This is a genomic window from Providencia heimbachae ATCC 35613 (assembly GCF_001655055.1).
GTDB classification, from domain to species: domain Bacteria; phylum Pseudomonadota; class Gammaproteobacteria; order Enterobacterales; family Enterobacteriaceae; genus Providencia; species Providencia heimbachae.
On the sequence record NZ_LXEW01000026.1, the window covers coordinates 1 to 57,671 of the forward strand.

Annotated in this window: 47 protein-coding genes, 1 tRNA gene and 2 pseudogenes; 22 read left to right on the forward strand and 28 right to left on the reverse strand. The window is 40.7% G+C overall.

Annotated features, from left to right (window positions below):
* On the reverse strand, positions 1-340 hold a 340-nt coding region (locus M998_RS08555), incomplete at its 3' end, for a helix-turn-helix domain-containing protein (protein WP_068908442.1).
* A gap of 218 nt (positions 341-558) precedes the next feature.
* Between M998_RS08555 and M998_RS08560 the strand changes: the two genes are divergently transcribed.
* The 6 genes from M998_RS08560 (at position 559) to M998_RS08585 (ending at position 9,179) form a co-directional block, all read left to right on the forward strand.
* On the forward strand, positions 559-1,785 hold the full coding sequence (locus tag M998_RS08560) for an efflux RND transporter periplasmic adaptor subunit (protein WP_068908443.1): 1,227 nt from the start codon (positions 559-561) through the stop codon (positions 1,783-1,785).
* Positions 1,785-4,925 (forward strand): efflux RND transporter permease subunit, encoded by a 3,141-nt coding sequence (locus M998_RS08565; RefSeq protein WP_068908445.1) that lies wholly within the window; start codon positions 1,785-1,787, stop codon positions 4,923-4,925. The genes M998_RS08560 and M998_RS08565 overlap by 1 nt, the downstream gene beginning before the upstream one ends.
* 288 nt (positions 4,926-5,213) lie before the next feature.
* The gene (locus tag M998_RS08570) at positions 5,214-7,700 is read left to right on the forward strand and encodes a heavy metal translocating P-type ATPase (protein WP_068908447.1); all 2,487 of its coding nucleotides are present in this window, start codon (positions 5,214-5,216) and stop codon (positions 7,698-7,700) included.
* 69 nt (positions 7,701-7,769) lie between these two features.
* Positions 7,770-8,027, forward strand: coding sequence for a glutaredoxin family protein (locus tag M998_RS08575; protein WP_232007521.1), 258 nt, complete (start codon positions 7,770-7,772; stop codon positions 8,025-8,027).
* 60 nt (positions 8,028-8,087) lie between these two features.
* A complete protein-coding gene (gene cueR / locus M998_RS08580; RefSeq protein WP_068908451.1) occupies positions 8,088-8,561 on the forward strand; it encodes a Cu(I)-responsive transcriptional regulator in 474 nt (157 codons plus the stop codon).
* Between the two features lie 420 nt (positions 8,562-8,981).
* Positions 8,982-9,179 (forward strand): heavy-metal-associated domain-containing protein, encoded by a 198-nt coding sequence (locus M998_RS08585; RefSeq protein ID WP_068908452.1) that lies wholly within the window; start codon positions 8,982-8,984, stop codon positions 9,177-9,179.
* Positions 9,180-9,303: 124 nt separating this feature from the next.
* On the opposite strand, the gene msrQ is transcribed toward M998_RS08585, so the two are convergent.
* The 14 genes from msrQ to M998_RS08655 form a co-directional block, all read right to left on the reverse strand.
* The gene (gene msrQ, locus M998_RS08590) at positions 9,304-9,927 is read right to left on the reverse strand and encodes a protein-methionine-sulfoxide reductase heme-binding subunit MsrQ (RefSeq protein ID WP_068908454.1); all 624 of its coding nucleotides are present in this window, start codon (positions 9,925-9,927) and stop codon (positions 9,304-9,306) included.
* Positions 9,927-10,937, reverse strand: coding sequence for a protein-methionine-sulfoxide reductase catalytic subunit MsrP (msrP, locus tag M998_RS08595; RefSeq protein WP_068908456.1), 1,011 nt, complete (start codon positions 10,935-10,937; stop codon positions 9,927-9,929). Before msrP ends, msrQ begins: the two co-directional genes overlap by 1 nt.
* A 180-nt stretch (positions 10,938-11,117) precedes the next feature.
* Positions 11,118-12,479 carry a heavy metal sensor histidine kinase gene (locus M998_RS08600; RefSeq protein WP_068908457.1) on the reverse strand — a complete coding sequence of 454 codons (1,362 nt, stop codon included), beginning with the start codon at positions 12,477-12,479 and terminating at the stop codon, positions 11,118-11,120.
* Positions 12,476-13,147: a heavy metal response regulator transcription factor gene (locus M998_RS08605; protein ID WP_068440032.1), complete on the reverse strand. Its 672-nt coding sequence runs from the start codon at positions 13,145-13,147 to the stop codon at positions 12,476-12,478. Before M998_RS08605 ends, M998_RS08600 begins: the two co-directional genes overlap by 4 nt.
* Positions 13,148-13,875: 728 nt before the next feature.
* Positions 13,876-14,649: an LEM-3-like GIY-YIG domain-containing protein gene (locus tag M998_RS08610; protein WP_068908459.1), complete on the reverse strand. Its 774-nt coding sequence runs from the start codon at positions 14,647-14,649 to the stop codon at positions 13,876-13,878.
* 324 nt (positions 14,650-14,973) lie between these two features.
* Positions 14,974-15,423, reverse strand: coding sequence for an IrmA family protein (locus M998_RS08615; protein ID WP_068908461.1), 450 nt, complete (start codon positions 15,421-15,423; stop codon positions 14,974-14,976).
* A 55-nt stretch (positions 15,424-15,478) separates the two neighbouring features.
* The gene (locus M998_RS08620) at positions 15,479-16,042 is read right to left on the reverse strand and encodes a hypothetical protein (protein WP_068908463.1); all 564 of its coding nucleotides are present in this window, start codon (positions 16,040-16,042) and stop codon (positions 15,479-15,481) included.
* A gap of 157 nt (positions 16,043-16,199) precedes the next feature.
* Complete coding sequence (locus M998_RS08625; RefSeq protein WP_068908465.1) at positions 16,200-16,667, reverse strand: hypothetical protein; 468 nt, start codon at positions 16,665-16,667, stop codon at positions 16,200-16,202.
* Positions 16,668-16,671: 4 nt separating this feature from the next.
* Complete coding sequence (locus M998_RS08630) at positions 16,672-16,857, reverse strand: hypothetical protein (RefSeq protein WP_068908467.1); 186 nt, start codon at positions 16,855-16,857, stop codon at positions 16,672-16,674.
* Positions 16,854-17,561 (reverse strand): helix-turn-helix transcriptional regulator, encoded by a 708-nt coding sequence (locus M998_RS08635; protein WP_068908468.1) that lies wholly within the window; start codon positions 17,559-17,561, stop codon positions 16,854-16,856. Before M998_RS08635 ends, M998_RS08630 begins: the two co-directional genes overlap by 4 nt.
* 213 nt (positions 17,562-17,774) lie before the next feature.
* Entirely contained in the window at positions 17,775-18,611 is an 837-nt protein-coding gene (locus tag M998_RS08640) for a DUF932 domain-containing protein (protein ID WP_068908470.1), read from the reverse strand.
* A 14-nt stretch (positions 18,612-18,625) separates the two neighbouring features.
* A complete protein-coding gene (locus M998_RS08645; protein WP_068908472.1) occupies positions 18,626-19,051 on the reverse strand; it encodes an antirestriction protein in 426 nt (141 codons plus the stop codon).
* Positions 19,052-19,142: 91 nt separating this feature from the next.
* Positions 19,143-20,006 (reverse strand): GTPase family protein, encoded by an 864-nt coding sequence (locus tag M998_RS08650; RefSeq protein WP_068908474.1) that lies wholly within the window; start codon positions 20,004-20,006, stop codon positions 19,143-19,145.
* Positions 20,007-20,058: 52 nt separating this feature from the next.
* Complete coding sequence (locus M998_RS08655; RefSeq protein WP_068908476.1) at positions 20,059-20,829, reverse strand: hypothetical protein; 771 nt, start codon at positions 20,827-20,829, stop codon at positions 20,059-20,061.
* Between the two features lie 484 nt (positions 20,830-21,313).
* On the opposite strand from M998_RS08655, the gene M998_RS08660 reads away from it, so the two are divergent.
* From M998_RS08660 to M998_RS08675, 4 genes are all read left to right on the forward strand, one after another.
* Positions 21,314-21,901 (forward strand): inovirus Gp2 family protein, encoded by a 588-nt coding sequence (locus M998_RS08660; protein ID WP_068908478.1) that lies wholly within the window; start codon positions 21,314-21,316, stop codon positions 21,899-21,901.
* A 105-nt stretch (positions 21,902-22,006) separates the two neighbouring features.
* Complete coding sequence (locus M998_RS08665) at positions 22,007-22,237, forward strand: helix-turn-helix transcriptional regulator (protein WP_068908480.1); 231 nt, start codon at positions 22,007-22,009, stop codon at positions 22,235-22,237.
* Positions 22,238-22,543: 306 nt separating this feature from the next.
* On the forward strand, positions 22,544-28,984 hold the full coding sequence (locus M998_RS08670; protein ID WP_068908482.1) for an ATP-binding protein: 6,441 nt from the start codon (positions 22,544-22,546) through the stop codon (positions 28,982-28,984).
* Positions 28,985-29,024: 40 nt separating this feature from the next.
* The gene (locus tag M998_RS08675; RefSeq protein WP_197713310.1) at positions 29,025-29,561 is read left to right on the forward strand and encodes a hypothetical protein; all 537 of its coding nucleotides are present in this window, start codon (positions 29,025-29,027) and stop codon (positions 29,559-29,561) included.
* Between the two features lie 788 nt (positions 29,562-30,349).
* Here the strand turns inward: M998_RS08675 and M998_RS08680 are convergent.
* On the reverse strand, positions 30,350-31,582 hold the full coding sequence (locus M998_RS08680; RefSeq protein WP_068908487.1) for a deoxyguanosinetriphosphate triphosphohydrolase family protein: 1,233 nt from the start codon (positions 31,580-31,582) through the stop codon (positions 30,350-30,352).
* A gap of 386 nt (positions 31,583-31,968) precedes the next feature.
* On the opposite strand from M998_RS08680, the gene M998_RS08685 reads away from it, so the two are divergent.
* Complete coding sequence (locus tag M998_RS08685) at positions 31,969-33,333, forward strand: hypothetical protein (protein WP_068908489.1); 1,365 nt, start codon at positions 31,969-31,971, stop codon at positions 33,331-33,333.
* Between the two features lie 102 nt (positions 33,334-33,435).
* Here the strand turns inward: M998_RS08685 and M998_RS08690 are convergent.
* The 6 genes and pseudogenes from M998_RS08690 to M998_RS08710 form a co-directional block, all read right to left on the reverse strand.
* A pseudogene (locus tag M998_RS08690) lies at positions 33,436-34,038 on the reverse strand (tyrosine-type recombinase/integrase).
* Positions 34,039-34,445: 407 nt separating this feature from the next.
* Positions 34,446-34,871: a hypothetical protein gene (locus tag M998_RS20070; RefSeq protein WP_068908491.1), complete on the reverse strand. Its 426-nt coding sequence runs from the start codon at positions 34,869-34,871 to the stop codon at positions 34,446-34,448.
* Positions 34,868-35,302, reverse strand: coding sequence for a hypothetical protein (locus M998_RS08700; RefSeq protein WP_068908493.1), 435 nt, complete (start codon positions 35,300-35,302; stop codon positions 34,868-34,870). Before M998_RS08700 ends, M998_RS20070 begins: the two co-directional genes overlap by 4 nt.
* Positions 35,303-35,716: 414 nt before the next feature.
* A pseudogene (locus tag M998_RS19550) lies at positions 35,717-35,881 on the reverse strand (tyrosine-type recombinase/integrase); the annotation flags it as partial.
* Positions 35,882-35,966: 85 nt separating this feature from the next.
* Positions 35,967-37,232, reverse strand: a complete 1,266-nt coding sequence (locus M998_RS08705) for a tyrosine-type recombinase/integrase (protein ID WP_068908494.1) — start codon at positions 37,230-37,232, stop codon at positions 35,967-35,969.
* A gap of 188 nt (positions 37,233-37,420) precedes the next feature.
* Positions 37,421-37,505, reverse strand: a tRNA-Leu gene (locus tag M998_RS08710).
* 418 nt (positions 37,506-37,923) lie between these two features.
* Between M998_RS08710 and ampH the strand changes: the two genes are divergently transcribed.
* Both ampH and M998_RS08725 read left to right on the forward strand, forming a co-directional pair.
* Complete coding sequence (ampH, locus tag M998_RS08720) at positions 37,924-39,147, forward strand: D-alanyl-D-alanine-carboxypeptidase/endopeptidase AmpH (RefSeq protein WP_068908536.1); 1,224 nt, start codon at positions 37,924-37,926, stop codon at positions 39,145-39,147.
* A gap of 207 nt (positions 39,148-39,354) precedes the next feature.
* Positions 39,355-39,870 (forward strand): hypothetical protein, encoded by a 516-nt coding sequence (locus M998_RS08725; protein WP_068908497.1) that lies wholly within the window; start codon positions 39,355-39,357, stop codon positions 39,868-39,870.
* Between the two features lie 58 nt (positions 39,871-39,928).
* On the opposite strand, the gene lptG is transcribed toward M998_RS08725, so the two are convergent.
* Both lptG and lptF read right to left on the reverse strand, forming a co-directional pair.
* Positions 39,929-41,005 carry an LPS export ABC transporter permease LptG gene (lptG, locus tag M998_RS08730; protein WP_068908499.1) on the reverse strand — a complete coding sequence of 359 codons (1,077 nt, stop codon included), beginning with the start codon at positions 41,003-41,005 and terminating at the stop codon, positions 39,929-39,931.
* Positions 41,005-42,102 carry an LPS export ABC transporter permease LptF gene (gene lptF, locus M998_RS08735; protein WP_068908501.1) on the reverse strand — a complete coding sequence of 366 codons (1,098 nt, stop codon included), beginning with the start codon at positions 42,100-42,102 and terminating at the stop codon, positions 41,005-41,007. Before lptF ends, lptG begins: the two co-directional genes overlap by 1 nt.
* 279 nt (positions 42,103-42,381) lie before the next feature.
* Here lptF and pepA point away from each other — a divergent pair, with 279 nt between their 5' ends.
* From pepA to M998_RS08750, 3 genes are all read left to right on the forward strand, one after another.
* On the forward strand, positions 42,382-43,893 hold the full coding sequence (gene pepA, locus M998_RS08740) for a leucyl aminopeptidase (RefSeq protein WP_068439985.1): 1,512 nt from the start codon (positions 42,382-42,384) through the stop codon (positions 43,891-43,893).
* Positions 43,894-44,172: 279 nt separating this feature from the next.
* Positions 44,173-44,622 carry a DNA polymerase III subunit chi gene (locus tag M998_RS20075; protein WP_068439983.1) on the forward strand — a complete coding sequence of 150 codons (450 nt, stop codon included), beginning with the start codon at positions 44,173-44,175 and terminating at the stop codon, positions 44,620-44,622.
* Between the two features lie 36 nt (positions 44,623-44,658).
* Positions 44,659-47,529: a valine--tRNA ligase gene (locus M998_RS08750; protein ID WP_197713334.1), complete on the forward strand. Its 2,871-nt coding sequence runs from the start codon at positions 44,659-44,661 to the stop codon at positions 47,527-47,529.
* 836 nt (positions 47,530-48,365) lie between these two features.
* Here the strand turns inward: M998_RS08750 and rraB are convergent.
* Positions 48,366-48,785 carry a ribonuclease E inhibitor RraB gene (gene rraB / locus M998_RS08755; protein WP_068439979.1) on the reverse strand — a complete coding sequence of 140 codons (420 nt, stop codon included), beginning with the start codon at positions 48,783-48,785 and terminating at the stop codon, positions 48,366-48,368.
* Positions 48,786-48,948: 163 nt separating this feature from the next.
* On the opposite strand from rraB, the gene argF reads away from it, so the two are divergent.
* Positions 48,949-49,974, forward strand: coding sequence for an ornithine carbamoyltransferase (gene argF, locus M998_RS08760; RefSeq protein WP_068439977.1), 1,026 nt, complete (start codon positions 48,949-48,951; stop codon positions 49,972-49,974).
* A gap of 56 nt (positions 49,975-50,030) precedes the next feature.
* On the opposite strand, the gene phnX is transcribed toward argF, so the two are convergent.
* The gene (gene phnX / locus M998_RS08765) at positions 50,031-50,840 is read right to left on the reverse strand and encodes a phosphonoacetaldehyde hydrolase (RefSeq protein ID WP_068439976.1); all 810 of its coding nucleotides are present in this window, start codon (positions 50,838-50,840) and stop codon (positions 50,031-50,033) included.
* A 29-nt stretch (positions 50,841-50,869) separates the two neighbouring features.
* The gene (gene phnW, locus M998_RS08770; protein ID WP_068908504.1) at positions 50,870-51,976 is read right to left on the reverse strand and encodes a 2-aminoethylphosphonate--pyruvate transaminase; all 1,107 of its coding nucleotides are present in this window, start codon (positions 51,974-51,976) and stop codon (positions 50,870-50,872) included.
* A gap of 138 nt (positions 51,977-52,114) precedes the next feature.
* Between phnW and phnR the strand changes: the two genes are divergently transcribed.
* The 5 genes from phnR (at position 52,115) to phnV (ending at position 56,755) form a co-directional block, all read left to right on the forward strand.
* The gene (gene phnR, locus M998_RS08775) at positions 52,115-52,834 is read left to right on the forward strand and encodes a phosphonate utilization transcriptional regulator PhnR (RefSeq protein ID WP_068908506.1); all 720 of its coding nucleotides are present in this window, start codon (positions 52,115-52,117) and stop codon (positions 52,832-52,834) included.
* 129 nt (positions 52,835-52,963) lie between these two features.
* Positions 52,964-53,977 carry a 2-aminoethylphosphonate ABC transporter substrate-binding protein gene (locus tag M998_RS08780; RefSeq protein WP_068908507.1) on the forward strand — a complete coding sequence of 338 codons (1,014 nt, stop codon included), beginning with the start codon at positions 52,964-52,966 and terminating at the stop codon, positions 53,975-53,977.
* 6 nt (positions 53,978-53,983) lie between these two features.
* Positions 53,984-55,093 carry a 2-aminoethylphosphonate ABC transport system ATP-binding subunit PhnT gene (phnT, locus tag M998_RS08785; protein WP_068439969.1) on the forward strand — a complete coding sequence of 370 codons (1,110 nt, stop codon included), beginning with the start codon at positions 53,984-53,986 and terminating at the stop codon, positions 55,091-55,093.
* Position 55,094: 1 nt separating this feature from the next.
* Positions 55,095-55,955 carry a 2-aminoethylphosphonate ABC transporter permease subunit gene (gene phnU / locus M998_RS08790; protein WP_068908509.1) on the forward strand — a complete coding sequence of 287 codons (861 nt, stop codon included), beginning with the start codon at positions 55,095-55,097 and terminating at the stop codon, positions 55,953-55,955.
* A gap of 2 nt (positions 55,956-55,957) precedes the next feature.
* Positions 55,958-56,755 carry a 2-aminoethylphosphonate ABC transport system, membrane component PhnV gene (phnV, locus tag M998_RS08795; RefSeq protein ID WP_068908511.1) on the forward strand — a complete coding sequence of 266 codons (798 nt, stop codon included), beginning with the start codon at positions 55,958-55,960 and terminating at the stop codon, positions 56,753-56,755.
* 120 nt (positions 56,756-56,875) lie between these two features.
* On the opposite strand, the gene M998_RS08800 is transcribed toward phnV, so the two are convergent.
* Positions 56,876-57,232, reverse strand: coding sequence for a hypothetical protein (locus tag M998_RS08800; RefSeq protein ID WP_111751013.1), 357 nt, complete (start codon positions 57,230-57,232; stop codon positions 56,876-56,878).
* Between the last annotated feature and the right edge of the window lie 439 nt (positions 57,233-57,671).

The window sequence follows — 57,671 nt, forward strand, 5'->3', positions numbered from 1 at the left end:
CGGATACATATTCTTTTCTGTATTTACCCGGTGTTATTTTCAGCTTTCGTTTAAAAGCTCGCGTTAATTCTTGTTGACTATCAAAGCCATACCTAAAAGCTATATCGATAATTTTATCATCAGTATCCTTTAAATCTGATGATACCTTTAACAATCGTCTAATTAATAGGTATTGGCCTAGGCTAACACCCACAATACTTTTGAATATGCGCTGAAAATGCCATTTTGAATAACCCGCCTTATCTGATATTTGCTCAATCGTTAACGATTTATCTGTATTGTTATCAATCCAGCTTAAGATATCTTCAACAATATTTTTTCTTAAAATGTAATTATCCACGACCATTCCTCATTTATCTTAAATTAATTAAATTAGATAAGTGCATTAAAAACCTTGAAGTAGATACAAGGTCAATAAATCATTACATATTTTTTATGCATTTATTAATAATAAAATTTAATCCATTAAAATATTGACCTTACAACCACTATAACCTTTACCCTTGAAAAGATTTTATTAAGCATCCTGATAATCAATTATATCAAGCAAGGTTTACTATGAAAATAAAATATGGTGTCTATGTAACGCTTTTGGCAATCATCACGATGAGCGGAATGTCTACAGCTCAAGAAAACAAACAAGACAGTGAAGCTGAAAGTGCAAGTATCATGAATCTCCCAAAAGTGCCCGTCGCTGAGGTGATTCAAAAAAACATTACCCCTTCGGCTGAATTTACAGGCTATTTAGCATCACCTAAAACAGTTGATTTACGTTCCCGTGTCGGGGGACGAATAAACACAATTAATCTGCCTGAAGGCCAATTGATTAAAAAAGGGGATTTATTATTCCAGATTGATCCTTTACCTTTTCAAATTGCGTTAAATGAAGCGGAAGGCCAATTAAGTCAAGCCAATGCGCTAGCACTTCAAGCAAATCGCCATTTTGATAGAGTAAAAAACCTCGTCGATAAGGGTGCTGTTTCCCGTAAAGATTATGATGATGCATTATCTTTACGCGCCGCAAATAATGCACAAGTGAAATCCGCAAAAGCCGCCGTTGAAAACGCTAAATTGAATTTATCCTATACCCAAGTTAAAGCCCCAATCGCCGGTCGTGTTGATAGAGCTTTAATAACAGAAGGTAATCTTGTTACTGGCGGCGATACCAATTCGGCGACTCGCTTAACTACAATAGTTTCAGTTGACCCAATATACGCATACTTTGATATCGATGAAGCGACTTTCCATAAGCTTTCAAGTCTAAATGTAAATGCAAAAAGTACACAAAATACCCCATTACCCTCTGTGAGCATTCGTTTACCTCATGAAAAAGATGCGACTCATTCAGGCACACTCAATTTTATAAGTAATCAAATTGATCGTACAACGGGTACAGTCAAAGTCAGAGCTGTACTTAAAAATGAAGATGCCAAGCTTACGCCAGGTTCCTTTATTCGTGCTCAACTTCCTATTGGGAATAATCAGCCCGCCATTTTAATTGACGAACAAGCTATTGGTTCTAACCAAGGTCAAAGCTATGTACTGGTGCTTGATAAAAATAATAAAGCAGAATATCGGCAAATAGAGTTAGGTGCGATGGTCGATAACCTAAGAGTAATAAGTAATGGCTTATCTAAGGGTGAGAAAATTATTATTAAAGGGCTTGTAAGACCCGGTATGGAAGTGATGCCTAATGAAATTCCGATGCAGCCATCTTTAATGAAAAATACCGAAACTCAGCAAAATAGTCAGGATTCATCGAATAATCTGGAGGAAATCAAATAATGAAATTTCCCCATTTTTTTATTCGGCGTCCTATCTTTGCCGTAGTTTTATCCGTATTTATATTAATTGCGGGTATTCTTAGTTTCTTTAAATTACCGCTCAGTGAATATCCCTCCGTTACGCCACCAACGGTTCAAGTTATTGCAAGTTATCCGGGAGCAACACCTAAAGTTATCGCAGATACTGTCGCATCGCCTATTGAGCAAGCCATTAATGGTGTAGAAGGGATGCTCTATATGAGCTCTCAGATGTCCACTGATGGAAAAATGGTGTTAACCATTTCATTTAAACAAGGCGTCGACCCGGATATTGCACAAATTCAAGTGCAAAATTTAGTTTCAAGGGTGATCCCGCGTTTACCTCAAGAAGTGCAACAAATTGGTGTGACAACAGAAAAAACATCGCCAGATGTGCTTATGGTTGTTCACATGTATTCCCCGAATAATGTCTACGACCCGCTTTATGTGTCTAACTATGCCATGCTAAATGTACGGGATGAAATAGCCAGGCTTCCTGGTGTCGCAAGTGCCGTCGTTTGGGGGGAAGGCGAATATGCGATGCGAGCTTGGATAGATCCAACTAAAGTCGCATCACTCGGCCTAACCGCGAATGATATTGTTGCTGCCATTCGTGAGCAAAATATTCAAGTCGCAACGGGTTCGATTGGTCAGCAACCGGATACCACATCATCATTCCAAATCAGCGTAAATGCACTGGGAAGGCTAACCACCGAGGAACAATTTGGCAATATTATTATCAAGTCTGGCGAAAATGGCCAAATTGCCTATTTAAAAGATGTCGCTCGCATGGAACTTGGCGCTGATAATTATTCGTTGCGCAGCCTTCTCAATGGCCAAAATGCAGTGGGTTTACAGATTGTTATGAGCCCCGGCGCGAACGCTTTAGATGTTTCCAGTTCTGTCCACTCAACAATGGAACGCTTAAAATCGAATTTTATTGATGGCATCGATTATAAAATCGCTTATGACCCTACTGTTTTCGTCAGTGCGTCGCTAAAATCAGTCGCCATTACATTGCTTGAAGCAACAATTTTAGTGGTTTTTGTTGTCGTTTTATTTTTACAAAGCTGGCGAGCCTCTATTATCCCGCTGGTTGCCGTCCCGGTATCATTAATCGGCACATTCGCTTTCATGTATTTATTTGGCTTTTCTCTTAATACGTTATCTCTATTTGGTTTAGTTATTTCTATCGGGATCGTCGTTGATGATGCCATTGTCGTGGTCGAGAATGTCGAGCGGCATATTGCCGAAGGTTTAGCCCCTAGAGAGGCTGCATTTAAAGCCATGGATGAAGTCACCGGACCGATATTGGCAATTACATCGGTACTCGCTGCGGTCTTTATTCCTACCGCATTCTTATCGGGGCTGCAAGGTGAGTTTTATCGACAATTTTCATTGACCATTGTTATTTCAACAATTATTTCCGCGATTAACTCTTTAACTTTATCGCCAGCACTCTGCGCAATTTTATTAAAATCGCATCAAAAAAATATAAAACCAGATTGGCTAACACGAATTATCAATGCCATATTTGGTCGATTTTTTTCTAAGTTCAATCTGTTCTTTAGCAAATTATCCGACAAATATGTCAAAATCGTTCGCCGATGCATTCGAGGTAGCTTGATTATATTCCTGCTATATCTTGGATTTGTTGGATTAACCGCCCTCGGCTTCAAAGTGGTACCAAATGGCTTTGTACCCGCCCAAGATAAATACTATTTAATCGGTGTTGCACAACTGCCTTCAGGCGCTTCGTTAGAAAGAACAGAAACGGTTGTAAAAGAAATGTCACGCCTTGCACTGATGGAACCCGGCGTTGAAAGCGTGGTTGCATTCCCGGGGTTATCGGTAAATGGCCCCGTCAATTTACCTAATTCAGCATTAATGTTTGCTATGCTAAAACCCTTTGATGAGCGTACCGATCCTTCGCTTTCAGCCAATGCAATCGCCGATAAATTAATGGCTAAATTCAGCCAAATCCCTGATGGATTCGTTGGTATTTTCCCACCACCTCCGGTTCCCGGTTTAGGTTCTATGGGCGGGTTTAAAGTTCAAATCGAAGATAAAGCGGATCTTGGTTTTGATGCTTTAGCTAAGGTACAAGAACAAATTTTAATCAAAGCAATGCAAGCGCCTGAACTGGTTGGGATGATGGCAAGTTTTCAAACGAACTCGCCACAAATTGATGTGGATATAGACCGAGAAAAAGCTAAATCACAGGGTGTTACATTAACTGATATTTTTGATGCACTGCAAATCAATCTTGGTTCATTCTATGTGAATGATTTTAACCAATTTGGTCGCACCTATCGCGTCATTGTTCAAGCTGATGCGCCATTTAGGATGGATCCAAAGGATATTGAGTTACTCAAAGTTCGCAATAAAAATGGCGATATGATCCCACTCGGTGCATTAGTCAAAATCACACGTACCACAGGCCCTGATCGTGTTATCCATTATAATGGTTACCCTTCTGTCGATATTACCGGAAATGCGGCACCCGGATTTACATCCGGACAAGCCACTGACGCACTTGAAAAAATCCTTTTAGAAACCTTACCGGAAGGTATGGCCTATGAGTGGACAGATTTGACCTACCAAGAACAGCTGGCAGGGAACTCTGCTTTATATATTTTCCCGCTCGCGGTGCTTTTTGCCTTCTTGATCCTTGCTGCCCAGTATAACAGTTGGTCACTGCCATTCTCGGTTCTACTCATTGCTCCGATGGCATTGCTTTCTGCTATTGCCGGCGTATGGCTTTTTAATGGCGATAATAATATCTTTACGCAAATCGCCTTTATTGTCCTTGTTGGCCTTGCCGCCAAAAATGCCATATTGATTGTCGAATTTGCGATAGCCCAAGAAAAACAAGGTGCTGACCCCATCACCGCGGTATTAGAGGCTGCACACCTACGATTACGCCCTATATTAATGACCTCTTTCGCCTTTATTGCAGGTGTTATCCCACTGGTTCTCGCGAGTGGAGCAGGCTCAGAAATGCGACAAGCCATGGGTATCGCCGTCTTCTTCGGTATGTTAGGTGTGACCTTCTTTGGTTTATTACTCACTCCGGTTTTCTATATGATCGTGCGTAAAATGAGGGTCAGAAAATCTGCATAAAATAATTTAACCATCTAAAAAACAAGTATTCACTAGGTGATGCCAGCCTAGTGAATACCTTTTCACATCCAAACTTTATTTGATAAAGCGCATACCGACTCTCGTAAAAACTCAACCAATTGATTAATAATAAATAATCAATTTATTCATCCTCCATCTGCTATCAACAACACACCAAGATATCTACGCTATTTTATCTTTATCTAAAAAAATAAATAAAAAAGCTTGACCTTACCCTTAAGGGAAAGCCTAAGCTTTATCCAGCACTTTAATTTAAGGGTAAATATTATGAATACAAATGTGTCTCCATCTTCAACAAATCGAATAAGTTTGCCAGTTGAAGGCATGACCTGTGCATCCTGTGTTGGCCGTGTTGAGCGAGCATTGAATGCCGTTCCCGGTATCAATACAGCAACCGTTAATCTCGCCACTGAGCGAGCCGATATTACGTTCGATGGTACGCCAGACCCACAAGCAGCAGTTCGCGCAATCGAAAACTCTGGCTACAGTGTGCGTGAAGAAATCACCGAACTCGCCATTGAAGAAATGACGTGTGCATCGTGTGTCGGTCGTGTTGAAAAAGCGCTCGCGCAAATCCCTGGGGTACTTGAAGCGAATGTAAACCTAGCAACTGAACGCGCTCGGATACGCCATCTTGCTGGTGCGGTAACCGTGGAAGATTTAGAAGCTGCGGTTGTCCAAGCGGGTTATAAACCACGCCGTTTATCTGGTGACACTGCATCGAGCAATGACTTAGCCGATGAGCGTAAAGATAACGAAGAGCGCTCACTACGTCGTGCCTTATTCACCGCCGCTATTTTTACTCTACCTGTTTTCATTATTGAAATGGGCTCACACTTTATTCCCGGTGTACATAATTGGGTATCGAATACATTAGGTCAGCAGCTAAATTGGTATATTCAATTTATTTTAGCCACCATTGTACTATTTGGCCCCGGGATACGCTTTTTCCGTAAAGGGATCCCCGCATTATTACGCGGCGCCCCAGATATGAACTCATTAGTTGCCGTTGGTACTATTGCAGCATACGGCTATTCGGTGGTTGCTACTTTTATTCCGCAAGTTCTTCCGGTAGGTACCGCGAACGTCTATTTTGAAGCCGCGGTGGTCATCGTCACGTTAATCTTACTTGGTCGTACGCTAGAAGCTCGTGCGAAAGGGAAAACATCCCAAGCGATTAAACGCCTCGTTGGGCTACAAGCCAAAACCGCCCGCGTTGAACGCAATGGGGAAACCATTGAAATTCCACTAGACCAAGTCACCACGGATGACATTGTTTTTGTTCGTCCTGGTGAAAAAATTCCCGTGGATGGTGAAGTGATTGAAGGTTCATCGTATGTTGATGAAAGCATGATAACTGGCGAACCTATTCCAGTATCAAAAGAAACAGGTTCTGACGTTGTCGGTGGCACAATCAACAAAACCGGCGCATTTAGTTTCCGTGTCACTAAAATTGGCTCTAATACTGTATTGGCACAAATCATTCGCTTAGTTGAAGAAGCACAAGGCTCTAAATTACCCATTCAAGCCTTGGTGGATAAAGTGACCATGTGGTTTGTTCCAGCCGTTATGACTGGCGCGGTGATCACCTTCTTTATTTGGTTAATTTTCGGTCCAGCCCCTGCACTAACATTTGCTTTAATTAATGCCGTCGCCGTACTGATTATTGCCTGCCCATGTGCTATGGGACTGGCAACACCAACCTCAATCATGGTTGGAACAGGTCGCGCAGCAGAGCTCGGAATTCTTTTCCGTAAAGGTGAAGCACTACAGGCATTACGCGATGTCACCGTGGTTGCACTTGATAAAACCGGAACTTTAACCAAAGGTCGCCCAGAATTAACTGACCTCGTTCCTGCCGAGGGATTCGAGTACGATGAGGTTTTAAGCCTTGTTGCTGCTATCGAAACCCGTTCGGAGCACCCGATCGCTGAAGCGATTGTTGAAGCTGCAAAAGAAAAAGGGATCGTTTTTGCTCCGATTGAAAACTTTGAAGCTATCCCTGGTTTTGGTGTGTCAGCTCAAGTAGGTGGACGTTCAGTTTCTGTCGGTGCTGATCGCTTTATGAAGCAACTCGGTCTTGATGTCACCAACTTCCAACAAGCCGCTCAACGTCTTGGGGAACAAGGAAAAAGCCCTCTCTATGCCGCTATTGACGGGCGTTTAGCCGCAATAATTGCCGTTGCTGACCCCATTAAAGAGACAACACCAGAAGCGATTAAAGCCTTACATGCGTTAGGCCTTAGAGTTGCCATGATCACGGGAGATAATGCAGCCACTGCCGCCGCTATTGCGAAACAACTCGGTATTGATGAAGTTGCCGCAGAAGTTCTGCCTGATGGCAAAGTTGCAGCACTAAAACAATTCCGTAGTAACGGCAGTAAAGTCGCTTTTGTCGGTGACGGTATCAACGATGCCCCTGCACTTGCTGAAGCAGATGTTGGCTTGGCGATTGGAACAGGAACCGACGTTGCGATTGAAGCTGCTGACGTAGTGTTAATGTCCGGAGATTTACGTGGTGTCGTCAATGCAATTGCATTGAGTCAGGCAACTATCCGTAATATCAAACAAAACCTATTCTGGGCATTCGCATACAATGCCTTACTGATCCCGGTGGCGGCAGGCTTACTGTACCCAATAAATGGGACGCTGCTCTCACCAATGTTAGCCGCCGCAGCGATGGCACTTTCCAGTGTGTTTGTACTGGGTAATGCCTTGCGCCTCAAACGCTTTCAAGCACCCATGAAAAACTAATGCCTTAATTTATTTCATCTAATAGCCAGACGACTTCGTCTGGCTCATCTCAATAAATTAAAGGAAAAAATGATGGAAAATAAATTATCTCAAAATGTAATTATCTACACCACACCCACTTGTCCTGATTGCCGCCAATTAAAAGAATGGCTAACAAAAATGTACATTCCTTTTGAAGAACGCGATCTCACCGACCCACACATTATGGCAGAAGCAAAAGCAAGAACTGGCGTAAGAGTTGCCCCGATTACCCTGATTGGAGATAAAGTATTTTATGGTACCTTCATCTCACAAAAGCCAGATTTAATTGTTGCTCTCGGCTTATAAAGGCAGAGCAAAAACACTTTTATTAGAAAAGTATATTAGTTTTCTGAATAGGAGAAAAAGATGAATATCGGTCAAGCTGCCAAACTCTCAGGTATTTCAGCAAAAATGATCCGTTATTATGAGCAAACGGGATTGATCCCTAAAGCAAGACGTTCTGATGCAGGATACCGTCATTACAGTTCATCAGATGTGGAAAGCTTTCATCTTATACGACGTGCTCGTGATTTAGGTTTTTCGACTGAACAAATTTCAGCATTACTGATTTTATGGCGAAATAGTCACCGTACCAGCGCGGATGTAAAGCTTATGGCATTGACTCATCTCTCTGAATTGAAAGAAAAAATCACTGAACTTCAAGATATGGCTCATACTCTAGAGCAGCTAACTCAAAACTGCCACGGTAATGACCAACCTGATTGCCCTATTATCACAAGTCTCATTGAGCCAACGGGTAAAATGGATAAAAAAGGGACTAAGCTATCCCAATTTAACCGTTATAAACCTGTATCAACCGTTAAGTGTGCTTGTTCCTAATATTTTAAACTCACGCAATAAATCGTAATTTAAAGGTAATTTTAGCCTGCCAAACTAAAAGCTATTGACCTTACCCTAATGGCAAGCTGTACATTAATTATTAATCAATCACTAGGGGCTGTTGATCTTTGAGGGTCAATTTTTATTCGAATTAAAGACCCTTTCTTTAAGGTCAAAGTAGGCGAGGCGAGAGGTTCGCCGCTTAGTGAACTAAGCAAGAGCCTCTCAACGTAGAATAAAATGAGTGAAACGTTCTTTAATCGAACCCGAAGGGCCGCTTTTGATGTCTATTTTTAGTTGAAATAGTGATTATTGTTAATAATCAAGATAAATCTCGATTTGGTTGATTGTTTATCACTCTTTTTATACTGTAAAAATAAGCAGCAAAGGTCAACAGCCCCTAATCATCAGGAGATAATAATGATTACATTAACCATACCGAATATGACCTGTGGCGGTTGCGCTAAATCAGTCACTAAAGCATTATTAAATGTCGATGCTCAAGCACAAATTGAAACAGACCCGACAACCAGAAAAGTTCAAGTTAAAAGTAATATTGAAGAAAGCACCCTTCGCACCGCATTAAGCGCGGCAGGATACCCAGCAGATCCAGCTTAATTTTTAAATTATTTTCGATACAGCGAAAATATTCTTATTATATTTTCGCTGTATCTATTTTTGAAAAAATAAATTGGATATATTAAATATTATTACTTTATTTAATCTAAATTAACTTCCATATTCAAATTTTTTTATATAATGGTGCTATCATCTTAGCCATTATATTTTTATATCGATAAAAAATAGCCGCACTAACCATAATAAAATATAAAACAGGCTCAGGGGTCATTGTTTTCATCGATAAGATATAGTGAAGAATAACAAGCAACATAGTTGGATACAGTAAAGTATGGATCCTTTTCCACCAATGGCCTAACCGAATACGGACCCCATTAAATGAGCTAATTGCCATTAAAAATAAGCTTAGCCAACAAATTGCCCCGATCACTAAATATACACGAGAAAAAACCTCTGAGAAAAATAGTGATAAATTATCCCAGCCAATTTCAAGAAACAAATAACTGCATAAGTGTAATAGTGCCCAAAAAAAACACCATAACCCTAACAACTTCCGTGTCTGAAATAGAATGTTTAAGCGTAAGAAATATGCCAACATCGGGATCAGGCTGATAACTAAAAGTAACCTGAGTGCCGTTATCCCAGTAAAATGCTGAATATCCTTGGCTGGATCCGCACCTAAAAGTTGGTTATTAATCGCAAAAATCAACCAAAGCAAAGGACACAGTGCAGCAAAATGCAACATTGTTTTAAGACTGAATATTGCTACCCGACCTTCCCTGTTCATTAAAAAAATCTCCGCAAATCCATGCCCTTATATAAATCGGCAACTTGCTCACCGTAACCATTAAATAGCAACGTAGGCTGTCGACTAACTTGCCCAAAACCGCCAGAACCAATAAAACGCTCTGTGGCTTGTGACCAACGAGGATGACTGACTTGCGGATTTACATTTGCAAAGAAACCATATTCACTTGGCGCAGAAAGGTTCCATGTTGTCGGGGGGATAGACTCCATTAAACGGATCTTCACAATCGACTTAATTCCCTTAAAACCATATTTCCACGGAACAACAAGGCGGATGGGGGCGCCATTTTGATTCGGTAATGATTTTCCATACACCCCTGTTGCTAATAGCGTCAGTGGATTCATCGCTTCATCTATGCGTAAGCCTTCAACGTATGGATATGGCAACCCTCCCCCAATAAAGCGACTCTTTTGGCCTGGCATTTCCTCAGGTGCATAGCGGGTTTCAAAAGCAACATATTTTGCTTTACTCGTGGGTTCGACTAATGAAAGTAACTTCGCTAATGGGAAGCCAACCCATGGGATAGCCATCGACCATGCCTCAACACAACGCATACGATAAATACGCTCTTCCAGTGCAAATTTGTTTTGAATATCATCTAAATTTAACGTCATTGGACGGTTAACTTCTCCATCAATGGTCACGGTCCATTCATCTGTTTTCATCGTATGAGCATATTCTGCCGGATCCGATTTATTCAAACCAAATTCATAAAAATTGTTGTATCCCGTCACTTTATCTTCTGGCGTTAATGTGAGTTGAGATTGATATTCTTCAGGTTGAATAAATATCAGTGTCTTTCTTTCAATCTGTGGAATAGCGGGTTTTTCATCACCACTAAACCATGAAAATAAATCTGCCTTTACGGCTGAGGATATTGCAACACCCGAAACACCAAGTCCTAATAACTTGAGTAGCTTTCTTCGCTTCATAAAAAATACAGATTCGGGGGTAACGTCAGATGAATTTATTTTCTCAGACTTTTTCATTATTCTCTCCATTACTTAACATCAAATAAGCAACTCATCAAAGCAGCATGAATTAAATGAGAGAAAGATTTCACCTTAAGCCGAATGTTAAAATGACTCTTTCTTTTCGATAATTTCATTTATACCCAAATCAAAAGCAAAAGAGCTGACAAGAAGATGACAAATTTGTCATCTTGATTTTTACTGTGCTGGAAAAGTCAATGTGACAGTACTGTGCCCTTTATCATGCTCAAATATCACTGAACCGTCATGTAACGCCATAATCGCTTTGACTATCGATAATCCTAAACCACTCCCATCAGAGGTTCGTGCATTATCGCCTCGCCAAAAACGCGTAAATATCTCATCACTTTGCAGTAAAATTTCTCCCTGATTTAATATACGGATAGATACGTTACCATCATGCAGGGATATCTGAGTCATCACCTCTGTATTGGGATTAGAATATTTGATGGCATTAGAAATCACGTTCATTAAAACACGAACTAACAACACACGATCTGCACTAAGCGTTAATGCTGAAGGTTCACACTTTAACCTAATTTGTTTTTCATCTGCATACGAATCGAATAACTCATACACCTCATTAACCGTATCAAAGACCGACAACGTTTCTCGTTTTATATCGATGTTTTTATTTTCAGCACGAGCAATAAATAGAATACTTTGAATAATCTTTGCTAATTTATCTAATTCCTCAATATTACTGACAATCATTCCTTCGTATTCAGCAATACTTCGTGAACGCTGTAAAACCACTTCATTTTGGACTCGGATCGCATTAATTGGCGTTCTTAGCTCATGTGCTAAATCATCAGCTAACTGCGTTAATTTAATAAAATCATTTTTCAATCTCGAACGCATAATATTCAACGACTCACCCAGATTTTTTAGTTCATTAGGCAGCTGTTCAATATCAATTTGATGACTTAAAGCTTGAAGGTCGGTTTTAACTGTAATTTGACTCAGAAACCGAATGTCCTGTAACCCTTTTTTAATTAACCAAAGGCTTAGCAAGCCCATCAATAAAATAGACAGCAGTGAAATAAATAAACTTTTCGCTAAATATTTCGCTAAAACGCTATTGCGATCAACCGATACTTTTGCCAATACAACCTGAAGTTTGCCAATAGGTGAATTGGTTTCAAAACTCACTGCGGATACAGGAATACCTGATGAGGTTAGCCAATGAGATATGCTGTTAACACTTAAAGAATCAATGGCAACCTGTTTTAGGTTCTCAGAAATTAAAATATCAGAATTTGTGGCAACAATAGTTTTGTTTTCAGCATTTTTTATTTGGATAATATCTTGTCGCATATCCATCATTCGCTGAAAATACATAGGTAATGTTTTGATATCAATACCACTAGCAATTAATTTAGCCAGTTGATCTGCACGATTAACCAACAAATTATCATCACGTTCTATTAGCTCATTTTCTAATGAATGATAAAGCACCCAAGTGACGAGACCAGCATTCACGACCATGAGTGAAATAAAAGAAAGGATCAGCTTAAATCGTAGTGATTTTTTTTTCATTTATTTGGCCTATTGAAACGATATCCCATGCCTCTGATCGTTTCTATCAACTTGTCTTCATATCCCACATCAATTTTCTTTCTTAACCGGCGAATTGCCACATCAATAATATTGGTATCACTTTCAAAATCAATTCCCCACACTTCACTCGCAATTAAGGTTCTCGGCAAAATTTCATCCGTGTGTAATGCGAAAAAAAGAAGTAATGAATACTCTTGACGGGTCAAAATAATTTGTTTCCCACCACGCTCAACATCATGACGCGTTAAATCTATTTTTAAATCTGCAATTTCAATACAGGTTGTTGATGGTTGATTTACTTTAAATTGATTTTTGACTCGGGCTAATAATTCTGAAAAAGAAAATGGCTTAACTAAATAATCATTCGCCCCTAATTCAAGCCCTTTAACGCGGTCATCAACGGCATCACGAGCAGTAAGACAAATAACAGGCACTGACTTAGATGTGCGCAGTACTTTTAAAATATCCCAGCCGTTCATACCCGGTAACATGATATCTAAAATCACCAATTGATAATCATTTTCTAATGCAAAATAGAGTCCATCTCTTCCATCAGAAGCCGTATCAACACTGAAACCCGCCTCTTCTAATCCTTTTTTTACCCAACTCTGGGTTTTATCATGATCTTCAATCAATAAAATGTTCATGCTGCCTCCCTCTGCTTTGATAAGTAATTTAACTGAATATGCAAATTGATACCAATTACTTATGTTAAATATCCTAAGATAAAGAAAAGAACATAAGAGAGAGAGTTTAATTAAGTTATTTAAATAATAATATGAACATTATACCTACCCCATCACTTAATCTCGGTTAGATTTGGTATAAGTTAGTCGCGCCAAAACGCAAGGTGAGCCTTAAAAATACAGGTCTTTAGATAGATAAAAAAGCCATCGGTTGACATCTTGATGCTCTTATTGTGCGAAGGCCGGACTCGCACATAACACTTAACCTCATGATCTAAATTAAAATATAAAAGTATAAATTTATTTATACCAACGCATGTACCAACAGATGAAATTCTTACTTTTTCTGATGGTTATCTAATACCAGTAATCGTGATGCTGGTGGAACAGCAGAAGCTTATAAGTTATCAGAAATTAGTGCCTGTGTAACATCAATATCTTCTCTCCTTCTCGAATACGAATAAAGGTTAACCAGACCTTTATTCGTAGCTAGTTCAGAAAAATAAAAGGAGACAGTAACTAATATAATTTTTCTTGCGAAGAGGATATGGGTAGTAGTCGACAAAAGTTAACCACTACATGAGAGTTCTTTTAAAACTACGACACTTCCGCTTTTTTCACGGAACAAACTACTATGAGCGACCAAAGGCGAAAAGCGGCTATTAATAAAAATCCACCCCATTCAGTAATCAAAAGCCAGGAGAATATTTCACAGGAGACATAGCACCTTTCTTCCTCAGATCATCCGGAATTTTTTTACCTAGATAACGCTGTAATATATCAGGAGATGCTACTCTTCCGCGAAACCCAAAACGGGATCTTTGAGTAGATTCAAACTCATCATCTGCATCCCATGAAGACATCTCAGGGAAATTCTCACGGGTAGATTTGAGCCACTCATCAGCCACATATACCCCCCTTACGATTCCTCTAACTGTAGCCAGTATAACTTCAGCCTTACGGGCACGCTCAACACTGACACGCCAGCTAAAACGTACGGCATCATAGAGGTCTACATCCTTTGAACTTCTGTTCACAGATATCATGAGGACTTTATGTTGGAACACGACTGTTTCAGGTTGGTACGTTGCGATTAACTCTTTGATGTGTGCAGCACCATATTCATTGCTGCCAGCACCGTTCACGATGTTAGTTAAACCGGGATAGGCGTCTATAAGTGCGGCTTCAACCTCATAAGCTGTCTTTTCATCAGCCATACCGTGTCGATGGATTACATGGATAACCTCAAGACCAGCCAATCTTATCTCTCGCAGTTGCTTGAGTTTGTTGCTAAGTAATTCATCATCGTCAGCAGCGGCGACCTCACCACGCATATGAGCAAATACACGATTCCCTTTCCCTTTCCCCACGTAGAAGGTACTTCCATCCCGTGGATCAATTAGACGGTATACATACCAGCCAAGATGTTCTATCACTCCCGATGGAAACTCATTGATATCCATGTCATAACTCCTGTCACTTGATTCATGATGCATAAGCAAAACATAATAATGCCGATTAACAATTAATAGTACCCATTAATTTCCCTATGATTGATATAGCGAAAAAAAAGCAAAGTCTATTTCTCATGACACAACGCGGTCTGTCAGATTAAATTTATTTTTGCGTTACAATTATGTCAGATCAAATCTGAGCTAATACACATATTAGTTTTCACTACCAAAAATTAACTGGATAGTATTGATACTATCCAGTCAGACTATCAACTTAATATAAGAAGCTGATTGTAGTGATCTCCGTTTAGGATAGAATGAATACAACTATAATTATTTTCTCCCTGCCACTGACATCTTCGCCAATTCTGGATTATTAGCCTGAAAGATCGATAGCGGTAATTCAACCTTATGACCATTCTGATCTTCCACAGCTTTGACTACTTCAAACTCAGCGATATCCTCACAAGGGATTTCCAATCCAGTAAATGTAGCACGAGTCGCGCTAGAATCACCAAAGGGTTCAACCTCCAGTATCGTATCCCCTAAAACTTTTCCTTGCCCATCTTTCATTCGTAAGGTCAGTTCAAGCCCCCCAAATTCAGCATGATCTAATCCCATATGGCTACCACCATTATCGAGGGTAAATGAGTAACCGCAGTAGCCTTGATTAATGAAATTTGAGCTTGTATGAGTAATACTGGCATAACGTTCATCCTCTGCAAATGCGAATGGATTCCATACCAATATACTTAGAGTAAATAGAACACTTATCTTTTTCATAATGACTGCCTTAATTAAAAAAATAAGGGCACGTAATTGTGCCCAAAATAGGTAATTATTTTTTCTCTTTCTGCTTGATTTTCAAGTACTCTTCTTCGGTAAGATGACCATATGTTGTCATTCTTTCATAGCGTTCCATGTCAGTTTTAACGCCGCCTTGACTCCGGTCTTTTTCTTTCCAACGTGGACGTTTTTTGCCTGATAATTCTTTTTGTTGGTTCCAATAACCAATCGGGTAGCGTTTGACGATCGTACCGTTGACGCCAATATCAACTGACGAATATTGCCCGTTACTAATGTATCCTTTTTGGACATATGCATTGGGGCTACAAGTGCCCGTATCGCGTTGTTGCCAGTTTCCATCTGTTCTTGCCACGATATAAAAATCACCAAATGCGCAGCCCGAAGCGGATTTATGATTCAGTACAGCAACATAGTGCTTGGTTGAGCCCACAATCTTACAAGTACTATTTTGGCTTCCACATACTTGCCATAACGTTTTACCACCATCCCCTTTATATTCCCAAATGGTATCTTTGGGCGGTTGACTGGCAGCGTAGGCTTGTGACGTAATAAAACACAATGACGCTAAAGCGGTTACAACTAAATATTTTTTCATTTTAAATTCCTTTAAACATAAATAGAGACGTCAACATTGACGCAAAATGAACACCGTCTAATGGGTGCTTAGTTTTCCCTGATATGGCGTATTCGGTGGTTATCTGGTGAATTGTGAATAAGGCATCCACAATAAAAATTGCTGACCATTCTTAATGTTATGGCTGGCTGGGTAGTCGCACTGAAACCCAGTGACGAATTCGTCTATGAAGATAAAAGGCGATACCGCTGGCAATGAGTAACTCAATCAGCAATATCGTTGTAGCTGCACCTTCACTAAAACCGAATAGCCAATCGGATGTCATGACAACCAGTATGCTTGAGAGGCCTAACCCGATAATGATAGAAGTGATGATGGCAACTAATCTCGGGTTGAAACGGATTTTATAATCAATCCCCTTAAAGGCACTCAAAACCCATAAACCCAATTGAGCCAAGAGTTGCGGGATAACCAAAGCCAAGAGATATAAAACGAAGTAGGTCAATGTGATCCCATACGGGTTCATGATGAGGGCAATAAGCTGGAAATGTGTTAGCAATACGCCAGTGATCCAAAGGCATAACAAAATACTAATAACGATAGCTATTCGTTCTAAACCCAGTTGTAAGTGTGAAACGGTTTTCATATTTTCAGGCTTCCTTATGTGATGATGAATTCACGGCGTAATGGTTATTTTGGATAGACATGACCCATTCGTGGCCACAATCACGACACATCCAGCCTGAGCCCCATGCAATGATGTCTTGCTCAGAAGAACAGTGAGGGCAATGTGTTGGATGCGTTGAGTATGCTGCTGGTATGTTTAATAAAGTCATGATGAACTCTTTTCGTTATATGATGGAAAAGGGGTAAGTAATTGCGATATCAATCGAAAATGAGGTAATGCCGCGATAAAACTGTTCTGTTGTGATAACTGAATAACGTCATTTCGTGGGGTAAACGTGGTATTAAGCGGTTGAACTTGTTGAATATCGTCTAGCAAAAATACATGAATTTGTTGGTGATATTCCGCCAGCAAGTACCATTGCCCTTCACGGTAAATCAGTTGGTATGGGTAAAGCGGGTTAAAGCGACGTTCAAGTGTCAACAGATTGATTGCATGTCGCCCGATGATGGCATACACCAATTGATAGAAATGGTCGGCATGTAAAGCGGAAATCTTATGCGCGTGATGCCAAATCAAACAAGGGGCATGGGGCTGCTGCGTTAACAGTAAATTTAACAAGCGACTGTCTAACCCCGGAAAAAGTCGGGTCATCCCGATTTGTTTCACAAAGGTAAGAATATCTTTATCGCGAAAGGCGTTCAGTGTATTCATCGGTAGACGATAAGTACCTTGCCGACCTTCCACACCGAGATAGGCAAGGCGTTCACGTAAATCCCGCTGTAACGTACGCTCTGAAACATTGAATTCTTTGGTTAAATCAATGAGCACGAGATTTTCTCCCGCCATTAAGCGAGCAATCAGCGCAGAGAGTCGCACTGCCATGCGGTCATATTTTCGGTTGGTTTGAAACATAACGTATTGCTCTCAATAATAGACGTTAAGAAATTACAGGAGTGAAGGAGTTTAACTTAGGGGAGTGACAGGTTATGTCTGTTAGGAAAAATTCTCATTTAGCTGTTTAATGATAAATAGCTCATGCTAATAAATTGATAAATAAGGTTATGATGTTTATTTAGACAATGAGAAAAACGGAGTACGACGACACAACCTGTCGGAGCGGGATAATTAGTTAGGCTGGCGGGGAGCGAGTTGGTTAAATAATGTCTCTGCCATTACCCATAGTGCTTTATTGAGTTTGATATCACCATCGATGCCATTCACTGCTCGAGTGCGGGAACGTTTACCTTTTGCCGTTCTGCCTGATAATCCACCTTTAATCAGATTTTCTTGTAAACGTTGGTACACTGTCCAGAGGTCTTCTTTCTTATCCTCAAAACGTCGAGGCTGTAGAATTTGCTCTCGCGTGACCGGTTGGAACTCTCCGCCAAAGCGGTAGGTCAACGCTGCTTCAGCAAAGGCTTGCTGGGCTGGTGGGAGTAATAATAACGACTGCATACTTTCGCGTTTTTCTGCCACTTGCTCAAAGGTATCTAATACCTCATACGCCCCTTCAATGACTTTACTCACCACATCTCCTTTGTGAGGGACCCGCACTTCCCCCAATACATCGCCATAAATCAGCCCATTCGCACAGACTTGACGAAATAATCCCGGCAGCATTTGATAGCTACTCGAACCATCATGGCTATTGAGTAAGATGATTTCAGGGACTTGGCTCCCCGTGATTTGGTCATGACGGCGTAATCGAAGCAGATGCTTAGTGTGCTCTCGACGGCGGATATCCCGAACGCGAGTTTGACATGCAAAAAAGGGCTGGAAGCCTTCTCGTTGCAGGCTTTCTAACAGCGAGGCGGTCGAGATGTAAGTGTATTTTTCACTGCGTGAAGCGTGTTTTTCTTCGGAGAAAATACTGGGTACAGTGCGAAATAATTCTTCAATAGTGAGTGGGCGGTCACGACGAATACTGTTAGCTGTGCCAAAGCGAGATGCTAATAAACTCATGATAAGACTCCGGATTAATCAATAAAATGGAAAATGGCAGCAGACTCGGCATGCTGTAAGGCATACTCACGCAACTGATAAAAGCGGTCGCACATTACTTCGCTTTCGGTTTTAAACGACCAAATGCTGTACAGAATAAGACACACGGCAATCCCGGCAGCTTGTTGGCTCATCACCGCTTCGTTGCCGTTGTGGGGATTGAACAGCGTTAGAGTCTCATCTGAGATATCCGGGTAGATAAATGTACCGCCATTACTGAGCGTACCGTACTCCCAATAGCCCCCATGATAATCATCGCAAAACTGTCCCATCGTCGTGAATATTACCACTTCAAAGGTGGTCCAGCCTTTCACTCTACCAAAGTGGTTGAGCCAAAAATCAAGGCGTTGTTCATCAGGAACGAGTGTCATTGTGATAGTGCATTCGGTTGAATTATTCATAAGTTGAGTCTCCAATAAAAAGAAATAAAAAAGCGCCAATCCCATAAAGGACTGGCGCTGATTGTGATAAATAATGGGTTAACGTAAGTGGTTAAAAGAACCAGCTCCACAGGGACTTAGCGACGGATACGATGCTGTTTTTGACGGTGCTAATCGTATTTTTTATTAGCGGTGCGAGCGGAAGAATATCGATTAAGGTATCAACAATGTCACTGATACATTGCCCAAAATCATTACGTGCCGAAGTTTCTATAGAGGCAGTTCGATAAGTGGTATTCAGCTGCCTAGTGACTCCGCTACTGGCTTTCGCTGGTAGCGCCAGTATGAGCTGTTCGGCTAATTCAGTGAGTTGATAGTTTTCGACCGCAGACACGACCATCACCGGGTGATGGGGCTTAAATGTCGTTATCACGGCTTGTTGCTTTAATATCAAATTATCGGATTGTTCAGAGGATGGCTGGTGGATCAACGCATCCCACTGGCGACAGGGCTCCATCTTGTCGGCTTGGTTCAATACAAACAGGAAACGCTCAAGCTGATAACCGCATTGTTCGGTAAGGAAGTGATAGCACTGTTCATCCGAAGACCACGCTCTATCATCGGCTTTGAGTACCCAGATGATTAAATCCAATTCAGGCAATAAGTTACGGTATAGCGAGTGGTACTCGCTATCTCGCTCAAGGCTTTCTCCCACACCGGGTAAATCAATAAAGGTAAGTGTGTAGTTGTTCATAGTCATATTGAAGCGCTGAGCTTGCCGTGTGCAGCCAGAGGTATCGCTCACAGGCGATAGTGAGGACTGGAATAGTGCGTTGATTAAGCTTGATTTTCCCGCCCCAGTTTTACCCATAAAGCCAACGGTGGGGGAGTAGTTGATAAGCTTATTCAAATGAAATAAAAACGCATCCTTAGCTCCTTTCGGAAGAAAAGAAAAATGACTTTCGAGTTCCTTCATCATTGCAACCTTAATATGTGTTAAGTTCACATTGATAATATATATTTGAAATTTATTTCATTTTTTCATACTCATCAATAATGAAACTATTCAACCATTCCGACGCGGGCACACCATAATTAAGGGCTAACTCTGTCAATTTAGTTTTTGCCTCTGCTGAAAGTTGGATTTCTTTCGGTGATTTTTTTGGCCTTACCGAACCTTTTGATTGGCTAATTTTTCTGTGTTTTCGCTCATTTCGAGCTAAGAGTAATTTTTTATAACGGTTATCTCTTTCCTCTTGAGATGATGGATTCCATAAATAAAACCCCGTCAGAATATAAAGATAAAGCTCTTCATTATCTTGATACTCCGTCTTATCAATTACTTTACTCTTGACCAGATAGTCATAAACCCACTCACAGGTTTTATTATCAGATACTTTTAACCAATCAAAATATTTGTAGTTAGATTTTATTTTAATGAATTTATTTCTTAAGTAATAAAGCATGTGATGAATACCCCAAGCATATTCATCGTATTGGAAAATAAGAAGTTTATTATACATAAAGCTGGTGTACTCAGTACTTTCAATATATCTGCCTTCATGACTTTTGGGTTCAAACAAAAATGTCTTATCAGAAATAACGTTCTTAGCTGAGTTTATTGCATGGCTCAAATCAGCATGAAGAGTAAAGTTCCCTGAAAAAACTCGGGCTTTATGAAAATAAAAATTACTGGCTGAAGGACTCTTCAATATACGCCAAACGAGATAGCAAAAAATTTTATTTTTCCTCATATAGCCATAAACTTCCTTCTCTAAATATGAATAATCCATCGCCATTGACACCTCATTTTTATAACTTTTAACATAATTAATTCATATTTTTATTATGAATAAAATTCTAATATAAAGCTGATTTTCACACCAATTTATTCGTGATTTTTACATGATATTGAATTCCTACCTTGGCGCTATTTTAATGGGTTTTACATAGATTATTAGGTTTTTCTTAGTACTATAATTTGCATTCACTGATAAGCACACTAAAAAACAATACTAATGTTGTAAAAGTGACGTTGTTATCCATTTCCCTTTAGCAAATTAATATCAGAGTACTTTCTAATGAGATGACTCACCGAATCCTTGATGCGTCAGACTTCTGTGTACAAAAACGACGCTGGTATAGTTATATATATTTACTATATTAAATCGAGTAAGAATGGCATTTCATTGACCTAAAAATCCCCCTAGCAATCTTGACTAACCTACCTATTTTTTACATCCATCGAACTAGATATGACTTAAAAACCTTAAGGAATAAATCATGTCTAGCTATACCTACAATAAGGACTATCTTCGTAAGATAGATCGTACTATCCGTAAATCTCTCCTAGCCTATAATCGTGTTACAGCCATTCGTGTAGATTTGCGTTTTCCATCATCGACAAATTGTTACCATGAAGATTCAACTGTTATAACTCGTTTCATTGAATCCCTAAAAGCCAAAATAGATGCCGGCCTAAAACGCAAAAATAAAGCATGGGATCGTAATTTTTCATGCCACTTATCTTATGTTTGGGTAAGAGAGTTTGGTGAGATCAGTTGTCGAAAACATTATCACTTATTACTACTAGTCAATAAGGACGTCTATTGGAGACTAGGTGATTACACTAGAACAGACGGAACGCTCTATGCTTTACTAGAGCAAGCATGGTGTAGTGCTCTTGGTGTAAACTACCCTGCGGAGCGTTATTTAGTTCATATCCCAGACAACGCCGTTACTTGGCTAGATAATAATAAAGCCAACAATGAAAACTCTATTTTTGCATTAAACCAGCGCTGTAGCTACTTAGCCAAAGAGCATACAAAATATTATGGTGATGGCGAGCGTTCTTTTGGATGCAGCCGTTAATCTAGTAATAAAAAACATGAGGGGGATATCTTTTGGAAGAGAGATATCCCTAAATATTCATCGATATCCCTTCTGCCTTTTAACTTTAAAGACAGGAGTTCAATAATGAGCACTCAAGCGATTCCCTTATTAGATGATCAATTTGTTGATATGAAATTTATAACCCGTTTAACTGGGCTAACTGACAAATGGTTTTATAAGCTGGTCCAAGATGGGGAGTTTCCAAAACCTATCAAATTTGGTCGTATGTCGCGCTGGTTAAAGAGTGAAGTTATACAATGGCTACAAGCACGCATTGATGAATCGAGAGGGGCTAACTCAACCCTTGAATCCTAAGATACTATCGCGAATAGCAGCTCATTTTCTACAGTATAATGTTGAACACTTAAAGCTGGTTGCAGATTACCCAGAGGGTGCGCCAGAAAATGCTAAGGTAGCCAATTATTGCAAACACGCCTTTGCACCAAAATTATTGAGAGCTACTATCTATCACACCTTCAGAAGCCCCCACTTGTCCCAAATTTTTTTATGAGTCATTATGTGGTTAGTTGATTAATTGGCGAGTCATTATCCTCCTACTGGTTAGCTGGTTATCCAGTAGAGTCAAAGCAGTCAGAGAGATTTTTAAGAAATTATCAGAATATGAAAGCAGAATACTTAGGTGCCAGAGCCTCTAATACCGGAGATGATTTTCATGAATGGTGGGCTCTTCGTTTAGCATTACAATTGCTAACTCCAGATACAACCTTAGCAGCTGTAACAGTTGAAGGTGTAAACCTTGATGATGGAAATCCTCAGGAATTAACGGCATGGGACTCTGTTGATTGTGGCTTATTTTATGGTGGCCATTCAATAGAGCGAGCTGAGAAGATTGTCATTGAGCAGCTAAAGTATTCTGCATCAACACCTGAAAAAAATTGGACTGTTTCGGAACTAACAAGCTCTAAATCAAAATCTTCAAATAACAGTATTATCAAAGGTCTTGCTGATTCATTTACTGCAATATTAAAGTCCAGGCCAGAACTGATTAGCGCTGATGCACTAACAATCAAGCTAGTCAGTAATCGTCCTATTGGTACAGACCTTCAGAAATCACTGTCCGATTCCAAAAATGAAAAACATGAAACACTAAGGGTTGCTAGTGGCCTTAACAAAACAAATTTCAAGAAATTTATTAAACTCTTCGACTTTTCTGACTGTGGTGCTGATTCTCGTTTTGAGCAGGAAGAAAACGCGATTAATGAGATTCTAGCTCTTACACTTAGTGCTGACCGAGGATTTGTGCTGGATTTGAAAGATCGTATTCATAAGCTAATGCTGCCAGAAGGTACAGGAAGTTATATCACTAAAGAGACAGTACTGACATGGATGAATGTGTCTGACCCTCGTGCTCTATTCCCATGCCCCCCAAGGCTCAAAGCAGTAGAAAATCCTGTTAATAGACATGCTGCAGTTGCTATACAGACTGCAATGGTCAATGGCGAGCAATTTATATGCCTGCATGGCGAAGGCGGTAGTGGAAAAACAACCGTACTAAAACAAGTTGAAAATCTATTGCCTGAGGGTTCAGTCATGATTACATATGACTGTTATGGCGCTGGCACTTATATGGATAGTGAGGCTTATCGGCATAGACCCAAAGATGCTTACTTGCAAATAATCAATGAAACCTCAGCTCGATTGCGATTACCTTTGTTGATTAGTCAGGATAATTCTGTAGATTTTATTAAGGCTTTTTCATTAAGAATCAAAAGTGCAAGCAAAGTTTTAAAGGCGCAAGAAGATAATGCATTGTTGGTCCTCATTATTGATGCTGCCGATAATTCTGTAACGGGTGCAAATCAGTGTAAGCCGGAAGAAATCAGCTTTGTTCATGAACTAATTAAAATAGGCAATCTGCCAACTAATGTTAGATTAATGATCTCTGCAAGAACTGGACGTTTAGATTCGTTATCTATTCCGCCTAAATACAATTCAGTAGAAATTTCTAACTTCTCATTGGAAGAAACAGCACTCAATGTATTAAATCAATTTCCCAGCGCAACCGAAGCATGGATAGAGGATTTTCATAATTTATCTAATTGGAACCCACGAGTACAAAGTTACGCATTCGACTATGCAGACTCAGATCCAGGCAAAGCAATTGAATTTTTAAGGCCTAATGGGAAAGGGTTGGATCAAATCTTTGAGGCTCGCTTTAGAGAGGCAATTTTGAAGGAAGGCGATTCTGACGTCTTGTCTCTCGTTTGTTCATCGTTAGTAGCACTACCGGCACCAGTTCCAAAGCAACATTTAGCTAGTGTTGCTGGGATATCAATAGAAAGAGTTAATGATATTGTCTCTGACCTGCCAGGAATGCGAGTCCTTGATGACAAGGTGGGATTTCTTGATGAAGATGTTGAGTTCTTTGTCAGAAAAAAAGCTCAGCCAAAGCTGCTAGAAGCTTATAAACGTTCAGCAGCACACTTCAAAGCTAGCCATGAAAGTGATGAGTATTCTGCCATGCATTTGGCCTCTGCATTATTTTCAGCAGGACAAGGCCAAGAGATTATAAAAGTCATAGAGCAAAATGAAGCACCAAAAGCGATAAAAGACCAAATAATTCGTCGAGAAGCGCAACGTCAGCGATTACAGCTCGCAATGAAAGTGTGTCGTTCAGTAGGCAACCCAGCAGATGCAATATTTACTTTGTTGGTTGGTGCTGAGGCTATTAAAACAGATGATGCTGTAAATAAAATCATCACTGAAAACCCAGATTTATCCGTCTATTTTGCGTCCGATACTGTGGGCCGAAATATACTTTACTCGTCAAAGGCATATTTGAACCATGGCAGATTCCTGTCGCACATTGTTGCTCGGGATGCAGCCGATAAAGACTTTATCGCTGCTCGCGAGAAAAAACGCATTCTACGTGAATGGATGAATCGAAGAAGTGAAGATATTGAGAGACAAAAAGCCGAGCAAAGCGAGCATGGGTACCCACGTATAGATGCATGGCCAATCGAGTTTGATGATATTGCTGCTGTTGCACATTCGGTATTGGATATGGAGGGGTACAAGGCTGCATATAAGTTCATTTGTAGCTGGAAACCAAAAAGTATTCATTACAAAATCGCAATTAGATTATTAGACCGTTTATTGTTATCGGGCAAGCTAGTTTCAGTTCAAGACTTTTTGGATAGTGGCTGTGTGCCAGAGCCTTGGTCATCTTTGTTCAAAATACCTTTGGCACTTGTTGGCTATGGTATCGATTGCGTCTCTCTTGAAAAATCATTGTGCAATAAGGATATACTGAAATATTGCGACCTAAAAAAGCTGGCAAGACACACATCTGAAGACGTAGACGGTTTTAGCTATGCGGAAATGTTACTCAATGGATGTGAAATTTTGGCTGCAAATGGAGTGAATCTATCCTCAGTTGAGCCAGTCCTTGAATATCTATGCCCTGATAATTGGCGGTTGGTCAATAACATTTACATACACAATATTATTAAAAACGATATTGCTTTTAGAGCTTACTCTCTGTTGGTGCGTCATCGAGGTTTCAACGTCACAATAGAGTCCTATTGGATTGATCCGCCTATACCTGAGGACATTGATAAGGCTGAAAAAAACAGAAAGAATCAAAATCTATCAGAAAAGCATAAGGAAATAAGAGAAAACCTGTCAGACTTAATTTCTGTTTATGCTGTTAGAGCGGATGTTTTGCTGTCCAATATCTTGCCGCAAAACGCTGAAGAGAAAGTTAAGTCTGCATTGGGGTCTTTGTTTGCAAACTCCTGGAGGATGTCTAGGGAGCATTATTTTGAATCCATATGTAGTCACCTTTCTTTATCATTAGCCACACTGTCTATTGTGCCTGATATCAATATGAACTCAGTGCTAACCTTAGCTAAGAGAGCATTCAAACAATGGCCATCTGTTTTTTCTTCTGGTCAGCGTAAAGTTATTGCAAATCTAATAAAAATACCAGAGCTGAGACCACTAGTTATCAATGATATTTACGATCGCTCAGTTGAAGTAAAAGAATTAAAGACAGCCGCAAATGAAAAAATCAGCATTCTTTTGGATTTGTCTAGAATATTGCTGTTTGTGGATAAAGACGAAGCCAGGGAAGTATTTAAAATAGCTGTTGATATTGCTAGTGACGTTGATGTCGATGCTATGCATGACGTGGCTCTTTTTTCAGCGTTATCCAAAAATGTTAAAAACCACTTTTCGCGCACAGATTCACAGCAAATAGCAAGTCAAATGGCGGCGATAATAACAGAGTACGGTACTCTTCTTGATGGCTATGAGCATTTTCCTTGGAGTGATGCAATTTCTGCTGTTGCTATATTGGATATGCCTAAAGCAATCAGCCTTATCGGTTATTGGGAAGATTGTGATTTAGTTCAAGCCAGCGAAACTCTTCCTACGTTGATGTCTACGGGAATTGCAGAAGGAACTCTAAGCTCTGCGCAGGCTGCATCTTTGCTCAATTTCTGTGATGATTTGGATGAGGAAATTGTGGCTAAACTAGCTTCAGTTACAAGCGTTAAAAATGCTAGTAACCTGGTAGAGGAAATTGCAAAAGCTGAGTTATTGAGATTCAACAGAAGCGGTAGCTCCAAAATATGTCAGGAATTAAATAGGTTAGTTCCATATTCCGATAATAGTGAATACTGGCATTCAGCACTTAATCAATTAGTTGAATTTAAATCACATCCCCAAAAAAGCACTGAGTCCAAAACTAGCAATGACGAACTTGATTCAACAACTAGGGTGCTAAAAAAGCGCGAGCTCCTTGAAGGTATAAAATTAGCAGAGATTTCCTTTAAATCACCTTCCGATTTTATGAATTCAATTCACGCCAAGCGAGAAGAAGCTAGAGGTATAGATTTTTATATTACCAACAATGACATATTGAGATCTGTAATCAGCCAATTGGAGTCAAAGGATCGTATTACCTTTCTGGATTTTTTAACCGATAAGCACATAATTGATGAGCTTGACTATACATGGGCTAGTACCTTAATTGAATGTATCAACCTATGGGTAGGGTCATCTCACGCTATATCTGCTTGGAAAGAGGAAAACCTGCCACTCTTAATTGCTAATTATTTGGGGGAGTTCTCTTATAGTGAAAATGATGGCTACAACAAGCGGATGCTGAAAAATGTTATTCATAGCCTTAATTTGGATAAAGAGGATGCGGTTAGCATACTGTTAAATGGTCTAGAAAAAAATGCCGAATATTTGCCCTTGAACAAGCTCTATTCGGTAATCAGGCTGCTGACTGATTATTGCTGTGAGAAACAGATTGCTGATGTCACAATTCGTTATGTTCAGCGACTCACCACTCGGTTAAAGCTTCCAATGAATAAAATTAAGTCTGAGTGTTTAGTTGAATCAGCATTAGCTAGCCAACTCTACTCGTTTCTAGGCGATATAGATACTAGGGTGAGATGGCGAGCGGCACATAGTATTAGAGAGTCAGCCAGGATGGGTGATTTTAAGATAATTGTGGCGTTAACTGCTTTGTATGAACGTAAATCTATGTCCGGCTATCGTGAAGATAATGCGCCTTTCTATTGGTTGTCAGCGCGTCTTTGGCTCATCGTTACACTTGATCGAATTGCATCTGAGGTACCGGAAGCTATTGCTCCTGTCGCACGCTGGTTGTTGAGCATTGCGACTGACCAAAACTTCCCTCATGTACTAATGCGCCATTTTGCTAAATCCTGTTTAATGAAGCTTCTTTCAAACGGTTTTATTGATTTTGATGAGCAGGAAAGAACAGCATTGCATGCTATCAATACTTCGGAACTAACTGCCAACAAATCGAAACGTAGAGTTTCTCGGGGAGGATTTCATGAGGAAGGCAAAGAGAGAAAATTTGAATTTGATTCGTTGGATACCCTCCGATATGTATACCCAGGCGCGATAGAGTGTTTTGCTGATGTTGACGAAGAAATTTTTCTTGACGAGGCAGAGTCTTGGATCATGGATCGCTGGAATAGCGGCACCGATTTATCAATATGGGAAAACGAACCAAGAAAGCATAAATTTAAAAATGCTAACTTCGCCCTTTATAGCCACAGTCATGGTTCAATGCCGACTATAGAACGCCATAGCTATTATCTAGAATGGCATGCCATGTGGTGCAGTCTCGGCTCTCTAATGGTAAAAAAATCATTGGCAAAACCAGAATATGATGATGACTATAGAACATTAAACGGTTTTTTAATGCATGAAGGGTTAACCCAACCACCGCAGTGGTCAAGTGACCTTCGCTGTCCAACGCCACTAGAAACACGTTTTCACTATCCCCCTACTGTCAAGGCTGAAGATTGGGTGGCAACAATAACTGCCGATGATTTTGAGTTGGAGCTAGGATTAAGCTCTGAAGATGGCAATTTAGTTGTGGATGCATATCATGATATTCGCAGCAGTAATCATCGTTCTAGTGCAAGAATATCCTCAGCCCTTGTTAATCCAGAAACCGGGGTTTCATTAATTAGAGCGCTTCAAACATCTGACGACTCCCATGACTACCGTTTGCCACCTGCTGGACATGAATTAGAGATAAATGATGGCCCATTTTTACTGCATGGTTGGCTCAACGAACACTCTGGTGATTCGCGTCTAGACGAAAAGGATGTGTTTAATCATGGTGTCCGCCTAATAGAAGCGACTCCGTCTGAAAATGTCGTTGAAATACTGGGATTACACAGGTCAGAAAGCTACCCCGTTAGCTGGCTTGATTCCTCTAATGGAGAGAGAGCATTTCATTATGAGGCATGGGGTGATACAAAAGATGACTCTCAACAGAGAGAATACATTTACGGTGAAGATATTATCTCTAAAGGCCATCGCCTGAAAATATCACTACATCACCTCAAACAATACCTAGATAAAGTCGGCCTTGACTTAATCCTTGAAGTCGAAATAACACGAAGAGTAACTAAAAATGGAATTACAGAATATAACGAAGAGCCCAAAAAAGAAGCGCGGTACGCAAGACTCTATCTTCTCAGAAGAACTGGAGAGATCCTTACCACGGAAGGATGTGTTGGTACTTGGGCATCACGTAGCGACTGAGTTAGGTTTTTCCGATAGTTGTGACACTCTAGGTAAATGGATGTCCCATCACCTAGCTGAGTTGATGCAAAGGGCTGAGCATGAAGAGAGTCCAGAGAAAAAAGAAAAATACCAACAACAAGCTATTGAGTTAATATTAAAACTATGGGGGCATAGGCGTAATATGAGTAGCAATGCTTATCCATTAGCTCGTTTTAGGAAAATTATTGAATCACTGAGTATATTATCTCCTGAAGCTAACATATGGGAAAGGAACAAGCTAGGAAAGTATGAATCCTTAGCTGCGGATACATTTTCGATGATAGTTGACTTGCATAGGGCGCTACATTTTATTGAGTTTACTTCATTGAAGATAAATAGAAGTAATCAAGTACCCCCTTTCGTACTAACTGCTGAAGAGCAAGAAGTATATGACTTTTTGATCTCATGGGCTGAAGAGGAAATGAACTTTCGCTCAGCCAACGAATTGCCTACCGAGAAAAGTGAAGTTCAACATGTGTCAAAATTTCTTAGTGATCATATTGATGATTTATGCGAGAAGTTAAATATACTCAAGAATGAGCTCTCCGAAAAATAGCTTTTTAAATTCTCCGATATCGACAATTTTCTCTGTGTAAGAATAGCTAGAAGTCCAGTATAACAAGTGCAGTCACTTGGAAGTATTTCCCGCTACGTTACAAACTATTCTATACAGTGAGTATGCCATTTACATACAATAGCTAATCTAAAATATGTTGATTCCACATAATCCCTAGCTCAGGAATGTCCAGAAACGAGTTGTGAAGACTATTTAGTAAGTAATGCCAATGGTCAAAAAAATCATAAATACCTAGCAAGTAGTGAGCCGTGCGAGTATCAGGAGTGGCTTTATTATTTTACTTGTATCAGCTCCGGCTTTTACTGACAGGTTTTATTGATAGAACACAACTATGCCTGACAGTCTGGTATGAGCGAGGAGCGGACATCGGCTTGATGTCAGAAATGTGATTTTCTGATTGAACTTCGCCATATTGAGCTATGTAAAAAAAAGAAAAACTCCGCTGACGGAGTTTTACCGAATGGCTCAAAGGGGGAAAACAACGCGTTCTGATTCAGTGTTGGCTCACTGGTCCGCTCCCATCCACCATATGTGGTATCGGCAGGGAGGTCTTTTGGATGTTTTACCGAATCGAAAAAAATAACGTTGAAAAAATATATGTTAATACAGATAAGGGTTCACTTTGAGGCTGTTTGTTTTGAAACTAGGAGGCCGTATGGCTAACAGATGTAGTTTATCTACATAAGCGGGGGATAATGGACAGAATCACTGTTCTGTCCAATGAAAAAGTGGAGCTGAATCTGCTATTAATGTGCATGCCAGTCAGGTTATTTTTTGCAATGAGTTTCCCACTCACGGATGGCAAACGTGTCCATCATGCCAGAGATGTAGTCGACAATTGCCCGCTCTTTACTTTTTTGATAAAGAGGGTTGTTTTTTTCTTTCGGAAGCGTGCGGTACAGCTGAGGTGATATAAATTCTATGTTATCGCCAGAATTATAGAAATTAAATAAACCCTTAATAATCACGTTTCCCTTGTGCTCATAGCTTTTAATATCTCTTTTACGCATGATGACTTTAAATACGATATCTTTAAGACCGGAAGATAGATTTTTTTTAGTTCCAAACCCAAGCTGGCTGTAGCCATTTGTACCCTGAGTGACAGTTATATCATTAATCAGCTCATTAACAATATAGGATGTTAATTCCTTTCTAAATATAATGGCGAACTCTTCGGATGAATCTAGTCTGAATGCTTTAGAAGCTGTGAATTTGGATTTGTCAATGATTTTATTTAATAACCCAATTGAATCTTTGTAATCGGATCTTCCAAATTCATAAACAATATCCTCAATGTTTACCATGTTACGGCTTAGTGCATCCTCAAGGTCATGCGCAGCATATGCAATTTCGTCTGACAGATCCATTATCTGTGCGTCAATGGTTTTTTCACCCGACGGCAAATCTAATTCATATTTATTTACTAACTCTGTGAAGTATTTGTAGTCATCATCATATAGAAATTTTTTGTTGCCATTTTCATTTTTAAATGGATATTTAACGACAGAGAGAATAGCGCGATGGGTGAGGTTGAGGCCGGGGCAATAGGGATGCTTTATCTCAAGACTTCTGAGTATTTTAAGTGCCTGCGCATTGCCCTCGTAGCCGCCGAATTCCTTAGCAATTTTGTTCAGTTTTTTTTCGCCGGAGTGGCCGAACGGGGGGTTGCCAATATCGTGCGCAAGTGCAGCCAGTTCGGCTACAACAGGATGTTTAAGTTCAAGTTCGGATGCGATGCTTCGGGCAATCTGGGCGACTTCCAGACTATGAGTAAGTCTGTTACGGTTAAATTTTTGAGGATCGACTTCAAACAACTGCATCTTCCCCTGTAACCTCCTAAATGAAGAAGAGTAAAGAATGCGCGCATAGTCCCGCTCAAATTCGTTTCTTTGCCTTGTATCTGCAGTCGACGGAGAATGCTCTCTGTCAAAAGAGAGTTTGCTGATTAGTATTTCTTCCTTTTCTTTTGCAAAGACTTTCACATCATTATCGTCAATCATTTATGTCTCTCATAATACTTAGTAAATGCAATTTCTTATCTTACCTATTTTTATGAAATTGAAAAGATTTGAACTAAATTTTACTGATTTGAATTTATAAGGACTTTATGTGCTTGATGCATCGTTACGGCAACTTAAGGGAGAATTCGTTTATGGAATTTTCACCCGTTAACTAAGACAAGCTGCCGTAGCAACATCCGCTTCTGGCACATAACGGCTAGGTTGAGTGATCGTTAGATCTGCTGTGAGCGAGGAGTGGACGTTGCTGGTTTTTTGGATGCAGCCCTTCTAATGCGTAATTGGCATATAATTCCTTAACAACAATTAGTTAAACATACTTTCTTGAGGTATGATTTTCTTTTTTATATCGGAATGGAAGAAAATACATGGGCAGTTATGCATATGATTATCTTAACGATTCACTACTTTTAGATGGAGCATTGGCATCACAGCTATACCAGGGTATATCTGATTTGACCTTAGAGAGGGAGCTAACCAGATATCGCGAGTATTGTCTTAAAATTCTTCCGGAAGTACGAAAAGATGTTAAAGCCAGTAATGATGCGCTTAGCTGTATGGCTACTGATACGATGTCTCATATCTCACGACTTAAACAAGCAGCATTATACTTAGAGGAAGCTATAGTCTCAGATCCTATTTTCAAATTAACTGACTTTAGAAGCGCTTCGACTGAAGCTATAACTTCATTCATGGGTGTGACATCAACACCAATGATTGATCGCAGAGAATTAGCTAATGCTGCAATCAGACTTATTGAATTGCGTCCATTAGTAGCAGGTGGTTACGTTAAGTTGTATCCCGTAAGTTTCGAGTTAGAACGTGGCGAAGAGATTCCTTTGCTTTATTCTAATAAAGGGTTCGAAGATTGTTTACCATCAAATATCCTGAAACAATACAAAACAAATGCTGATGTACGAAGTGTCCAAAACGACAATGGACGCATGTTGGTTATGAGAGATCTTTATCTATGCAGAAATATTAGTATTCACTTTAAAGGCATGGAAGGTGGGTTTGTAATGGGATATATGCTTAATCCTACTGAAATTAAACCGACAAATAAAGAAAATGTATACTCCTTTATACAAAATAAATCATCAGAACCACCATCAAAAGAAGATTTTTTTGCATGGGTAAGACAATCTGTAAATCAAACTGCCAGAAACCATTATATCGATCTGAATAAACGGATCGCTCTATGCGAATATCTTGGATGCATGTTTGGTACTGAGCATCCGTTTGAAAGTAATTTACTAAACATGAACCTTGACTCCAGCGATATCAAAGCAAATACTTTAAATTGTACTCTTCAAATGGATGTTCCCTTTCTAGAACAAGTATCGTCGGCTGATTTAATGTCTATCCGAAACAATGATGGTGAAGCATTTCAATCGTTCCGCTCGGAGCTAGAGAGAGGTTTACGTCAGGCTAGGCATGAATCAGATCCGAGTCGTGTACGTGCTATTATCGAAGACACACAACATGAACTATTTGAAGTTCAAATGAGTCAGATTGCCCCCCAGGTTAGTCATATGAAAAAAACACACTTGACTGAAGTTGCTATCGCAACTGCTGGTTTAGGGCTGAGCGTGTTGACTGGCGGCACTAGTTTACTCGCGACAACGATCGCAGTGGCACACGGCTATAAGTCACACAGTGACTACAAATCAAAAGTAACAGCGAACCCTTGCCATTTTTTATGGAACGTAAAAATGAAGGCAGAACAAAACTGACGATTTTCTCTCGTGGTGTAGTTGCATACAGATTTGGGCTGCATAAGCCGAAGTGTACTATGTTTGCTTCTGGCACAGGGCTGATAAATAGCCCTGATAGATTTATACTTCAATTGACTCAGAAATTTCCAATGCATCATCGACTTCAATGCCGAGGTAACGAACCGTGCTTTCCAGTTTTTTATGTCCAAGTAATAGCTGAATTACACGAAGATTCTTTGTTTTCTGGTAGATCAGGTATGGCTTAGTTCTGCGCATAGAATGTGTGCTGTACAGCGAGTTATCAAGGCCTAGCTTTTAAATCCAACCATGAAAAATACGGTTATATTGTCTGGTAGAGATATGTTGAACAGAACCGACTCGGGATTGAAAAATATAGTCCGCACTATGTAAGTGAGCTATTCTTATCCATGCAGCAACTGAATCTCGAGTTCCCTTAGTCAGCTCAAATTGGACAGAACTACCAGTCTTTTGTTGCAACACAGTTGCCCTGCTGGAGACTGAACTACCATATGCAACATCTGATACCTTCAATTTAATGAGATCACAGCCCCGAAGCTTACTATCTAAGGCTAAATTGAACAAAGCTAAGTCGCGAATTTTTCCTTCCAACTCGAGTCTAATACGGATCCCCCAGATATGAGATATTTTAAGTGGTCGTTTTTGCCCAATGATACGACCTTTATTCCACGGTGACTTAGACATAATTAGATCTCCTATGATGTAGATATTTAATTATGGCTGTTATCCCGAAAGAGCGAGTAGCGGATGTTGGCTTGCTCAGTTATATTGTTTAGTTAACAATGTTATTGAGTCAATAATGTTAGCACTTAATAGATGATAACTAAGCCGTACATACTACTGTCATACCAATATAATTAGTGACGTGCCTCTCATTTTCATGCTCTTTAGTTTATTTTATCTCAATTGAAAAATGTAGCGTATCACTAGTAATGTCTCTTTTGACACAAGACAGCATGAAATAGCAACCTTGGACGACCAACACTACGGGGACTAATGTTAAACTAGTTGTCTTATCAGCGAGAAATATCTAAAACAATATTAGTTTATATGATGATTATAATTACTGGCATTGCCTAAACTGGTAATCATCATGACTCTTCATTGTGGCGGTCGATGTTCCTATCAACGAATCCGACGAAAAAGAATTTTTTATATTCACATAGATAGTTTAACTGATCAGTATCTAAGGGAAATAGCCTCAAGAACTTATTGTTTTTAGCTATTTTTTGAGAGTGGCCTACATATTCGCAAGTGTCGCTGATGTAATCTGCTCTAAAATATATATTCCCATATGTTACGTGCGAAACGACAAATAGATTATAATTAATCAGATAGAGAGTGTGCTCTTCCAATTGTTTATCTTGAACTGCATAAAAATTAAAAGTACGGCATTCATCACAGTAAAGGTTATAATCTATAAAAAAAGATGAGAAATTGCTTGTATATTTAGGTCTTTCAATTGGAAAAATTAACTTTCCAAATTCATTTTCAATGAAATCATAAACAAGATTCATTTTATACTCCTTGTGACTTTATTGGAGTTTAATAAGTCCTGAGCTCTATCAGATTGCCACTTATGCTGCAGATTTATATTGTATCTTTCTTTGCCAACTATAGGTGATTGGATAACATCAAAAAAATAATAAGCATATTCCCTGGGGCCATTACCTTGGAGTTTTTTTATTTTTTCGCGTTCTAATTGAGCATAATGCAGGTCAAATACTTCTTGATGTAGTCTCACATAATCTACATTTGCTACGACTAACTCTACAACTGTCACGTCTTCCTCTTTGTCGCAATTCCAAGAAGCTTTTGAAGCAACCCAAATATCAGGTGTTGTATAGAACCCTCGGCCAAGTTCACCACCACCTAAAGTCCAATCGATATTTCCACTATGGATAGTATCGATCGCGCCTGGAGTTGAACCATGATAATTTTTTTTCAACCTTCACACCCCGTATTTAGTTATTGTACTTAAAGTCTAAAAGCTTTTTTAACATATCATAACGCTGCTAACGTCCGCTTTTGGCACGGAGCTGCCTGTCAGGTTAGATTTAGCTCTGTGCCATAACTGTGTCAGATTAAATCTGAGCTAATACATTTTATTACTTTACCATCATTTTCCTAATACCCTTTTTGGCGGGGTGTAGTATTATAGCCTATCACACGCAAAGCGTTGTCCACCGTGTTTTCACTCATAGGTTTACGGTGCTATGACAAATAAAACTAATGATTTAAAACAAGAAACAAAATAGCCATCTTTACCTCTGAATATAAAGATTGCTAATTATCACTTAAAATTCACACCCACCACATTATCCAAATTCCCCCCCAACTCATCCATGTAATCCGCATACCACTACATCATTTTCCTACGTCCATCCATATACTGAGCATGATTGTAAGTACCTAGAATCGCATTCTTATCGATATGTGCGAGCTGGGTTTCAATCCATGCAGAGTTATATCCCTTCTCATGCAAAATCGTGCTCATCGCGTGGCGGAAGCCATGCCCAGTAAACCTTCTTCAATAACCTGATTTACTCTTACTTTACTGACCAGCTTTTGATGAGCATTTAGCAAGGTATGTAAAACTGTATCTGCATGCCTCACACTATCTCATTACTTAATTTCGCAAAACTAAACGGCGAAATCTCCCTCTCCCTATTCGCATCCAGATAATCCGCCCACCATTGCACCATCAGCCGCCGTTCCTCAATATGTTCTGCCTTATGAATATAAGCAGCTCTTACTGAATTACGTTCTTGGTGGCTCATTTGCCTTTCTACTGCATCCTTAGACCACAACCCTGACTCAATCAACGAGCTACAGGCCATCGTTCTGAAACCATGACCACACACTTCCGTCTTAGTGTCATAACCCATTACACGTAATGCGTTGTTAACCGTGTTTTCACTCATTGGTTTTCTTGGATTATGATCGCCGATAAAGATCAGCTCATAGTTACCGCTGAATTGGTAGATCTGTTTTAAGATCTCAATGGCTTGTCGGCTTAAAGGGACTAAATGAGGGGTACGCATTTTTGATCCGCGATGGGAGTGTTTAACCCCTTCTATCGCTTCGCGTTCAGCGGGGATCGTCCACATGGCATTATCAAAATCGATTTCATCCCAACGAGCGAAACGGAGTTCGCTGGAACGAATAAAGACTAGCAAGGTGAGTTTGACGGCTAAGGTGGTTAATGGTCTGCCAGTATAGCTATCGATACGTTGTAAAAGCTCTGGTAAGCGTTTAAGCTCTAACGCGGCTCTATGGACACGATTACCAGTAGCAATTGCACCTGCCATATCTTGCGCTGGGTTATAATCGATTAAGCCACTTTGTACTGCATAGCGCATTATGGAAGTGACGCGCTGCTGTAAACGTGCCGCCACTTCAAGACGTCCAGATATCTCCACGGCTTTAATCGGTTCGAGTAGATCGCGAGTTTTCAGTTCGGCAATATTACGTTTACCAATAGCAGCAAAGATATTGTCCTCAAGGCTTTTTAGCACTCGATGGCTATGCCCTTCTGACCACTTCTTATTCGTTGCATGCCAATCACGAGCTATCTTCTCAAAGGTATTAAATTCCTTTTGCTGCTCTTCTTTTATTTCTTTGCGTTTTTCGCTTGGATCAAAACCATTAGCAATTAACTTTCTGGCGGCATCTCTTTTCTCTCTGGCTTCTGCGAGTGAGATTTCAGGATAGATACCCAGAGCTAACATTTTTTGCTTACCGCCAAAGCGATACTGTAAACGCCAATATTTTGAGCCGTTGGTATGTACCATCAAGTGCATACCATCACCATCGGTTAATTTATACGATTTATCCAAAGGCTTGGCAGCCCTGACTTTAGCATCAGTAAGAGCCATAATTTATCTCCTTCTGTTGGTACAAACTATTATCGAATCGAGAGATACCAACACATATACCAACAGTAGGTACTTGATGTGGGTTGACCTTAGTATACTTGGGAAGACTGAAAAGTGGGGAAAAGCCTTGTAAAACTGGGATTTCAGATACAAAAAAAGACGTCCGTTGACGTCTCTTGATGTTCTTATGGTGCCGAAGGCCGGACTCGAACCGGCACACCCGAAGGCGGTTGATTTTGAATCAACTGCGTCTACCAATTCCGCCACTCCGGCACGAAGTGATGTGTTTCTTGGGAAACGCCGCTATTATACTTGCCCTGCGGACTCTGGCAACATTTATCTTGAAGATTCAGATTGTTCGATTAAAAAAAAAGCATAATGAAACAATTAACACCAAAAAAAACGAAATAGCTTTTGTTGTTTATTTATCAATTGATGATTATGTTAAATTTTTCACTACTATTTTATCGCCCTTTCCCCTCGGATGACTGGCGGGTCATCGTAATATTTGTTAATTTATCCGCAATCTTGCGTAATTATTAAAGGCATAAACTATGGGTTTTGTTGGCTGGATAGCAGTTGGGATATTTATTGGCATCTTAATTGGTGTCATGATGAAAATATTCGCTAAGAAAAAATAATATTGGCTGCAAAGCCATTTGCAAAACAATCATATCGGCTGGCTTCTAACATGAAGAAATCGTTTCTAAAAATTCTGTCAGTATCAGCGCTATCTCTCGCTTTGATGGCTTGCTCTACTCAAACAGAAAAACAACCAAAGTTTCTACAAGGTAATAGTGTTGAATCCTCCGACTGGAAAGTCTTTGAGGGTGATCGAAGAACTTATGAGCGTGTCGCTAAGATAGTCGATCTCTATGCGAATCGTATTTTTAATGAAAGCGATGCTCGCGGTATGGCCATTATTGTGATTGATAATAACCAAGTATTGTCTCGCTATTATGGCGAAACAGCACCGGGGAATGGTAAAAAACCAGGGCCTAATTCATTAATCCGCATAGCATCTATCAGCAAGTTAATGACTAGTGAAATATTAATTAAGCTTGAACAAGATAAAAAGCTATTAATTACTGACCCATTACAACAATACAGCTATCACGGTGTGACTGTGCCGGATAACAATAGCGGGAAGCCTATCCGCCTATACCATTTAGCGAGTCATACCAGTGGATTACCCCGTGAGCAGCCGGGTGGGAAATGGGGCCGTCCTGTCTTTATCTGGCCAACCCAAGATAATCGCTGGACTTGGCTGAGAACAGGTAAACTGGATGCGACGCCGGGAACCGAAGCGGCATATTCTAACCTTGCCTATGACTTACTCGCCGATGCAATGGTTAAAGCATCCGGTCAATCTTATCCGCAATTATTTAGCCGCTATGTCACTTCCCCTGCGAATATGACAAACACTACCTATACACCAAACAATGCCCAGTGCTCACGGTTAATGGAAGGCACTAAACCGAGCCCCTGTCATAACACGCTTGCGGCTGCAGGCAGTGGGGGTGTTTATTCGACCCCTGCCGATATGCAAAAATGGATGCAGCAATTTTTATCTACCGATAACAGCCTAAGAAAAGCAACTGCGGCTCGTGAACAAGGCATTTATTTTCCACGTGAAAAATTACTGGAAATAAAAGGTATGGATGTTGCCGGTCAAGCTGATGGACTCGGGTTAGGTTGGGTTTATATGAAGCCCAAAAATGGCACACCGGGTATTTACCAAAAAACCGGTGGTGGTGGTGGTTTTAATAGCTATATGGCAATGATCCCAGAACAAAATATTGGTATTTTTGTGGTGATGACACGCAAAGATAGCAGCAAATTTAGTAAGCTAACGATAGGTGTTAACGAACTGGTCGCCTCGTTATCATCCAATCATGCGTATGGAAAACATTGAAAGAGTACCGTCACCGCTGTTCAAGCACTGACGAGTTATACCCCTCGAATGAAACGGGAATTTGCCCGTTTTCTCACCATTATCGCGACAACTGCCTGAGATTATTCAGGCAGTTTTTACCGCTAAAATTCCGCTGTTTTATGCAATCTTTCATTTCAATTCTTCATTAATATTTGTTCTATTTTCCAATAATAAGTAGGAACAAAAATGCATATTCTTCCTCGCTTTATTTTCCGTCCATATTCCATTACAAAACCTTATTCACCTAACTTTGTGCAGCTTTTGAGAAAAATCCATAGCCATGGCAACCAAGCACCAACCCTCGAAAAAATACGTGAGATAGAAGGTTTAGTTACTAAAGAGAGAATTGAAAAAATAAATGATAAATATGCCAAGATTCAAAGTCCCATCGAAAATCATCAAATAAAATATAATAAAAGACTTTCCACTGAGTATAGAGATGAAGCTCGTCGGATTGAACAACAAGAATTTAATCACGCATATGCGTGCAATTTATCTTATAGCGCCTCTGGGGGATTTTTTTCAGCTGCGCAGCGAATGGCCAATATAAGTGGGTTTAATATCCGCGGAATTATCGGTGAGAATTTGTATTCTGATGCGCTAAATATAAAACAACAAGTCTTATTCAAACCACAAAATATCTTTTTGTCGTCGATTAATCGTATCGGTAATTTAGCGTTGAGCAAGCGGGCTTTTTTTTAAAATAAAAAGGCTGTTAAATCAATCGATTTACAGCCTTTTCATGATATCTAAATTGTGCTTATTTTCGTTTCACTAATAAAACAATGCTGACGACCAAAAACAGTATGCTTGGCAATGCCGCAGCAATGATAGGTGGTACGGAATAGACTAAACTCCAGTTACCAAACCCCTCATTAAGCACATAGAATAAGAAGCCACCAACAATCCCTGAAATAACGCGAACGCCCATAGGTACGGTGCGTAGCGGCCCAAAAATAAAGGAAACTGCCATCAACATCATCACTGCTGCGGATAATGGAGCCAATATTTTTTTCCACATACTGAGTTGATAGACGGAGGCAACTTGCCCACTTTCTTTTAAATAAGAGACGTATTGATACAAGCCTCGAATGGAAAGTGAATCCGCATTCAACGAAACTATGCCGAGTTTTTCAGGGGTTAGATTCGTTTTCCAATCAACCGTTAAACGCTGTGATCCTGTGATTTTTTTCTCGCTACTTAAGATAGATTCATCAACTTGAGATAATACCCAAAGCTGATTGACGTCATCGTAAGTCCCACTCGATGCAAACATCACTGAATTCAATTTTTGCTGTTCATTGAAGCGATAAACAGATACATCTTGGATAGAGGTCGAATTATTGACGCGCTGAATATGAATAAAATCACGCCCATCTTTTGCCCACATACCTTCATCTGTCACCACTAACGAGTTACCGACAATTTTTTCTGCACGGTAGTTTCTTGCCCATTGTTCTCCAGCAGGAGCAACCCATTCACCAATAAGCATGGTAACAATCACCAGCGGAACCGCTGTTTTCATGACGGATAACGCAATTTGCAATCGAGTAAAACCGGAGGCTTGCATCACCACCAGCTCACTGCGAGACGCCAGCGCACCCAGTCCCATTAGCGCACCAAGCAGCGCTGCCATTGGGAAAAAGATATCGATATCTTTAGGTACAGTGAGTAAGGTGAAAACCCCAGCACTCAAGGCGGTATAATCCCCGTCACCAACTTTACGTAACTGCTCAACAAATTTGATAATCCCAGCGAGCGAGACCAACAAAAATAGCGTCGTCAGAATAGAATTTAGGATGGTTCGACCGATATATCTATCTAAAACACCAAACATCAGGCAACCCCTCGACTAAATTTAACGCGTATACGACGCATTGGCACGGTATTCCACGCATTGAGTACAATGGCTAAGGCCAAGTACCCGAAATTGACGATCCACATGGCATATTTAGGGTCGATATCATCTTTGCCAGCGCTATTGCGCAACGTGCTTTGCAATAAGAAGAATATCAAGTAGAGCAACATGGCAGGTAACATGCTTAATACACGCCCTTGACGCGGATTAACTTCGCTTAGCGGTACAACCATTAACGCCATTACCACAACAGAGAACACAATCGTCAACCGCCAATGGAATTCAGCGTTTACATCTGGTGTGTTTTCTTGCCATAGCTGCAACATATTTTTTTGTTCGACTCTATCATTGCGTGCTTCGGTTGTTTTGTGATCAACGATCGCTTGATAGTTTACGAAGTCGGTAATACGAAAATCACGTAGTAATGCAGTGCCTTCGTAACGAGTGCCTTCATTTAGTACCACAGTTTGACGACCATCTGCATCTTCTTTCAGGTAGCCACTATCTGCAACAACCACAGATGGACGTTGTTCATTGGCTGATCGCAATTGTGCAAGAAAAACATTTTTAAAATTATTTCCTTTCACATCACCGATATAAAGCACAAAGTTGCCATCTTTTGTCGTTTTAAATTGCCCTTCAACCATGGCAGCAAGGCCAGGATTAGCTTTGGCATCTGCCAATACTTGTTCTTGGTATTGTGATGACCAAGGTAGCAGCCACGTTATATTCGCGATAGCCACTAATGCTGTCAGGGTTGCCAACACCAGTGCCGCTTTAACTAATACGTCTTTACCGAGGCCGCAGGCATGCATCACCGTGATTTCGCTTTCGGTGTAAAGTTTACTGTATGTCATCAATAGCCCAAGAAATAGGCTCAAAGGCAAAATCAGCTGCGCCATTTCAGGCACACCTAATCCCAATAAAGGGAGTACTAAATTTGAAGGAATATTACCCTGTACCGCAGCCCCGAGAATATCGATGGACTTCTGGCTAAAAAAGATCAACATCAGCACAAAAAGTATCGCTAATTGACTTTTTAGGGTTTCACGTACCAAATATCTAATAATTATCACGCTTATTACGCCTGTGAAAACTTGTCTTTTGGGTAGAAAATGGCTAAGTTCGTTCAATGCCTACCATTAACTAACATATACTCTGGTTTATTGTAAGGCTAGAATGATATAAAAGCATTCTCTGTACTGATCGACAAATCAGAACATGCTTAATTTTAGTGAAAAAACCAGACATTCGCTCAGTTTAACATAAAGAGTTCACTCTCTATGAGCTAGATTATGCGAAACGCTAATTTTAGCGAGCGCATTGGCCTTTGTCTTCAAGATTCAGGAGAACGCATGGAGTTTAGTGTAAAAAGTGGTAGCCCGGAGAAACAACGTAGCGCATGTATCGTTGTCGGAGTCTTTGAACCACGCCGTCTGTCCCCTATAGCTGAACAGCTGGACAAAATAAGTGACGGATATATCAGCGCCCTGCTGCGCCGCGGGGAACTTGAAGGTAAAGTAGGGCAATCCCTGCTACTCCATCATGTACCCAATGTTCTGTCTGAACGCATTCTTCTTATCGGTTGCGGTAAAGAACGTGAATTAGATGAGCGTCAATTCAAACAAATCATTCAGAAAACCATTAGTACTTTGAATGAAACTGGCTCGATGGAAGCCGTTTGTTTCTTAACTGAGCTGCATGTTAAAGGTCGCAATAATTACTGGAAAGTCCGTCAAGCCGTCGAAACCGCGAAAGAGTCGCTCTACGTATTTGACCAACTTAAAAGTAATAAAACCGAACATCGCCGTCCACTGCGTAAATTAGTGTTTAATGTTCCAACACGCCGTGAGCTCACCAGCGGTGAACGCGCAATTGCACACGGTTTAGCTATCTCGTCTGGCGTTAAAGCAGCAAAAGATCTCGGTAATATGCCGCCAAATATCTGTAATGCAGGTTATTTAGCGTCACAAGCTCGCCAACTTGCTGATATTTCAGACAGCAAGCTCACCACTCGTGTTATCGGTGAAGAGCAAATGAAAGAGCTGGGCATGAATGCTTACTTGGCCGTTGGTCAAGGTTCACAAAATGAATCCTTGATGTCCATTATGGAATATAAGGGCAACCCAAATGCTGACACCAAACCCATTGTATTGGTTGGTAAAGGGCTAACGTTTGACTCAGGTGGTATTTCAATCAAACCTGCCGATGGCATGGATGAAATGAAATATGACATGTGTGGCGCTGCCACCGTTTACGGGGTGATGCGCTTTATCACTGAGTTGCAATTACCGATTAATGTCGTCGGTGTTCTTGCTGGTTGTGAAAACATGCCTGGAGGCCACGCTTATCGCCCGGGTGATATCCTAACAACCATGTCAGGACAAACAGTTGAAGTGTTAAATACCGATGCTGAAGGCCGTTTAGTGCTGTGTGACGCCCTTACCTATGTTGAGCGCTTCGAGCCTGAATTGGTTATTGATGTGGCAACATTAACCGGTGCATGTGTTATTGCATTAGGAAGTCATTACACGGGATTGATGTCGAACCATAACCCACTGGCTCATGAGCTATTAAATGCTTCTGAACAAGCGGGTGATCGCGCATGGCGTCTGCCATTAGCGGATGAGTATTTTGACCAAATCACACCAAACTTTGCGGATTTAGCCAATACGGGTGGGCGTCCAGCAGGTGCTATCACTGCCGGCTGTTTCCTCTCTCGCTTTGCCACCAAATATAACTGGGCACACCTCGACATCGCAGGTACTGCTTGGCGTTCAGGTGCGGCGAAAGGCGCAACGGGTCGTCCCGTTTCCATGCTGGCACAGTTCCTGTTGAACCGTGCAGGCCTAAATGGTGATGAGTAATCTCTATTGAGATACTTAACCCTAAATAGGTTATGATAAAAAATATCCCGATGAACAGCTACTGTGATTCGGGATATTGCTTTTATACCCTGAATATTCAAATAACTTGGGTATTGAATTATTGGCGTATAGATAACCAATAAAATCAGTTGGATATAACACCATTTTGCTGACTGTACGAAAAAGTATATAATTTAACGCGCTGAGTCTTTAACACACTTAGTATTTAACACGCTTAGTATAAAACGTCCTACCGCTCGAAATATAACGAGTACATACATGAAAAACGGCACATTTTACTTACTTGAAAAACCCTCGCCACAGGCCGAACTTGAAGCCCATGAGTGGCTCACCTGCGAGCTTGCGGCACAAATGTGGCGTAATGGAAAGCGAGTTCTAATTGCATGCGAGACGCAGCAACAAGCAGAAAAGATAGATGAAGCGCTATGGCAGCGAGATCCTCATCAATTTGTCCCCCATAATTTAGCGGGTGAAGGCCCTCGTTATGGTGCACCCATTGAAATTTGCTGGCCAAGTAAAAGAGGAAATACACCTCGAGATATACTGATTAATTTACAAAGTCAGTTCGCAGACTTTGCCACAGCTTTCCATGAAGTGATAGACTTCGTCCCTATCGATGAAAATTTAAAACAGTTGGCGCGTGAACGGTATAAAATTTACCGTAGCGTCGGCTTCAATTTGACCATGGCGGCGCCGCCAACTTACTGAATACGAAAGAAGATGGAAAAAAAACCAGAAAGTCCAATGAACGAACCTTCGCTCGACAAAACCTATAACCCTGCTGATATTGAGCAGTCCATGTACGCTCACTGGGAAAAAAGCGGTTATTTCAAACCGAATGGCGATACCAGCCAAGATAGCTTCTGTGTCGTCATTCCACCGCCGAATGTCACAGGCAGCCTGCACATGGGGCACGCTTTCCAGCAAACCATCATGGACACCATGATCCGTTACCAGCGTATGCAAGGTAAAAATACCTTATGGCAAACAGGTACTGACCATGCCGGCATCGCAACACAAATGGTAGTTGAGCGTAAAATCGCAGCGGAAGAAGGTAAAACCCGCTACGACTACGGTCGCGATGAGTTCATTGACAAAATCTGGCAATGGAAAGCGGAATCTGGTGGCACTATTTCACAACAAATGCGCCGTTTAGGTGACTCTGTTGATTGGGATCGTGAACGTTTCACTATGGATGAAGGCTTATCTAAAGCCGTAAAAGAAGCTTTCGTTCGACTGCATAAAGAAAATTTAATTTATCGTGGTAAACGCCTCGTTAACTGGGATCCTAAATTACATACCGCGATTTCAGACCTCGAAGTTGAGAACCGCGAAATTAAAGGATCAATTTGGCACTTGCGCTACCCACTAGCTGATGGCGCTAAAACCGCTGACGGTAAAGATTATTTAGTGGTTGCAACAACGCGTCCAGAAACCATGCTAGGTGATACCGGCGTCGCTGTTAACCCTGAAGATCCTCGCTATAAAGATTTAATCGGCAAAGACGTTATTCTGCCAATTATTAATCGTCGTGTTCCTATCATTGCAGATGAGCATGCCGATATGGAAAAAGGCACGGGTTGTGTGAAAATCACCCCTGCTCATGACTTTAATGACTATGAAGTCGGTAAACGCCATCAACTGACGATGATCAACATGATGGACTTAAACGGTAACGTGCGTAACGAAGCTGAAGTTTTCGATACTAACGGCAACCCATCAACCGCTTATAGTTGTGAAATCCCAGAAGCTTACCGTGGTATGGAGCGCTTTGCTGCACGTAAAGCCATTGTCGCTGAATTTGACCAACTAGGCCTGTTAGTTGAAGTTAAACCTCATGATTTAACTGTGCCTTACGGTGACCGTGGTGGTGTGGTTATCGAACCCATGCTAACCGACCAATGGTATGTTCGCACCGCGCCATTAGCCAAAGATGCGATTAAAGCGATTGAAGATGGCCGCATTCAATTTGTTCCACGCCAATATGAAAATATGTATTTCTCATGGATGCGTGATATTCAAGATTGGTGTATTTCGCGCCAACTGTGGTGGGGACACCGCATCCCTGCATGGTATGACGAGAAAGGCAATGTCTACGTTGGTCGTGACGAAGAAGAGGTGCGCCGCGAAAATAACCTGGGTGCGGATATTGCGCTACGCCAAGATGAGGACGTTCTGGATACATGGTTCTCTTCGGGTCTATGGACATTCTCAACTCAAGGCTGGCCAGAAAATACTGAGGCGCTGAAAACCTTCCATCCAACGGATGTATTAGTCAGTGGCTTCGATATCATTTTCTTCTGGATTGCTCGCATGATCATGATGACGATGCACTTCGTCAAAGATGAAAACGGCGAACCCCAAGTTCCCTTTAAAACTGTCTACATGACAGGTCTGATCCGTGATGAAGAAGGCCAGAAAATGTCTAAATCCAAAGGGAACGTTATCGACCCATTGGATATGATTGACGGTATCTCTCTGGAAGACTTACTTGAAAAACGTACAGGCAATATGATGCAGCCACAACTGGCTGAAAAAATTGCAAAGCGTACCCAAAAAGAGTATCCAGACGGAATTGAAGCCCACGGAACAGATGCGCTACGCTTTACACTCGCTGCACTTGCCTCTACCGGCCGTGATATCAACTGGGATATGAAACGTCTATCAGGCTACCGTAACTTCTGTAATAAGTTATGGAATGCGAGCCGCTTTGTGTTGATGAACACCGAAAATCAAGATTGTGGTCAGAACGGTGGCGAGATGAGCTTCTCATTAGCAGACCGTTGGATCATGGCTGAATTTAACCAAACAATTAAAGCTTATCGTGAAGCGCTTGATACTTATCGTTATGATATTGCAGCAAGTATTCTATATGATTTCACATGGAATGAATTCTGTGACTGGTATTTGGAACTGTCGAAACCTGCCGTTCATAAAGGTAACGATGCCCAAGTCCGTGCTGCTCGCTATACGCTAATTGAAGTACTTGAAGGTCTACTGCGTCTTGCTCACCCTATCATTCCATTTATCACCGAAACCATTTGGCAGCGTGTTAAAGTGGTTAAAGGCATCGATGCTGACACTATTATGTTACAGGCATTCCCAGAATTTGATGCCTCAAAAGTGGATGAGCTTGCACTCAGTGATTTAGAGTGGATCAAAGAAGCAATCATTGCTGTTCGTAATATTCGTGCAGAAATGAACATTTCTCCGGGTAAACCACTTGAATTGATACTGCGTGGTGCATCCGAAGATGCTAAACGTCGTGTCGCTGAAAACCAAAACTTTATTCAATCTATGGCTCGCCTTGCGAGTATTAAAGTGCTGGCTGAAGGGGAAGAAGCACCTATTTCTGTTACTAAATTAGTTAATGGTGCAGAGTTGCTGATCCCAATGGCAGGCCTTGTAGACAAAGATGCCGAGCTAGCACGTTTGGATAAAGAACTAGAGAAAGTGAACAAAGAGATTGAATCAATCGAAAGCAAGCTTGCAAATGAAGGCTTTGTTAGCCGTGCGCCTGCTGCTGTGGTTGAAAAAGAGCGTGAACGCTTAAATGCCAATATTGAAGCGAAAGTGAAAATTGAAGCACAAAAAGTGACTATTGCGTCTTTGTAATTTCATCTTTTTGCTTTAGCCTAAGCCCTTATTAGTTGGCTAATAAGGGCTTTTTATCACCCACAATTCAGTTTCTTTTTTCCGTTCTTAGAGGAAAAAATTAGCGAAAGAGATCGTTTTAATTACATGGATATTTGCTAAAGAGCCATGTGATTTTAAGGCTAATAAAGGCAGGAATTTCGTCTGACATAGGGGGGCGATAACCCGCCAATCTACATCTATTTCAAGGTATAATATATGTAGAAAAAAACAGTATTGACATAACATTATTTTTTGATAAATTGTTTGTAACAGCAAGACATTAGCTGTTAGCAGTAAAGAGTTAAAACATGATTTACGCGATGATGTAAGGCTTCGATTTTATGGGTGGTTGCAACTGCAATGGTTAGCAACAGAAGTAAAGCAACGCATCAAGAGTATATATCGCGAGGGGAAGTGTACTTGTTTCGTCCATCTTAATGATGGCGGTTTGTATAACGAAGTTTATATGGAAAAGTTAGTAATTTAGTTGAACCATATTGCAACAAGCGTGTACATTTTTACAGAAGTATCAAAGTAGTATTACGTTAGTAGTTATTAATGTTAAATGTAAAAAATGCAGTACCTTAAAAGCCCTGACATCACAAATTGTCGGGGCTTTTATCGTTTATAGCCGTTGCCTTTATGCCAAACATGACATTCACTCAATACACACCTCTTTTGTTAAATTACCTTACCACTATCGAATTATTTTTAGCTTTTCTTTTTTGTTATTAATCCTAGCTATCCATTTATAGAACAAAAAAAGGATAGCGTATCGCTATCCTTCTCTTATAAAGCAATGATGATATTAATCGTTAGTGAACGCGATCTTCAGGCTCAATGTCGCCGTCTTCACCCTCTTCATCATCATACTCTGCATCTGGATCTTCAAAATAAGTTCCCCAACCGTCATAGTTGACACCCATTTTTTCAGCCAGCTTCATTAATTGATCGACTTGTGCATCTATCAGCTCTGCATTTAATGCGCTTTCACTGATCACATCACAACACATCAAAGTTTCGCCTGTTTCAACTTCGAGTTCTTCTGCATCGGTCACTTCATAACCGAGCTTGAACGCTTCAACAGCCGCTTTTTCTAATAACGCGAAGTTATCGGCAGAAAAATGGTGCTCGATGGCATACAGCGCATCAGGATCGCTACCATCTTCAAGTAATTCTTCAATAATTAGGCGAGTCTCTTCGCTCTGTGCCTCAAGTTCAGCTTGGTCTACCATGTCTACACCCCTTGTTCCGTAATCGCTAGTCTCCTCGCCATTCTCCCATAGGGTCGGCAGTGAAACCATACCTGATGCAATTATTTCTTTTTCATTTGGGGTTGATTTTGAATTTTTATGGATATAAATTGAATATTAATTCAATAATAAAAGGTATCACTGTATGAATCCCTTATACCATAAGCATTTTTTAAGATTACTTGATTTCACTTCTAGCGAAATTCATTCACTCTTAAAACTATCAGCCTGGCTAAAATCAGAAAAAAAATCAGGGACTGAACAACCTCTGCTAGCAGGAAAGAATTTTGCACTCATTTTTGAGAAAGACTCCACCCGTACCCGGTGTGCTTTTGAGGTTGGTGCTTTTGATCAAGGTGCAAGAGTGACTTATCTCGGACCTTCTGGTAGCCAAATCGGGCATAAAGAGACCATGAAAGATACCGCCAGAGTGCTTGGGCGGATGTATGATGGTATTCAATATCGGGGATTTGCCCAAAGCACTGTGGATACCTTAGCTGCGCACTCGGGAGTGCCTGTTTGGAATGGATTAACTAACGAATTCCATCCCACACAGTTATTAGCCGACCTGCTTACCATTCAAGAACATCAGCCAAACAAGCCATTATCAGAGATAAAATTCGCCTATTTAGGAGATGCCCGTAATAATATGGGAAACTCAATGCTAGAAGCCGCTGCGTTAACAGGCTTAGACTTACGTTTAGTTGCACCAAAAAGCTGCTGGCCAGAAGAGGAATTGGTCGAAGCATGCCAAAAAATAGCGAAAGAAACAGGGGCTAAAATTACTCTAACGGAAGATGTGGCACAAGGTGTTAAAGATGCAGACTTTATTTATACTGATGTGTGGGTTTCCATGGGTGAGCCGAAAGAGGTTTGGGCACAACGTATTAACTTATTAAAGCCTTACCAAGTCAACATGGATGTAATTAAACTTACTGGCAATCCTGATGTGAAATTTTTACATTGCCTGCCCGCTTTTCATAATGAAGACACCACGCTGGGCGCGCAACTGGCAACAGAATTCAATATGTTTGGTGGCTTAGAAGTCACCGAAGAAGTGTTTGAATCGCCATACAGTATTGTGTTTGATCAAGCTGAAAACCGGCTACATACAATTAAAGCCGTTATGGTCGCGACATTAACCCCTGAACTACCGGTAAATGTTTTTTAAAATAAAAACCAAGTAGAACCTTAATATTATTTGGTTTCTACTTGGTAATATTGTCTCTACGGGCGCTCACCGTTAGCTAATCGCCGATTAATCTCATCAATGAGCTGCGGTAAATCAGCAAGCGTATCAATAACATAATGGGCACCTGCGGCAAATAGCTTGTCCGCGGCTTGTTGGCGAAGCTCAGCTACCGCCTCACTGGACATTGCCTGATATTCATCCCATGTTTTACCAAACTCATTACCTGACAGCGCAAGTCCAACACTCCACATCCCTGCATTGAGCCCCTCAGCTATTCCTGGCACCGCATCATCTACCTTGATGCAATGTGACACTGAATCTATTGCAAGCGCAATAACGTTTTGTAGCGCCATCCAAGGCCCCGGTCGCCCTCCCGCAGGAATATCATCACTGGCCACCCAATAATCCGGGATGTAACCTAATCGTGCCGCAGCAGGAACTAGCTTTTCCATCACCGCTCTTGGGTAGCCAGAACAAGAGCCAATTTTAATACCTTGTGAACGAAGCTTGGTAACGGTATTAATGACACCCTCGATTGGAGCAGAAAAATCAACGACTTTAGCAATTTGTAATGGCATAAACGTGGCGTAAATAGTATCGATATCCTCGCTGTTCATTGAGCGGCCAAATTTATGTTGCCAACAAGCATTAATTTCAGGCAACTTCCCGAGCGCTTCGATATGTTGCCATTTACCTAATCCCATCGGGATCCGAGCCTGTGCCAAGGTAATATCAATATCAAATGCTCGATGAAATGCTTCGATAAAAATTTGGGTTGGTGCAAATGAACCGAAATCTACGGTAGTACCAGCCCAATCAAGAATAACCGCTTGAACCTTATTCATCTTTATTCCTTTATTTTCAATAAATCGCTTCAGTCAATTTTCCAGTCCATCGCTTTTTCGATGGCAACCAACAACTTATCAATATCATTGCTATAGACTTCCCCAATATTGCCAATACGAAAGCAATCACTTTGAGATACTTTCCCCGGATAGATAACAAAACCTTGTTCTTTTAAGCGTTGATAGAAGGTTTTAAACTGATAATTTGCTGAGGTTGGTGATAAAAATGCAGTAATAATCGGAGAATGGTCGCTATCGTCTAATAATGTACGAAAACCTAATGATCGCATTCCAGCGACTAATTTTTGTTGATTTTGCTGATAGCGCAGATAACGTGCAGCAATTCCCCCTTCATCCTCTAATTCTTTCAGTGCTTGAGCAAATGCTAGCACCGTATGAGTCGGTGAGGTAAATCGCCATTTCCCGTGAAAGTCTTCCATACAGCGCCATTGATCGTAAAGATCGAGAGACAAGGAACGTGAACGCCCTTCACATTTCTCGAGCACTTCAGTACGTGCTATCACGAAAGCAAACCCCGGAACCCCTTGTAAGCATTTATTTGCTGAGCTAATCAAAAAATCGATATTAAGCAACGCGATATCTATCGGGATACCACCAAAGCTACTCATTGCATCGACGATATAGTGTTTTTGATAACGCTGGGCAAGCACGGCTATTTTCTCAATCGGGTTGAGGATCCCCGTTGTTGTTTCACAATGTACCATCGCAATATGCGTAATTTGGCTATCTTGCTGTAATATCTGCTCAATTTTTGCGATATCGGGTAATGTCACTTCATCACATTCACATACCGTATGTGAAATCCCCATACGCTGCGCCATCTCTATTATTCTGGCACCATAAGCGCCGTTACTAACAATCAATACCTTATCTTGAACACCAATAGCGCTGCCAAGAACAGCCTCTACCGCAAAGCTACCACTACCTTGCAATAACACCGATGAATACCCCGATTGCGCTGTCGCAAGCATGACTAACTGCTGACGAATACGCTGCACAACATCAAGATTATAATCATCATCCCAAGTGCAACTATCAAACAGCATTGCCTCCTTAACCGTTTTCGACGTCGTGAGGGGGCCAGGGGTTAATAGTAAATAATTACTGACTGTCATTAAATTCACCTTTGGTCTATACCAGATTGACATTATAATGATAGAAGCATAGCCAAAAGGTCAAAGGAAAAGTGGTCGTGCAACAAAAAATTCATATAACTATGTATAATAGGCAAGAAAAATAAATTGTGAGAATCTATGAAATTATCAGCAGATGAAATGCCTCAATACTTGCTTATCAAAGAACAATTGCAGGCAAGAATTGATAATGGTGCGCTGAAAAGTGGTGATAAGCTGCCGTCAGAACGTGAGTTATGCACTATTTTTAATACCACAAGAGTCACTATTCGCGAGAGCTTGGCGCAATTAGAATCCAGTGGGGCTATTTACCGCTCGGAAAGGCGTGGTTGGTTTGTTACACCTGACCGTTTATGGCTAGATCCAACGCAAAATACCAATTTCCATAAGCTGTGTATTGAACAAGGCCGCCAGCCTAAAACGACCTTACTGAATGGGTGCGTTATCACGGTTCCCCTTGATGCAATGACACCACTACAATTACAACCTTTCGAACAAATCTACTTACTTACCCGCTTGCGTTTTGTCGATGATCGCCCTGTTTGTTTCTGTGAAAACCATTGTTTACCTGCTCGTGTTCCTGAACTACTGCGTCACAATCTCAATGGTAGCTTAACGGAAGTGTATGAAGCTCATTTTGGGTTGATATATACCAGCATGCATTTATCTTTCTACCCTACTGCCATGCCGCCGCAAGCAGCCAGTGCTCTTGGTGTTGCCGTTGGACGTCCAGCCCTGTTATTGCAAAGGTTAAACTATGATCAACATGGACGAATTTTAGATTATGATGTCGAATACTGGCGTCATGATAGCTTGAGGATTGAGGTGGATACGCTTTAGTCGAATGACTAATCTAAACTCGATAATTTTTAAATTAATTATTATATTTCATCTTTTTGTCATATAAGCCCGTTAGCGTAAAGAGGCTGGTATATACCAGATTACATTTAACGCTAATTGGAGATTATGATGAAACCTTTTCGCCTTACCTGCTTACTGACGATAACGCTCTGTTCTACCTCTGTTTTCGCCGGTGATATCGTCACCGTCTACTCCGCTGATGGTCTGCACGATGGTAATAATAGTTGGTATAAAAACCAATTCGAGGCTTTCACAAAACAAACCGGCATCAAAGTACAGTATATCGAAAGTGGCTCTGGCGCGATTGTTGAACGTCTTGCCAAAGAGCGTACTAACCCGCAAGCCGATGTGCTGATTTCTGTTTCTCCCTTTATTCAGCGCGCAGCAAAAACACAATTGCTGGCTCAATTTACCCCTGACGGCACTGCCAGTATCCCAAACTCCACGCCTTACTACACCCCGCTGGTCAACAATTACCTCACGTTTATTTATAATGACAAGTTACTTAAAACTCCACCAACAAGCTGGGCTGACCTACTTGACCCTCGCTTTAAAAATAAATTGCAATATTCTACGCCGGGGCAAGCCGGTGATGGCACCGCCGTCATGCTACAAGCTTTCCATAGCTTTGCGAGCAAAGAAGCAGGATTCGACTACCTTGGCAAACTTCAAACCAATAACGTAGGCCCATCCGCCTCGACGGGTAAATTGACGGCATTAGTCAATAAAGGCGAGATATACGTAGCAAATGGTGATTTGCAGATGAATTTGTCGCAAATGGCACGCAATCCAAATATCAAGATTTTCTGGCCTGCGGATGATAAAGGCCAGCGCAGCGCGCTTGTCCTCCCTTATGTCGTTGGCCTCGTTAATCAAGGTCCTGAAACAGAAAACGGTAAAAAATTAATTAATTTTCTACTGAGTAAACAATCACAAAACCGTGTCAGCGAGCTGTCATGGGGTTTACCTGTACGCACGGATATTACGCCGAGTGATGCGCAATATCACACCGCGATTAGCACTATGAAAGGGATAACAACTTGGCAGCCTGATTGGGATCAAGTGGAACAATCTTTGACTGATGATATTTCACGCTGGCATCAAGTAACTGAGAGTGAGTAACCTTCTATGTTGATGAAACGAAAGTTAAATACCTCCCCACAAATTATCGGGCATTCAGGGATCACATTAGAATCGTTACGTGTTTCTTATCATAATAATGTGGTATTAAAGCCTTTATCTCTAACGATTGAACCTGGCGAGATACTCGTGCTTATCGGCCCGTCAGGCTCTGGAAAAACGACTGTTTTACGTGCTATCGCCGGCTTTGCGCAACCGGATAGTGGACGAATTTTAATCGGTGATACGGATATTACTCACCTGCCTCCCTACCAACGAGGGTTAGGAATGGTTGTCCAAAACTATGCGCTATTTCCTCATATGAAAGTGGAAGATAACGTTGCTTTCGGCTTGCGCGCCCAAAAACAGCCAAAAGCATTAATCACTGATCGCGTGGTTGAGGCCTTAAAGATTGTTGGAATGACAGACTATGCGACACGTTATCCTCATCAACTCTCTGGCGGGCAACAACAGCGCGTTGCAATTGCTCGTGCCATCGCAGTGCGACCGAGAGTATTATTACTTGATGAACCGCTCTCGGCATTAGATGCACAAATTCGCCATAACATGGTCGAGGAAATTGCACGTTTGCATCGTGAGTTACCTGAATTAACCATTCTTTATGTCACACATGATCAAACTGAAGCCCTCGCATTGGGCGATAAAATTGGCATTATGAAAGAAGGCTATTTGGTGGCTCATGGTGAAAAAGAGACTCTTTATCATTATCCTCCGAATCGTTTTTCCGCCGAATTTTTGGGGCGAGCAAATATTTTAGCGGCTACCGCTTTAGATTTTTCATCAACGCCGAGCCAAATTAATGTGAGCTGTGGAGGAACATTAATTAAAGCGCAGACCCGCGGAATGCGAGAAGGAACCCATAAGCTCGTATGTATCCGTCCACAACACATTAGCCTCACCCCAAGAAATGACACAACTAATCAATTACAAGCGACTCTACGCACCATTCGTTGGCAAGGCGATCTCACTCACCTTAACTGTGAGGTAGCCGGTGAAATAGTCACCATTGCCGTGACACATCTGTCCCCAGCACCACAAATAGGCGATAAGCTGACACTTTGGTTCTCACCGACAAATACTATTTTGATTGAGGAATGATATGTCCCATATCAGCGTGCCTAAACGCCTATCCGCTAATTCAAAATCGCGCTATTGGCTACTCCCCCCTTTGATTATATTAGCCATCTTATTTTTCTATCCGCTATTACTGATCGCAGAACAAGCGATACAGACTAAATCGGGTCATTGGGGGCTGGAAGTATTTTGGCAAGTCATTGAGTCGAAAAGATTTATCAATGGGTTATTGAATACATTACAGATTGCTTTTTTCGCCACGCTTGGCTGTTTAGTACTCGGCAGTATTTTAGCCGTCATACTGGTATTTATACCATTTACTGGTAGCCGTTTGGTTACTCAAGTCATTGATACATTTATTGCATTACCAACTTTTTTGGTCGCCCTTGCATTCACTTTTATTTATGGCTCAGCGGGTTTGCTTAATGGCTCATTAATGACATTTTTTAATTTTGAATTACCTCCGATTGATTTTTTATATTCAATCAATGGGGTAATTTTGGCTGAAATTACTGTTTTTACACCCCTTATTATGCGTCCTTTAATGGCTGCATTACGTCAAATTGATAAGAGCCAACTAGAAGCCGCGAGTATTTTAGGTGCTCATCCTGCTCGGGTCATAAGTCAGGTTATTTTCCCAGCGGCTTTGCCTGCTTTATTAGCAGGAGGCAGTCTGTGCTTACTACTGACTACCAATGAATTTGGCATTGTCTTATTTATTGGTGCCAAAGGCGTCAATACTTTACCCATGATGGTCTATAGCAAAGCCATTCTTGAATCTGATTACGCCGTTGCTTGTATGATAGCGCTGATAAATATTCTTCTCTCACTCGGCTTATTTTTCTTATATCGAATGGCAGCAATACGCCTCAGCACAAGGAAATAACGATGCTTGTTTGGTCTAAAAAAGGACGCGTTATTGCAAGTTTAATTGCCGTGGCCTTATTCTCAATATTATTTTTATTGCCACTGAGTATGATCCTACTGTCTAGCTTCAATAAGCAGTGGAACGGTATTTTACCGACAGGTTTTACCTTTTCTCATTTTGTAAACGCCTTTAGTGGCTCGGCTTGGAATGCCATAGTATCCAGTTTAGTTATCGGTTTTAGTGCGAGTTTATTTGCTTTGGTCTGTGGTTTATGGGCTGCATTGGCATTACGGGGACATAACCTTAAATTACAAAAATACTTGAGTATTGTATTTTATTTACCAAGTGCTATTCCGTCAGTTTCCATTGGACTTGGTATTCTCGTGGCTTTTAGCCAAGGTTACTTACAAATGAATGGCACATTTTGGATTATATTTTCAGCCCACTTCGTATTGATTTCTGCATTCACGTTTAGCAATGTCTCCACCGGATTAACGCGAATTTCACCTGATATCGAAAATGTCGCTTTTAGTTTAGGTGCTTCACCTTGGTATCGCTTATGTCATGTAACACTGCCATTATTAATGCCCTGGATGATTTCAGCATTAGCACTCAGCCTCTCTCTTTCTCTGGGAGAATTAGGTGCCACTATCATGCTTTATCCTCCTGGTTGGACAACACTCCCTGTCTCTATTTTTAGTTTAACCGATAGGGGCAATATCGCAGATGGCTCGGCGTTAACTATCGTGTTAGTTGCGATAACGTTACTGTTGATGATAAAACTAGAGAGGATTGCCAAAAGGTTGGGACAAAAATAAAAAGGGCGTTATTACATTACATTGGCATCATACTGAAAAATTAAACCAAACAGGAATGCGATTTCTTCACTCCCTGTTTGGTTTTATCCCTTCTTTAAATAAAAATTACAGCGATATTAATCATTCCCACATATATTTATCTTTTTTGAGCCAACCTTTAGTTTCCATACATTCTAAATAATAATTATTTCTGGTGTTTTCATTAACATCTAAAACATAACTTTCAGTCACGGGGGTTTGTTCTTTGTAGGTTGTCTCTTTCCCACAATCATCGTCTTTCTTACATTTTTTTTCGACAGAAGACATCACTGAACGTTGAGCAACCTCATTTTTAACAGGATATAGGTGCATAGCTTCGGGTTTACACGTTGCTCTTGCTTCAGATTGCGTATATTGAGAGCCGCCCGAAACGGGAACCCAAACCGATGTACAGCCAGAAAGAAGTAAAATAAATAAAAAGGAAAATAAGTGTTTCATAATAATCATAGGTTCATTAAAAGGATAAAATATCTTACCTATAAGCAAGAGCAGAGTAAATTTTCATAGCCTATTCGAAATCAAATCATTTAAGTTATATTTACCTTTTTATATAAATAGACAAAAATTCGTTATAGCAATAAATATCTTTCTGTTTTTTCTCTTCTTTATTTTTTGTATTTTTGTATACGTTCCTGCTCGTAAATAAAAAATTTATTTTTATTTTAGCAAACGCTTGCGTCATGAGATGAGATGCGTATAATTCGCCACAATTTGTCAGGAGAAATTATGAACGCTGCGACTCTATTTTTTACAGAGAAGACCTCCACTGCACTGCCTTCTGGCGGCCTGGACAGCTTATTTTTCCCCTCCGTATTTGAAGAAAAGCCCCTCATTGAGGGGCTTTTTTTTGGCCTATCCTCGAACATGTCAAGCTGAC

Excerpts from the sequence above, each read along its gene's own strand:
- argF (WP_068439977.1), top strand. The coding sequence starts at position 48,949 with ATGAATCCCTTATACCATAAGCATTTTTTAAGATTACTTGATTTCACT.
- phnV (WP_068908511.1), top strand. The coding sequence starts at position 55,958 with ATGCTTGTTTGGTCTAAAAAAGGACGCGTTATTGCAAGTTTAATTGCC.
- M998_RS20070 (WP_068908491.1), bottom strand. The coding sequence starts at position 34,871 with ATGAATCTTGTTTATGATTTCATTGAAAATGAATTTGGAAAGTTAATT.
- lptG (WP_068908499.1), bottom strand. The coding sequence starts at position 41,005 with ATGTTTGGTGTTTTAGATAGATATATCGGTCGAACCATCCTAAATTCT.
- M998_RS08800 (WP_111751013.1), bottom strand. The coding sequence starts at position 57,232 with ATGAAACACTTATTTTCCTTTTTATTTATTTTACTTCTTTCTGGCTGT.
- M998_RS08685 (WP_068908489.1), top strand. The coding sequence starts at position 31,969 with ATGGGCAGTTATGCATATGATTATCTTAACGATTCACTACTTTTAGAT.
- M998_RS08620 (WP_068908463.1), bottom strand. The coding sequence starts at position 16,042 with ATGAAAAAATATTTAGTTGTAACCGCTTTAGCGTCATTGTGTTTTATT.
- M998_RS08705 (WP_068908494.1), bottom strand. The coding sequence starts at position 37,232 with ATGGCTCTTACTGATGCTAAAGTCAGGGCTGCCAAGCCTTTGGATAAA.
- pepA (WP_068439985.1), top strand. The coding sequence starts at position 42,382 with ATGGAGTTTAGTGTAAAAAGTGGTAGCCCGGAGAAACAACGTAGCGCA.
- msrQ (WP_068908454.1), bottom strand. The coding sequence starts at position 9,927 with ATGAACAGGGAAGGTCGGGTAGCAATATTCAGTCTTAAAACAATGTTG.
- phnX (WP_068439976.1), bottom strand. The coding sequence starts at position 50,840 with ATGAATAAGGTTCAAGCGGTTATTCTTGATTGGGCTGGTACTACCGTA.
- M998_RS08655 (WP_068908476.1), bottom strand. The coding sequence starts at position 20,829 with ATGGCGATGGATTATTCATATTTAGAGAAGGAAGTTTATGGCTATATG.
- rraB (WP_068439979.1), bottom strand. The coding sequence starts at position 48,785 with ATGGTAGACCAAGCTGAACTTGAGGCACAGAGCGAAGAGACTCGCCTA.
- M998_RS08750 (WP_197713334.1), top strand. The coding sequence starts at position 44,659 with ATGAACGAACCTTCGCTCGACAAAACCTATAACCCTGCTGATATTGAG.
- phnT (WP_068439969.1), top strand. The coding sequence starts at position 53,984 with ATGTTGATGAAACGAAAGTTAAATACCTCCCCACAAATTATCGGGCAT.
- M998_RS08570 (WP_068908447.1), top strand. The coding sequence starts at position 5,214 with ATGAATACAAATGTGTCTCCATCTTCAACAAATCGAATAAGTTTGCCA.
- M998_RS08630 (WP_068908467.1), bottom strand. The coding sequence starts at position 16,857 with ATGACTTTATTAAACATACCAGCAGCATACTCAACGCATCCAACACAT.
- phnW (WP_068908504.1), bottom strand. The coding sequence starts at position 51,976 with ATGACAGTCAGTAATTATTTACTATTAACCCCTGGCCCCCTCACGACG.
- M998_RS08725 (WP_068908497.1), top strand. The coding sequence starts at position 39,355 with ATGCATATTCTTCCTCGCTTTATTTTCCGTCCATATTCCATTACAAAA.
- ampH (WP_068908536.1), top strand. The coding sequence starts at position 37,924 with ATGAAGAAATCGTTTCTAAAAATTCTGTCAGTATCAGCGCTATCTCTC.
- M998_RS08650 (WP_068908474.1), bottom strand. The coding sequence starts at position 20,006 with ATGAAGGAACTCGAAAGTCATTTTTCTTTTCTTCCGAAAGGAGCTAAG.
- M998_RS08585 (WP_068908452.1), top strand. The coding sequence starts at position 8,982 with ATGATTACATTAACCATACCGAATATGACCTGTGGCGGTTGCGCTAAA.
- M998_RS08665 (WP_068908480.1), top strand. The coding sequence starts at position 22,007 with ATGAGCACTCAAGCGATTCCCTTATTAGATGATCAATTTGTTGATATG.
- msrP (WP_068908456.1), bottom strand. The coding sequence starts at position 10,937 with ATGAAAAAGTCTGAGAAAATAAATTCATCTGACGTTACCCCCGAATCT.
- M998_RS08660 (WP_068908478.1), top strand. The coding sequence starts at position 21,314 with ATGTCTAGCTATACCTACAATAAGGACTATCTTCGTAAGATAGATCGT.
- phnU (WP_068908509.1), top strand. The coding sequence starts at position 55,095 with ATGTCCCATATCAGCGTGCCTAAACGCCTATCCGCTAATTCAAAATCG.
- M998_RS08575 (WP_232007521.1), top strand. The coding sequence starts at position 7,770 with ATGATGGAAAATAAATTATCTCAAAATGTAATTATCTACACCACACCC.
- M998_RS08645 (WP_068908472.1), bottom strand. The coding sequence starts at position 19,051 with ATGAATAATTCAACCGAATGCACTATCACAATGACACTCGTTCCTGAT.
- M998_RS08640 (WP_068908470.1), bottom strand. The coding sequence starts at position 18,611 with ATGAGTTTATTAGCATCTCGCTTTGGCACAGCTAACAGTATTCGTCGT.
- M998_RS08615 (WP_068908461.1), bottom strand. The coding sequence starts at position 15,423 with ATGAAAAAGATAAGTGTTCTATTTACTCTAAGTATATTGGTATGGAAT.
- phnR (WP_068908506.1), top strand. The coding sequence starts at position 52,115 with ATGAAATTATCAGCAGATGAAATGCCTCAATACTTGCTTATCAAAGAA.
- M998_RS08560 (WP_068908443.1), top strand. The coding sequence starts at position 559 with ATGAAAATAAAATATGGTGTCTATGTAACGCTTTTGGCAATCATCACG.
- M998_RS08670 (WP_068908482.1), top strand. The coding sequence starts at position 22,544 with ATGAAAGCAGAATACTTAGGTGCCAGAGCCTCTAATACCGGAGATGAT.
- M998_RS08565 (WP_068908445.1), top strand. The coding sequence starts at position 1,785 with ATGAAATTTCCCCATTTTTTTATTCGGCGTCCTATCTTTGCCGTAGTT.
- M998_RS08780 (WP_068908507.1), top strand. The coding sequence starts at position 52,964 with ATGAAACCTTTTCGCCTTACCTGCTTACTGACGATAACGCTCTGTTCT.
- cueR (WP_068908451.1), top strand. The coding sequence starts at position 8,088 with ATGAATATCGGTCAAGCTGCCAAACTCTCAGGTATTTCAGCAAAAATG.
- M998_RS08610 (WP_068908459.1), bottom strand. The coding sequence starts at position 14,649 with ATGGATATCAATGAGTTTCCATCGGGAGTGATAGAACATCTTGGCTGG.
- M998_RS08675 (WP_197713310.1), top strand. The coding sequence starts at position 29,025 with ATGTCCCATCACCTAGCTGAGTTGATGCAAAGGGCTGAGCATGAAGAG.
- M998_RS08635 (WP_068908468.1), bottom strand. The coding sequence starts at position 17,561 with ATGTTTCAAACCAACCGAAAATATGACCGCATGGCAGTGCGACTCTCT.
- M998_RS08680 (WP_068908487.1), bottom strand. The coding sequence starts at position 31,582 with ATGATTGACGATAATGATGTGAAAGTCTTTGCAAAAGAAAAGGAAGAA.
- M998_RS20075 (WP_068439983.1), top strand. The coding sequence starts at position 44,173 with ATGAAAAACGGCACATTTTACTTACTTGAAAAACCCTCGCCACAGGCC.
- M998_RS08605 (WP_068440032.1), bottom strand. The coding sequence starts at position 13,147 with ATGAACATTTTATTGATTGAAGATCATGATAAAACCCAGAGTTGGGTA.
- M998_RS08625 (WP_068908465.1), bottom strand. The coding sequence starts at position 16,667 with ATGAAAACCGTTTCACACTTACAACTGGGTTTAGAACGAATAGCTATC.
- M998_RS08600 (WP_068908457.1), bottom strand. The coding sequence starts at position 12,479 with ATGAAAAAAAAATCACTACGATTTAAGCTGATCCTTTCTTTTATTTCA.